This is a genomic window from Pseudomonas sp. GW821-FHT09C10 (genome assembly GCF_059418085.1).
The window spans coordinates 1-57,671 of the sequence record NZ_JBWKPE010000013.1; the positions used below are offsets into that span (position 1 = coordinate 1).

General features: G+C 62.6%; 43 protein-coding genes (1 of these 43 running past the window's edge). 34 read left to right on the forward strand and 9 right to left on the reverse strand.

Going from position 1 to position 57,671, the window contains the following annotated elements:
* The first annotated feature begins 445 nt into the window (after positions 1-445).
* A complete protein-coding gene (locus tag AC07OT_RS22615; protein WP_027608051.1) occupies positions 446-2,326 on the forward strand; it encodes a methyl-accepting chemotaxis protein in 1,881 nt (626 codons plus the stop codon).
* 38 nt (positions 2,327-2,364) lie between these two features.
* Here the strand turns inward: AC07OT_RS22615 and AC07OT_RS22620 are convergent, their stop codons facing one another.
* The 5 genes from AC07OT_RS22620 to AC07OT_RS22640 all read right to left on the reverse strand — a co-directional run bounded on the left by AC07OT_RS22620 (position 2,365) and on the right by AC07OT_RS22640 (position 8,962).
* Complete coding sequence (locus AC07OT_RS22620) at positions 2,365-2,829, reverse strand: SRPBCC family protein (protein WP_115487784.1); 465 nt, start codon at positions 2,827-2,829, stop codon at positions 2,365-2,367.
* A 19-nt stretch (positions 2,830-2,848) separates the two neighbouring features.
* Entirely contained in the window at positions 2,849-6,226 is a 3,378-nt protein-coding gene (locus AC07OT_RS22625; RefSeq protein WP_495109079.1) for an amino acid adenylation domain-containing protein, read from the reverse strand.
* A complete protein-coding gene (locus AC07OT_RS22630; RefSeq protein ID WP_495109080.1) occupies positions 6,223-7,161 on the reverse strand; it encodes a diiron oxygenase in 939 nt (312 codons plus the stop codon). Before AC07OT_RS22630 ends, AC07OT_RS22625 begins: the two co-directional genes overlap by 4 nt.
* A complete protein-coding gene (locus AC07OT_RS22635; RefSeq protein WP_141156410.1) occupies positions 7,158-7,916 on the reverse strand; it encodes a DUF3050 domain-containing protein in 759 nt (252 codons plus the stop codon). Before AC07OT_RS22635 ends, AC07OT_RS22630 begins: the two co-directional genes overlap by 4 nt.
* Positions 7,917-8,254: 338 nt before the next feature.
* Positions 8,255-8,962: a GntR family transcriptional regulator gene (locus tag AC07OT_RS22640; protein ID WP_065940992.1), complete on the reverse strand. Its 708-nt coding sequence runs from the start codon at positions 8,960-8,962 to the stop codon at positions 8,255-8,257.
* Positions 8,963-9,227: 265 nt separating this feature from the next.
* On the opposite strand from AC07OT_RS22640, the gene AC07OT_RS22645 reads away from it, so the two are divergent.
* The 11 genes from AC07OT_RS22645 to AC07OT_RS22695 all read left to right on the forward strand — a co-directional run bounded on the left by AC07OT_RS22645 (position 9,228) and on the right by AC07OT_RS22695 (position 22,154).
* Entirely contained in the window at positions 9,228-10,121 is an 894-nt protein-coding gene (locus AC07OT_RS22645; RefSeq protein WP_065940993.1) for a TauD/TfdA dioxygenase family protein, read from the forward strand.
* A gap of 14 nt (positions 10,122-10,135) precedes the next feature.
* Positions 10,136-11,161, forward strand: a complete 1,026-nt coding sequence (locus tag AC07OT_RS22650; RefSeq protein WP_495109081.1) for an ABC transporter substrate-binding protein — start codon at positions 10,136-10,138, stop codon at positions 11,159-11,161.
* Between the two features lies 1 nt (position 11,162).
* Positions 11,163-12,014: an ABC transporter ATP-binding protein gene (locus AC07OT_RS22655; RefSeq protein ID WP_092490008.1), complete on the forward strand. Its 852-nt coding sequence runs from the start codon at positions 11,163-11,165 to the stop codon at positions 12,012-12,014.
* Between the two features lie 12 nt (positions 12,015-12,026).
* A complete protein-coding gene (locus AC07OT_RS22660) occupies positions 12,027-12,875 on the forward strand; it encodes an ABC transporter permease (RefSeq protein WP_065940996.1) in 849 nt (282 codons plus the stop codon).
* A 59-nt stretch (positions 12,876-12,934) separates the two neighbouring features.
* Positions 12,935-13,855, forward strand: coding sequence for a LysR family transcriptional regulator (locus tag AC07OT_RS22665; protein ID WP_115487789.1), 921 nt, complete (start codon positions 12,935-12,937; stop codon positions 13,853-13,855).
* Between the two features lie 174 nt (positions 13,856-14,029).
* Positions 14,030-15,565, forward strand: coding sequence for an MFS transporter (locus AC07OT_RS22670; RefSeq protein ID WP_495109082.1), 1,536 nt, complete (start codon positions 14,030-14,032; stop codon positions 15,563-15,565).
* Between the two features lie 15 nt (positions 15,566-15,580).
* Positions 15,581-16,639, forward strand: a complete 1,059-nt coding sequence (locus AC07OT_RS22675; protein WP_495109083.1) for an HlyD family secretion protein — start codon at positions 15,581-15,583, stop codon at positions 16,637-16,639.
* Entirely contained in the window at positions 16,636-18,081 is a 1,446-nt protein-coding gene (locus tag AC07OT_RS22680; protein ID WP_495109084.1) for an efflux transporter outer membrane subunit, read from the forward strand. The genes AC07OT_RS22675 and AC07OT_RS22680 overlap by 4 nt, the downstream gene beginning before the upstream one ends.
* Before the next feature lie 73 nt (positions 18,082-18,154).
* The gene (locus AC07OT_RS22685) at positions 18,155-18,664 is read left to right on the forward strand and encodes a sigma-70 family RNA polymerase sigma factor (protein WP_027608065.1); all 510 of its coding nucleotides are present in this window, start codon (positions 18,155-18,157) and stop codon (positions 18,662-18,664) included.
* The gene (locus AC07OT_RS22690; protein ID WP_495109085.1) at positions 18,661-19,611 is read left to right on the forward strand and encodes a FecR domain-containing protein; all 951 of its coding nucleotides are present in this window, start codon (positions 18,661-18,663) and stop codon (positions 19,609-19,611) included. Before AC07OT_RS22685 ends, AC07OT_RS22690 begins: the two co-directional genes overlap by 4 nt.
* Positions 19,612-19,703: 92 nt before the next feature.
* Positions 19,704-22,154 carry a TonB-dependent siderophore receptor gene (locus tag AC07OT_RS22695; RefSeq protein WP_495109086.1) on the forward strand — a complete coding sequence of 817 codons (2,451 nt, stop codon included), beginning with the start codon at positions 19,704-19,706 and terminating at the stop codon, positions 22,152-22,154.
* A gap of 105 nt (positions 22,155-22,259) precedes the next feature.
* Here AC07OT_RS22695 and AC07OT_RS22700 read toward each other — a convergent pair whose 3' ends face one another.
* Together AC07OT_RS22700 and AC07OT_RS22705 are read right to left on the reverse strand one after the other, a co-directional pair.
* Positions 22,260-22,964: a DUF3142 domain-containing protein gene (locus tag AC07OT_RS22700; protein ID WP_141605219.1), complete on the reverse strand. Its 705-nt coding sequence runs from the start codon at positions 22,962-22,964 to the stop codon at positions 22,260-22,262.
* Positions 22,961-25,123: a PA5441 family protein gene (locus AC07OT_RS22705; protein WP_495109087.1), complete on the reverse strand. Its 2,163-nt coding sequence runs from the start codon at positions 25,121-25,123 to the stop codon at positions 22,961-22,963. Before AC07OT_RS22705 ends, AC07OT_RS22700 begins: the two co-directional genes overlap by 4 nt.
* Before the next feature lie 205 nt (positions 25,124-25,328).
* Between AC07OT_RS22705 and AC07OT_RS22710 the strand changes: the two genes are divergently transcribed.
* Genes AC07OT_RS22710 through AC07OT_RS22725 form a run of 4 tightly spaced genes read left to right on the forward strand, consistent with a single transcriptional unit; the run spans position 25,329 to position 29,986 of the window.
* Positions 25,329-26,060 (forward strand): efflux RND transporter periplasmic adaptor subunit, encoded by a 732-nt coding sequence (locus AC07OT_RS22710; RefSeq protein ID WP_371914634.1) that lies wholly within the window; start codon positions 25,329-25,331, stop codon positions 26,058-26,060.
* On the forward strand, positions 26,057-27,379 hold the full coding sequence (locus tag AC07OT_RS22715) for an efflux RND transporter periplasmic adaptor subunit (protein WP_495109088.1): 1,323 nt from the start codon (positions 26,057-26,059) through the stop codon (positions 27,377-27,379). Before AC07OT_RS22710 ends, AC07OT_RS22715 begins: the two co-directional genes overlap by 4 nt.
* On the forward strand, positions 27,379-29,475 hold the full coding sequence (locus AC07OT_RS22720; RefSeq protein WP_495109089.1) for an efflux RND transporter periplasmic adaptor subunit: 2,097 nt from the start codon (positions 27,379-27,381) through the stop codon (positions 29,473-29,475). The genes AC07OT_RS22715 and AC07OT_RS22720 overlap by 1 nt, the downstream gene beginning before the upstream one ends.
* Positions 29,476-29,491: 16 nt before the next feature.
* The gene (locus AC07OT_RS22725; RefSeq protein WP_495109090.1) at positions 29,492-29,986 is read left to right on the forward strand and encodes a GNAT family N-acetyltransferase; all 495 of its coding nucleotides are present in this window, start codon (positions 29,492-29,494) and stop codon (positions 29,984-29,986) included.
* Here AC07OT_RS22725 and AC07OT_RS22730 read toward each other — a convergent pair.
* Together AC07OT_RS22730 and AC07OT_RS22735 are read right to left on the reverse strand one after the other, a co-directional pair.
* Positions 29,979-30,290, reverse strand: a complete 312-nt coding sequence (locus AC07OT_RS22730) for a DUF6916 family protein (RefSeq protein ID WP_495102985.1) — start codon at positions 30,288-30,290, stop codon at positions 29,979-29,981. The two genes, AC07OT_RS22725 and AC07OT_RS22730, sit on opposite strands and share 8 nt — an antisense overlap.
* A gap of 58 nt (positions 30,291-30,348) precedes the next feature.
* Positions 30,349-30,939: a phage tail protein gene (locus AC07OT_RS22735; protein ID WP_495109091.1), complete on the reverse strand. Its 591-nt coding sequence runs from the start codon at positions 30,937-30,939 to the stop codon at positions 30,349-30,351.
* A gap of 243 nt (positions 30,940-31,182) precedes the next feature.
* On the opposite strand from AC07OT_RS22735, the gene AC07OT_RS22740 reads away from it, so the two are divergent.
* The 18 genes from AC07OT_RS22740 to AC07OT_RS22825 form a co-directional block, all read left to right on the forward strand.
* The gene (locus AC07OT_RS22740; protein ID WP_495109092.1) at positions 31,183-32,736 is read left to right on the forward strand and encodes a glycosyltransferase family 39 protein; all 1,554 of its coding nucleotides are present in this window, start codon (positions 31,183-31,185) and stop codon (positions 32,734-32,736) included.
* Between the two features lie 149 nt (positions 32,737-32,885).
* Entirely contained in the window at positions 32,886-33,731 is an 846-nt protein-coding gene (locus tag AC07OT_RS22745) for a sulfotransferase family protein (RefSeq protein WP_083236473.1), read from the forward strand.
* A 47-nt stretch (positions 33,732-33,778) separates the two neighbouring features.
* Entirely contained in the window at positions 33,779-40,735 is a 6,957-nt protein-coding gene (locus tag AC07OT_RS22750) for an Ig-like domain-containing protein (protein ID WP_495109093.1), read from the forward strand.
* 40 nt (positions 40,736-40,775) lie between these two features.
* Complete coding sequence (locus tag AC07OT_RS22755; RefSeq protein WP_495102989.1) at positions 40,776-42,290, forward strand: TolC family protein; 1,515 nt, start codon at positions 40,776-40,778, stop codon at positions 42,288-42,290.
* Positions 42,291-42,340: 50 nt separating this feature from the next.
* Positions 42,341-42,499 carry a hypothetical protein gene (locus tag AC07OT_RS22760; RefSeq protein WP_495103002.1) on the forward strand — a complete coding sequence of 53 codons (159 nt, stop codon included), beginning with the start codon at positions 42,341-42,343 and terminating at the stop codon, positions 42,497-42,499.
* Between the two features lie 32 nt (positions 42,500-42,531).
* Entirely contained in the window at positions 42,532-42,777 is a 246-nt protein-coding gene (locus AC07OT_RS22765; protein WP_495109094.1) for a DUF2789 domain-containing protein, read from the forward strand.
* Between the two features lie 380 nt (positions 42,778-43,157).
* Positions 43,158-43,568, forward strand: coding sequence for a MarR family winged helix-turn-helix transcriptional regulator (locus AC07OT_RS22770; RefSeq protein ID WP_027608073.1), 411 nt, complete (start codon positions 43,158-43,160; stop codon positions 43,566-43,568).
* A complete protein-coding gene (locus tag AC07OT_RS22775) occupies positions 43,565-45,643 on the forward strand; it encodes an FUSC family protein (protein ID WP_115487804.1) in 2,079 nt (692 codons plus the stop codon). Before AC07OT_RS22770 ends, AC07OT_RS22775 begins: the two co-directional genes overlap by 4 nt.
* Positions 45,640-45,849 carry a DUF1656 domain-containing protein gene (locus AC07OT_RS22780; RefSeq protein ID WP_012721577.1) on the forward strand — a complete coding sequence of 70 codons (210 nt, stop codon included), beginning with the start codon at positions 45,640-45,642 and terminating at the stop codon, positions 45,847-45,849. Before AC07OT_RS22775 ends, AC07OT_RS22780 begins: the two co-directional genes overlap by 4 nt.
* Positions 45,846-46,736, forward strand: coding sequence for an efflux RND transporter periplasmic adaptor subunit (locus AC07OT_RS22785; RefSeq protein WP_065941017.1), 891 nt, complete (start codon positions 45,846-45,848; stop codon positions 46,734-46,736). Before AC07OT_RS22780 ends, AC07OT_RS22785 begins: the two co-directional genes overlap by 4 nt.
* The gene (locus tag AC07OT_RS22790; protein ID WP_495109095.1) at positions 46,733-48,175 is read left to right on the forward strand and encodes an efflux transporter outer membrane subunit; all 1,443 of its coding nucleotides are present in this window, start codon (positions 46,733-46,735) and stop codon (positions 48,173-48,175) included. Before AC07OT_RS22785 ends, AC07OT_RS22790 begins: the two co-directional genes overlap by 4 nt.
* A gap of 81 nt (positions 48,176-48,256) precedes the next feature.
* On the forward strand, positions 48,257-48,889 hold the full coding sequence (locus tag AC07OT_RS22795) for a hypothetical protein (protein WP_027608077.1): 633 nt from the start codon (positions 48,257-48,259) through the stop codon (positions 48,887-48,889).
* A 148-nt stretch (positions 48,890-49,037) separates the two neighbouring features.
* Positions 49,038-50,534: a YdgA family protein gene (locus AC07OT_RS22800; RefSeq protein WP_495102991.1), complete on the forward strand. Its 1,497-nt coding sequence runs from the start codon at positions 49,038-49,040 to the stop codon at positions 50,532-50,534.
* Positions 50,535-50,834: 300 nt separating this feature from the next.
* Complete coding sequence (gene pgaA / locus AC07OT_RS22805; RefSeq protein ID WP_495109096.1) at positions 50,835-53,315, forward strand: poly-beta-1,6 N-acetyl-D-glucosamine export porin PgaA; 2,481 nt, start codon at positions 50,835-50,837, stop codon at positions 53,313-53,315.
* Between the two features lie 12 nt (positions 53,316-53,327).
* A complete protein-coding gene (gene pgaB / locus AC07OT_RS22810) occupies positions 53,328-55,325 on the forward strand; it encodes a poly-beta-1,6-N-acetyl-D-glucosamine N-deacetylase PgaB (protein ID WP_495109097.1) in 1,998 nt (665 codons plus the stop codon).
* A gap of 2 nt (positions 55,326-55,327) precedes the next feature.
* Positions 55,328-56,668, forward strand: coding sequence for a poly-beta-1,6-N-acetyl-D-glucosamine synthase (gene pgaC, locus AC07OT_RS22815; RefSeq protein ID WP_146478339.1), 1,341 nt, complete (start codon positions 55,328-55,330; stop codon positions 56,666-56,668).
* Positions 56,669-56,670: 2 nt separating this feature from the next.
* Positions 56,671-57,153, forward strand: coding sequence for a poly-beta-1,6-N-acetyl-D-glucosamine biosynthesis protein PgaD (pgaD, locus tag AC07OT_RS22820; RefSeq protein WP_495102994.1), 483 nt, complete (start codon positions 56,671-56,673; stop codon positions 57,151-57,153).
* 422 nt (positions 57,154-57,575) lie between these two features.
* Positions 57,576-57,671, forward strand: the 5' end (the start) of a protein-coding gene (locus AC07OT_RS22825; protein ID WP_495109098.1) for a ShlB/FhaC/HecB family hemolysin secretion/activation protein. The gene runs 1,626 nt beyond the window's last position; only the first 96 of its 1,722 coding nucleotides appear in the window; the start codon lies at positions 57,576-57,578; its stop codon lies beyond the right edge, outside the window.

Below are 57,671 nucleotides of genomic sequence, written 5' to 3' on the forward strand. Positions count from 1 at the left end.
GCAGTGAAACGATGCATCGCCGATGGTAGTGTGGGGTTTCCCCATGTGAGAGTAGGTCATCGTCAAGATTAAATTCCAGAACCCCTGTCTGCTCATACAGACAGGGGTTTTGTCGTTTAGAGGGTTTATGAACTCTGTAAGCGAGCAGCAACTGCGCCTACCCAACTCCCAAATCATGTTCATGGCACTGACCTGCTTTAAGAGCACGACACAGGTAGTAGGAAAGAATTTTTTACTTTTAAATCTTGTACGACAACCTTTGGTCGGTTTCCTACGTAAAAGGGCGATTCATCCCACAATTTTCTAAGCTTTCCTCCAGCTTGGCCGAAAGCCTGATGAGCCATGCGTGCACCGAAATAGAGCGGCTCGAGACGCCGCCTATACCGTTACATGGAATGTTCCTCTCGGCACGCTCACCCCCATTTGGCAAAAAGAAGTCGATGAAATGAATCTCAAATTCAGTCATAAAATTCTGTTGGCCGCGTCAGGCGTTGTGGTTCTGGCCTTCGCGTTATTCACGCTTTACAACGATTACCTGCAGCGCAGCACCATCAAACAGAATCTGGAGTCGTCTATCCAGCAGTCCGGTGAGCTCACCGCGAGTAGTGTGCAGAACTGGCTTAGCGGTCGAATACTGGTGCTCGAAAGTCTGACGCAAAACGTTGCCCATCAGGGTAGTGCTGCTGATCTTCCAGGGTTGGTCGATCAACCGGCGTTCACCTCGAACTTCCAGTTCACCTACGTTGGCCAAACCAACGGTGTGTTCACCCAGCGCCCGGACGCAAAAATGCCTGACGGCTACGACCCTCGTCAGCGTCCCTGGTACAAGCAAGCCGTGGCTGCCGATAAACCCATGCTCACGCCGCCCTATATGGCCGCCGTAGGTGGGCAGATCGTAACTATCGCAATGCCGGTGAAAAAGAACGGCGAGTTGCTCGGCGTGGTCGGCGGAGACCTGAGCCTGCAAACCCTGGTGAAAATCATCAATTCGGTGGACTTCGGCGGCATCGGCCATGCGTTCCTGGTCAGCGGCGACGGCCAAGTCATCGTAAGTCCTGACGAAGACCAGGTGATGAAAAACCTCAAGGACATCTACCCAGGCACTAACGTCCGTATTGAAAAGGTTAATCAGGACGTAGTTCTCAAGGGCCAGGATCGCATCCTGTCGTTCACACCTATCAGTGGCTTGCCCGGTGCAGATTGGTATATCGGCCTGTCGATTGATAAAGACAAAGCTTACGCACCGCTGGGCAAATTCCGTACGTCTGCATTGATCGCCATGCTGATCGCCGTAGTCGCGATTGCCGTGCTCTTGAGCCTGCTGATTCAAGTGTTACTGCGGCCCCTGACCACCATGGGTATTGCCATGCAGGACATTGCCCAAGGTGAGGGCGACCTGACCCGCCGCTTGACGGTCACCAGTAAAGACGAGTTCGGTGAAGTGGGCAGCGCGTTCAACCGGTTCGTAGAGCGTATCCACGCCTCGATTTCCGAAGTGTCTTCTGCAACACGTCAGGTGCATGACCTGTCTCAGCGTGTGATGGCGTCATCCAACGCCTCGATCATCGGCTCTGATGAGCAAAGCGCACGCACCAACAGCGTGGCCGCCGCAATCAACGAACTGGGGGCTGCCACCCAGGAAATCGCGCGTAACGCCGCCGATGCCTCACAGCACGCAAGCGGTGCCAGCGAGCAGGCCGATGATGGGCGCAAAGTGGTCGAGCAAACCATCCTGGCAATGTCGGAGCTGTCGCAGAAAATCAGCCTGTCCTGCACTCAGATCGAAACCCTGAACGCCAGCACCGACAATATCGGCCACATCCTTGATGTGATCAAAGGCATCTCCCAGCAAACCAACTTGCTGGCACTGAACGCTGCGATTGAAGCAGCACGTGCCGGGGAAGCCGGACGTGGGTTTGCCGTGGTCGCCGACGAGGTGCGTAACCTGGCTCACCGTACCCAGGAGTCGGCTGAGGAGATTCATAAAATGATCACTTCGCTGCAAGTGGGGTCGCGTGAAGCAGTGACCACCATGAATGCCAGCCAGACCTCCAGCGAGGAAAGTGTCCAGGTGGCCAACCAGGCCGGTGAGCGCCTGGTCAGCGTAACGCAGCGAATTGTCGAGATCGACGGCATGAACCAGTCCGTCGCTGCGGCCACCGAGGAACAAACTGCTGTGGTGGAAACCCTCAACGTCGATATCAACCAGATCAACCTGCTGAACCAGCAGGGTGTGACCAACCTCAACGAAACCCTGAAAGACTGCGATGCGTTGTCGCAACAGGCCAATCGGTTGAAGCAACTGGTCGATAGCTTCAAGATCTGAGCCGCTGAGTGTACGAGTAGGAGCGAGCCGTTTCGCTCCTACTGCTTACCCAGCAAACGGCGAACATTGTCCAGCGCGCTGTCTGCGAAGCCTTGTACAAACTGTTCAAATCCTTCCTGTGCCGTCTCCAGGGGGTCGGCAATGATGGTCCAGGTTACCTTGGAGCAGTGTGCTCCAAGCGCTTCCACTTTGATTGCGGCCCACAACCTGGCCACGCCCAGGGTGTTGTAGATCGTGGTCCAGGTCATGTGCATCGCTTGCTCATCCCGGCTATTGAGTTGTTCTACGACGCGGTTGCCATCGCGGAAAAATTTCGTGCGTAAAGCGCCCACTCCGGTGCCGATCATTTCGATATGCGTCAAGGAAGGGATGAACGCATCGAAGCCTGCAAACTGCCCCACCATGTTCCATAGACGATTGGCATGGCAGTCGATCACCACAGAGGACACTATCGGCTGGCCGCTCGGGTTATGAATTAACGTATCGGGTTGCAGCGGTTTCATGAAGTTGTCCTGAAGCGATTCAAAGAAAGCCGATGGCCTTGAGGTAGTTGCAGCCTTTACTCAGCAACGCCGGGTCTTTTTCGGGGTATTGCTCACCCATCTGCTGAACGCCGCGTTGCGCGTTGTCATGGAGGATCATCGAGGTGTCACCGATGTCTTCATCCAGTCGATCAAGGTAAAACCCGAGGACACCAAACATCGCATTGTCCAGGCTTACCGTTCGCAACGCCTGCTGCCAATGCGCAGTACTGACCCGCTCGAACCGGTGGCCCGCCCGGTTGAATGCATCCAGGTAGTGCTCCCAGCTCAGTGGTTGTGGGTTATGCAGGTTGAATACGCTTCTATCGGCTTGAAAGCGATTGCAGTGGAACGCAATGAAGCGAGCCAGAAAGTCCACGGGCATCAGGTCGAAATTCAGGTCCAACCTCGGCAGCAAGCCCAACTGCAGCGACCCCTTGAGCATCAACATCAGGCGATTCTTTTGTGGCTGGCAGATACCGTTATGGCTGTTGAAGCTGATATTTCCAGGGCGATGGATGTTCACCCAGGCTCCTTGTTCCACTGCACGTCCCAGGACCCGCTCGGCGACCCACTTGGACAGGTTGTAGCCATTTCGGATGTACAGCGGCAGGGTGGCTGCCGCCGGAGCTTCGAGCACATGCCCCGTCGTGCCGATGCTGCTGGCGGCCGACAACGTCGAGACAAAGTTGAAGACTTTCTTGCAGCGGGTTTCGCACAGGCGCAGGCATTCGAATATGGGGTCGACGTTGTCCCTGGCCAGTGAGGCGTAGTCCAGCACGTGGTTGACCCGTGCTGCGTTGTGCACCAGCGCGCCAAAGTCTGTGGCGAGTGCGTCATACGCGTCACCGGCCAAACCCAATCGTGGCAGGCTGACATCGGCGGCGAATACTCGTACCCGGCTCAAGTCCAGATGTTCCAGTTGGTAGTCACGCAACGCCTGGGTAAAACGAGCCATCGCAGGACTCCCCGGCAAGTCACGCACCAGGCACGCCACCTCGGTGGCACCGGCGTTCAACAGCGCCTCGACAATATGGACGCCGACGAAGCTGTTGGCCCCCGTCACGATCACCTTGTGCGGATTGCCTGCGCGGTCCCCTTGCAACGGATTGATTTCCCACTCCCGTTGAGCGTCCATGGCCGCTTGGGCAGAGGATGCGTCTGGCCGTTCACCCTCCTCCATCAGCGTTGCGAGCGTACGAATAGTCGGTACTTCAATGAAATGGCTCAACGCGAAACTACGGCCAAATTGCTCGCGAACGCGCAACAACAGCGTCGACAGCAAAATCGAATGGCCGCCCAGTGCAAAGAAGCTTTCATCGATGGGCAACTGGCTGGTGGGCAAGCCCAGCAGCTCACCCCAAAGGTCGCTCAATCGCGCTTGAAGCGGCGTATGCGCGGCGCGGGGAGTGGCCTGCAAAATGGGAAGGAAGGGTCGCAACAGCAGCCCCTTGCGGTCAACTTTGCCGTTGTCGCTGTGCGGAATGGCTGGCAGTTCCACCCAGAAACCAGGTTGCATGTAGTCCGGTAGCCACTGGCGCGCATGCTGCTGCAAGGCCACCAGCGAAGCGTTGGGTTCGGGCTGGGCGACAAAGGCGCAGATCCTGCTTCCATGGTCGATCACCACGGCCAGCTCGCGATACAACCTGCTGCTGCGCAGGCATTGTTCAATCTCCCGAGGGTCGACCCGAAAGCCGCGGATCTTTACCTGATCGTCGCGACGCCCACCCAGCACAATTCCTGCGGCGGTCCACTGCGCGAAGTCGCCGCTGCGGTAGGCCCGCAGCCTTTGGCCGCCCGGCACCAGCAGTTCGACGAACGGGCTGTCAGCCTGCCGCGGCGCATTCACATACCCCAGGCTCACTCCGGGCCCGACGATGTACAACTCGCCCATCACCTGTTCATCCACCGGTTGCAGATCGTCATCGAGGATCAGCACCTGGCTATTGGCGATGGGGTAGCCGACATTACGATTATTGTCATCGGGGGCGAACGTCCGGTGCGTAATCAGTACCGTGGTTTCGGTGGGACCATAGAGGTTGTGCAACTGACACCGGCCTGCCAGCCGCTCGATTACATGGGGTTCGCAGGCATCGCCACCGGTGAGCAGGTGCGTCAGGCCGAGGGGGGGATCCGGCGGCAGGATGTTGAGCAGCGCAGGCGGCAGGAAGGCATGAGTGACGCGTTGTCGGCGGAGCAATTCCACCAGTTGCCCAGGGTCGCGTCGCTGCTCCTCACTGGGTACGATCAACTCGGCGCCGGCAATCAGAGCGGGGAAGATTTCGATCAATGACGAGTCGAAACCCAAGGGCGAAAACTGCAGGACGCGGCTCCGTTCATCCAGAGTCATGCAGGACCCGAACCAAGCGGTGAAATGCGCCAGGTTACCTTGGCTGAGCAGCACACCCTTGGGCTGGCCCGTACTGCCCGATGTATAGAGCACCATGCACGGCATATCCGAGCAGGGGCGATCGAGCATCAGCGAGGATGGGGAGCTGGCGTTGTGCGGCTCGACTGTGCTGACATCCAGTGAAATGAAACGCTCCCGTAATGGATGTTGGCCGGCATCCAGCAATACGCGGGCCCCGGCGTTTTCGAGCATGACCCGATGGCGTTGTGTGGGTTGATCAGGTCCCAGTGGCAGGTACACCGCGCCACTGCCCAGTACGGCAAGAATGCTGGCATACAATTCCACGGATTTTTCCAGGCATACAGCGATCACCGATGGCGCCTCAAGCGCCTCCAGCAGCGGGCGCAATCGCTGCTGAATCGCCATGGCCTGCAGGTGCAACTGGCGGTAGGTCACGGTGTGCCCCGCAATATTAAACGCCGGCCGGTCGGCGAACAGGTCAAGGCTGGCCTGCACCCGTTCGATCACCGGTACCTGGGCTTCCTGGATCAGGGCAGGGTTTGCCGTACGATTGAATCGATGCATAAATGCCAACGGCTCAAGCTCGTGCAGGCCGTGGTCGGGCCAGTCAGTGGCAATCGCGCGTGTAGAGAGAGACTCGGGGTCACGTGAGAAGCCACTGACCAGCAGTGCGACCCAATCCACCAGCGCGGTTGTTGCCTGCCGACGCAATCGCTGGCCGTTGCCACTGGGCTCCTCGGCGATGTCCAGCACGGCGAACAAGCGTCGGCCATGGCCATAGGCGCGCACTTGCAGCGCAGGCAACCCACCGTCGCTCAACGGGCCTATCCCCAGGCGCAGACTTATACAGGTGGTTTCGCCCACGTCATTCGGCAACGGCAGGCTGCCGTCTTCAATCCACAGGTCGGCGGCCTCATCCCCTGAAACATGGCCGTACTGTTCCAGCATTGGCCTGATTTCCCCCAGTGCCTTGCTTGTGCCGCACCAGCCGATGGTCAGGCACCTCATGGCGACACCGACAGGTAGTCGTTCAGCACTTGTCCCACGCTCGGCGTTTGCAGCACGCCGCTGTGTTGCAGGAAGCCCATGATATTGGCCATCAACGGGTGCTGGCGGGTGATGGGGAACGCCAGCGCTGATATTTCATCGCGCAGCACACCGCGCAGGCGCTCGCTGATGTCCAGATGTTCGATCAGGCGCAGGTCGAAGTTTTTCTGCAGGTCGTTGGTCAGGTAATGTGCCAGGAATGTCGGCAGTACGTGAGCGATGCTGTCACGGTCCTCCGGGCTCGCGGCTTGCCAGTAGATGCGCACCAGCCGTGTCCAGAACTGCGCGTGGCGACCTTCGTCAAACAGGTGGTCGTCCATCAAGCCTCGTATGGAGGCCTTGACACTGCGGTCCTTGGAAAACGCTGCGACATCGTGGGTCACGGTGTTTTCGGCGATGGCTACGCCAATCAGTTCCACAGCATCGCTCAGGTGTTCCGGAGCCTGCGCCTGCGCCGCCGGCAGCGCGCGACTCAGTTCGATATGCCCGGGTAGGTCAAGCGGTTGTATACCCGTCATTGCGACAGTCTGTTGCATGAAATCCAGGGCCACCAAGGCGTGGTAGTCCTCGTCCACCACAACCGTCATCGCATCAACGCGACAGGCAAGCGGGAAGGGCACCGAGAAGCGATTCTTGGCAATGCTGCGCGCGGTCTTGTCGACGATTTCGGTTTCGAAAATCACCACATCGTGGATGAACTTATAGAAGCTTTGCACCAGCACGAAGTCGCGCCATTGCGAGCAATGTTCCATGAAGGTCGCGTTGAGTACCAAGGGCTGACGGCACAGTGGGTAGATCAGCTTGTCGTCGTTTTCCAACAGGCGACGAGGACGGGTTCGGATGGTGGCGCGGCGTTCCCAGTCGTCGGCGATGGTGGTGTAGCCGGCGGTATTCATGGGTACACCTCGTGCAGCGCGGCGCGCACCTCGTCCCAGAACGTGATACGGCTTTCGACGGCGGCAAGGGCTGCGTTGTGGGCCTGTTGCGGATAAGCCGGGTCTGCACCCACCAGGCGTTCGAGCAGTTCTTCAGCTGCTGGCCCGTGATGTTCAGTGTCCAACTCGATGTGGCGCCTGAAGTAGCCACACAAGGCCGGTGCCTGGCGATGGATGAGCGTATCGGGCTGCAGGAGGTGTTCGAACATACTTGGGATGACACGCTCACGCCCATGAAGGAATGCGGCTGCTACGCAATGGGTAGGGGCTTGCAGCGCAATGTGCAGCGTGTCGCTGACGAAGCGCGCGGCCCCAGCAGGAACATCGGCCATGCGCAGGGCTGTGCTTGCTTCCACCTCCTGGTGCAGCAGTGCAATGAAACGGTGTATCGCCGAGGTGCTGGCGCCGACTTCGACCATGGCTTCCAGGTACCACTCGAAGTGGCTGCAATGGCCTTGCCTGGGGTGTGAGTCTGATTCTTCGCCCAGCACAATCTCATTGATCAGGCGTGCAGCTTGCGGGTCGGCCGGTGGCAGCCAGGGTAGCCGAGTGCAGGTCAGGTCCTGCTGCAGGCGTTTGGTGAGCGTCATGAAGTCCCAGACAGCGAATACATGGTTTTCCATGAACAGTCGTAACTTTTCCAGCGAAGTTATTTCCAGAAATAACGGATGGCTGCACAACAGCCGTTTTCTTTGTTCCAGTAAAGGTGGGTACATAGTTGATGCCTATAAATTATTGCGTCGCCGCTAAAACAACGTTGGGCTTTTGTGTGCCGCAAGAAGATAAAAAAGATGTAAACCAGGCTTTGCGCGCACGAGCGCTCACGCAAGTGGGACTGCACGGTCGAATTAAGTGGCTGGTTTAGTGATGAAAGATAATAAGCGGGTTAAACAAGTTGGCCAGTATATGAATGCATTAGATGTTTTTCTAAATAATATAAGCTGTCGGCAACTTACTTTATAAGAGTGGGAAGTTTCTTCTGCGCGGGGCGCTACTTGGCCAGGTAGGGCACCCCGCAGTGCTCGACGGGCAAGCCGAGCGACCTGACGCCTTGTTAAAGCGTCTTCTTTGCGGCGGCGTCGAGATTATCGAGATAGGTTGTGATCACGTCCATCCCGCGCATCAAGTGATTACGCAGCGTCAGGATGCTTTCCTCGACCTTCTTTTGTGTCACCAGGTTCAGCAGTTCACGGTGGTCTTCCTGGGAGGTCTCGCCGAGTCCCATCGCCTCGAGGTTGAAACGCAGGAAGCGCTCCTCCTCATTCAGCCCGTGCTCCACCAGCTTGAGCAGCCGCTGGTTGGGGGCCTTGCCATACAGGGTCATGTGGAACAGGCGATTGAGACGACCAATCTCGGTGTAGTCTTTTTCCTGTTCCAGGGCACAGATGAGCGTGTCTGCCTCGGTGATATCGGCTTCGGTCAGCAAGGGAATCGACAAACGCAGGGCTTCAGACTCCAGCAACATTCGCAGCTCATAGGTCTCAGCCGAATTGTCTTCGATCAACGGTGCAACCACGGCGCCCTTGTGGGTGACCACATGCAGCAGTGACTGCGCCTCCAACTGGCGCAAGGCTTCACGCACCGGCATGCGGCTGACCCCGAACAGGCTGGCCAGCTCCTGCTGACGCATGGCGGTACCGCAGGGCAAGCGGCCATCAAGGATGGCATTGCGCAAGGTTTCTTCAATCACGGAGCGAGCAAGATGGGCAGGAATAGGGCCGGTGATCTTGATGCTGTTCAACGGGTTCGGCTTCTGCGTCACGGTTACGCTATCCTCCTTATTAAAATAGGGTGGCTAATTGGATCCAATGCACACTAGAGGCTGCCCATAGGCTTGTCAAACGGGCACGGTTTCGGCTTGTAAGCGTTTCAACGTGCGACTCCGGCGGCCCACGCGCGGGTTTTGCCAGGTCTGACACGCCGCTGACGTATTGCGACATTACCGCATATATATATTCCCTAACGGTATTTAAATTACCGTTCTTATGCCTATAAAGTCACTCTCCTGTCTGACCGGGAGTGAACTCATGTCCGCCACCTCTACTGTTCCAACAGCGACCCTTGCCACTCAAACGTTCGAGATTCGACCACTGCCCGGCAGCGTCGGTGCCGAGATTGTCGGCCTGGATTTGTCCCGGCCAGTCAACGACCAGGATTTCGCCCGCATTCATCGCGCGCACCTGGATCACCACGTCGTGGTGTTCCGCGACCAACGCATCACCCCCGAACAACAGATCGCTTTCAGCCGCCGCTTTGGCGTCCTGCAGATCCACGTGCTCAAGCAGTTCCTGCTGGCCAACCACCCGGAAATCCTGATCGTCTCCAACATCATCGAAAACGGCCAATCCATCGGCCTGGGTGACGCAGGCAAATTCTGGCACTCGGACCTGTCCTATAAAGAGCTGCCGAGCCTGGGCTCGATGCTTCACGCCCAGGAGCTGCCGTCCGAAGGCGGCGATACCCTGTTTGCCGACATGCACAAAGCCTGGGACCAACTGCCCGAGCACCTGCGCAAAGCTGTTGAAGGCCGCAGTGCTGCGCACTCTTATACCGCGCGCTACAGCGAAACCAAATTCGAAGGCAACTGGCGCCCGACGTTGACGCCCGAGCAGCTTGCCCAAGTCGCGGAAGTGGTTCACCCCATCGTGCGCACCCACCCGGAAAACGGCCGCAAGGCGCTGTTCGTCAGCGAAGGGTTCACCACCCGCATCGTCGGCCTGCCGGAAGACGAAAGTCGCGACCTGCTGGCCCAGCTCTACGCCCACAGCGTGCTGCCGCACAATATCTACCGCCACCAATGGCAGCCCCACGACCTGGTGTTCTGGGACAACCGCTCGCTGATCCACCTGGCCGCCGGTTGCCCGAGCCATCTGCGCCGCAAGCTGTTTCGCACCACCATCCAGGGCGACGCGCCTTTCTGATTCGGAGCATGACCATGTCCAGGAAAACCCCATTTGCGCGGCTGGCCTCGACCGTCGGCCTCGGTATCAGCCTGTTGGCCGGCAGCCTGGTGGCGCCTAAGGCTGCGCAGGCCGAAGGCGAGATCCGCATCGCCGAACAGTTCGGTATCGTCTACCTGCTGCTTAACGTGGTGCGCGACCAGAACCTGATCGAAAAATACGGCAAGCAGGAAGGCCTCGACATCAAGGTCGATTGGACCCAACTGTCCGGCGGCGCGGCGGTCAACGACGCACTGCTCTCCGGCTCGATCGATATCGCCGGTGCCGGCGTCGGCCCGCTGCTGACCATCTGGGACCGCACCCACGGCAAGCAGAACGTCAAGGCCGTGGCCTCCCTGGGCAACTTCCCCTACTACCTGGTCAGTAACAATCCCAAGGTCAAGACCATTGCCGACTTCACCGACAAGGACCGTATCGCCGTGCCGGCGGTGGGCGTGTCGGTACAGTCGCGCTTCCTGCAATACGCCGCCGCCAAGCAATGGGGCGACAAGGAATTCAATCGCCTCGACAAGTACACCGTCGCCGTCCCGCACCCGGATGCCACCGCTGCCCTGATCGCCGGCGGCACCGAACTGACCGGGCACTTTTCCAACCCGCCGTTCCAGGACCAGGCCCTGGCCAACCCGAACGTGCATGTGGTGCTGAACACCTACGACCTGCTGGGGCCGAACTCGCCAACGGTGCTGTTCGCCACCGAAAAATTCCGCAACGACAACCCGAAAACCTACAAGGCATTTGTCGACGCGTTGACCGAAGCCGCGCAATTCGCCCAGAACGATAAAGGCGCGGCGGCCGACACTTACATTCGCGTCACCAAAGCCAAGATCGACCGCGCCGAATTGCTGAAAATCATCGACAACCCGCAATTCGAATTCAGCGTCACGCCAAAAAATACCTACCCGCTGGCGGAATTCCTCTACCGCGTCGGCGCCATCAAAAACAAGCCTGAATCGTGGAAGGACTACTTCTTCCAGGATGCCAAGCCCCTGCAAGGAAGTTGAGATGAACGCGCCCTTGCAAGGCCACACGGCCAGCAACCTGCACACCGCCGCACCATTGCTGGCGGTGGATAACGTCAGCCTGGAATACCGCACCCCCGAGCGCGTGGTGCGCGCCACTCACCAAGTCAGCTTCGAGATCGACCCGGCGGATCGCTACGTGTTGCTCGGCCCATCGGGTTGCGGCAAATCCACGCTGCTCAAGTCCATTGCCGGGTTTATCAAGCCCTGCGAAGGCGAGATCCGCCTGCTGGGGCAAAAGGTCGAACAGCCGGGCCCGGACCGCATCGTGGTGTTCCAGGAGTTCGACCAGCTGCCGCCGTGGAAAACCGTCAAGCAGAACGTGATGTTTCCGCTGCTGGCGTCGAAGACCTTACCGCGTCGCGAAGCCGAAGAACGGGCGCTGCACTACCTCGACAAAGTCGGTCTCAGCGCCTTTGCCGACGCTTACCCGCACACCCTTTCCGGCGGCATGAAAGCCCGCGTCGCCATCGCTCGCGCCCTGGCCATGCAGCCGAAAATCCTGCTGATGGACGAACCCTTCGCCGCCCTCGACGCCCTGACCCGGCGCAAGATGCAGGAAGAATTGCTGCTGCTCTGGGAAGAAGTGCGCTTCACCCTGCTGTTCGTCACCCACTCCATCGAAGAAGCGCTGGTGGTGGGCAATCGCATCCTATTGCTGTCACCGCATCCGGGGCGCGTGCGCGCGGAAATCCACAGCCATCAATACGACCTGCACAGCCTCGGTGGCGTGGAGTTCCAGGCGTCGGCGCGGCGGATTCATCGGCTGTTGTTCGATGAAGCGCCCGAGGCCGAACGTGAGTTGGGTTTCGCCGACATCCGCATCGCTTACTAAGGGGACAACCCAATGCGCCAGGAATACGAAATCAACCTTGAGCCGCTGCTCAGCGTCCCCGTGGAACGCGAACTGCCCCTGCGCCAACGCCTGTGGCAGCAAGGCTGGCTACGCAAGGGCCTGATCCTGATCGTGCTCGCGATCCTTTGGGAAGCCGTCGCGCGTTACCAGAACAACGACCTGCTGCTGCCCAGCTTCCTGCAGACCTTTCACGCGCTCTATGACGGCCTGCTCAGTGGCGAACTGCTGGGCAAGGTGAGCATCTCGCTGGTGGTGCTGATCAAGGGCTACCTGATCGGCATCGTGCTGGCGTTTGCCCTGACCACCCTCGCGGTGTCGACGCAACTGGGTCGTGACCTGCTGAGCACCCTGACCTCGATGTTCAACCCACTGCCGGCCATTGCGTTATTGCCGCTGGCGCTGCTGTGGTTCGGCCTGGGCCAGAACAGCCTGATTTTCGTGCTGGTGCATTCGGTGTTGTGGGCGCTGGCGCTCAACACCTATTCCGGGTTTCTCGGCGTGTCCGAAACCCTGCGCATGGCCGGTCGTAACTATGGCCTCAAGGGCATGCGTTTCGTGCTGTTCATCCTGATCCCGGCGGCACTGCCGTCGATCCTCGCCGGGCTGAAAATCGGCTGGGCCTTCGCCTGGCGCACCCTGATCGCCGCCGAGCTGGTATTCGGTGCGACCAGCGGCAAGGGCGGCCTGGGCTGGTACATCTTCCAGAACCGCAACGAGCTGTACACCGACAAGGTATTCGCCGGGTTGGCGGTGGTGATCCTGATCGGCCTGCTGGTGGAAAACCTGGTGTTCGACACTTTCGAGCGGCTCACCGTGAAACGGTGGGGCATGCAGCGCTGATGCACCCAGCCTGCTACGATTGCGGCCAGCTCACTCCTGACTGACCACGAGTGCTTGGCATGCAACTACCCGACATGAACCTGTTGGTCGCCCTCGACGCCCTGCTCGACGAGGGCAGCGTAGTGGGCGCCGCGCGGCGGATGAACCTCAGCCCGGCGGCCATGAGCCGTACCCTCACACGTATTCGCGAAGCGGTAGGCGACCCGATCCTGGTGCGCGCCGGTCGCGGCCTGGTGCCGACGCCCAAGGCCTTGCAGTTGCAAGGCCAGGTGCGCAACGTGGTGGAGCAGGCGGCGTTGCTGTTTCGCTCGGCGGATCAGGTTGATTTAAGCACCTTGCGCCGTCGCTTCAGCGTGCGCGCCAATGACTTTTTCATCGGCGTGTATGGCGGTCGGCTGTTCGACACAATGGAGCGCATGGCGCCACTGTGCGAGCTGTGTTTCGTGCCTGAAGGCGACACCGATGATGAAGCCCTGCGCGAAGGGCGGCTGGACCTGCGCGTGAGCAACACCATGCCGGTCACCCCGGAAGTGAAGGTGCAGAACCTGTTTTCCACCACCTTCGTGGGCCTCGCGCGGGAGGACCATCCGTTGTTTGACGAAGAGATCACCGCCGCGCGCTTCGCCAGCTATTCCCATATCAGTATCTCGCGGCGTGGCATCGCCCGTGGGCCGATCGACACCGCGTTGAATGCCCAGGGCCTGGAGCGGCGGGTGGCGATGATCGCCCCGGGTTTTCACGGTGCGATGTTCATGCTGCCCGATTCCGACCTGATTCTGCCGGTGCCCAAGGAAGCCCTGTTGAGCGCCAACCGCTTGAAGCTGCCACTGCGCGCGTTTGCGTTGCCGATCTCGCTGCCGACGTTGGTATTGGCCCAATCCTGGCACCCGCGCTTCGACAAAGACCCGGCTCATAAGTGGCTGCGCGAAACCATGCGCGAAAGTTGCCACGCCACCTGGCTGGAAGCCCAACCCACCTGATCCACAAGCCAGGTACGGTCAAAGTGTGGGAGGGAGCAAGCCCCCTTCCACATGGGATTTTTAACGGATTCAGGATTGTGTTTCGTGCAGTTATAAGCTTCCAATAAGTAACTTTTTGTCATGCATGTGCCTGATTAAACTGCTCGGGTATTTCTAATTCCGAGCTGCCTGTTCATGACTTCCCTCGCTGCCCCCACCCTTGCGGCCGCAGCCAGACCCACCGCCATCACCCCGCCTGTATTTGGCCCGCGCATTATCATCGGCCTGGTCGGCGTGTTGCTCGCGGTGCTGGTGTCCGGCCTCAACGAGATGGTCACCAAGGTGGCCCTCGCGGATATTCGCGGTGCGCTGTACATCGGTTTTGACGAAGGCACCTGGCTGGTGGCCGCGTACACGGCCACTTCCGTGTCGGCCATGGCCTTTGCGCCCTGGTGTTCGGTGACGTTTTCCCTGCGGCGCTTCACCCTGTGCGCCATTGGCCTGTTCACCGTGCTCGGGATCCTGTGCCCGTTTGCGCCGAACTACGAAAGCCTGCTGCTGCTGCGTACCGTCCAAGGCCTGGCGGGCGGTGCCTTGCCGCCGATGCTGATGACCGTGGCGCTGCGCTTTCTGCCGGCCAACGTCAAGCTGTATGGTCTGGCTGGCTACGCACTTACCGCCACGTTCGGGCCGAGCCTCGGCACGCCGTTGGCGGCGCTGTGGACCGAGTATGTCGGCTGGCAGTGGGCGTTCTGGCAGATCGTCGGGCCGTGCCTGTTGGCCATGGCCGCCGTGGCCTACGGTTTGCCGCAAGACCCGCTGCGCCTGGAGCGCTTCAAGCAATTCAATGGGCGCGGCCTGCTGCTCGGGTTTCCGGCGATCTGCATGCTGGTGATCGGCATCCTGCAGGGCAATCGCCTGGACTGGTTCGAGTCGGGCCTGATCACCTTTCTGTTGAGTGGCGGCGCGGTGCTGTTGGTGCTGTTCATGTTCAATGAATGGTCGCACCCGATGCCGTTCTTCAAGTTGCAGATGCTCGGCCTGCGCAACCTGGCGTTTGCCCTGATCGTGCTGGCAGGCGTGCTGATGGTGCTGACCTCGGTGATCATCATCCCCTCGAGTTTCCTCGCCCAGGTCCAGGGTTATCGCCCATTGCAAACCGCGCCGGTGATGCTGCTGATGGCGCTGCCGCAATTGATCGCGCTGCCGCTGGTGGCGGCGTTGTGCAACCTGCGCTGGGTCGATTGCCGCTGGGTTTTGGGGGTCGGGCTGGGGATGTTGGTGCTGTGCTGCGTGGGCAGTGCGCACCTGACCTCGGCGTGGATTCGCGACGATTTCTACGGCCTGTACCTGCTGCAAATCTTCGGGCAGCCCATGGCGGTGTTGCCGCTGCTGATGCTCTCCACCGGCAGCATTCAACCGGCGGATGGGCCGTTCGCTTCGGCCTGGTTCAACACCGTCAAAGGCCTGGCTGCCGTGATTGCCACCGGCGTGCTGGATGCGCTGACCACCCAGCGCCTGCACTTTCACTCGACCATGCTGGTGGACCGCCTGGGTAACTCGCCCCTGGCCGACGGCGATGCGCCGGGCCTGGCCCACCGCCTGCACGAGCAGGCCGTGGTGCTGACTTCTTCGGACCTCTATTACGTCATGGCCGCTGTCGCGGTGGCGTTGATCCTGCTGATTTTCTGGATGCCCACGCGGATTTTTCCGCCTCGCGCACCGACCTAGCCACAAGGACTTCCCATGAAACGCAAAGACAAAATCACCGTCTCCGTTATCGCCGTGTTTGCCGTCGGCGTGCTGGTCTACCTGGTCGCGCCCGGCCTGTTGGGCAACAAGCGCCAGGCCACCAACGACGCCTTCGTCGCCGCCGATTTCACCCTGGTGGCGCCACGTGTGGCGGGCTTTATCAAGGAAGTGCTGGTGGAAGACAACCAGCGCGTCAAGGCCGGCCAACTGTTGGCGCTGATCGACGACCGCGATTTTCGCGCCGCCGCCCAGGCCGCCGACGCCGACACCCTGGTCGCCCAGGCCCAGCTGAAAAACGCCACCGCGACCCTGGAGCGCCAAACCTCGGTGATCGCCCAGGCCCAGGCCACCGTGGCGGCAGACCGCGCCGAAGTGGCCTTCGCCGAACACGAGCTGAACCGCTACAACCACCTTGCCGGCGTGGGCGCGGGCACCGTGCAGAACGCCCAGCAAGCCAAGACCCGCATCGACCAGGCCACCGCGCGCCTGGCTAACGCCACGGCGGTGTTGGCGGCCGAGCGCAAGCAGGTGGAAATCCTCACGGCCCAGCGCGATGCCGCCGAAGGTGGACTCAAGCGTGCCCAGGCCGCGTTGGAAATGGCCAGCTATCAGCTGTCCTACACGCGCATCGTCGCGCCGGTGGATGGCATGGTTGGTGAGCGCGCGGTGCGGGTCGGTGCCTATGTGACCCCGGGCAGCAAGATCCTCGCGGTGGTGCCGTTGGCCGAGGCCTACGTGGTCGCCAACTTCCAGGAAACCCAGCTGTCCCATATGCACGCCGGCCAGGCCGTGCAGGTGCGGGTCGACAGCCTCGACGGGGAGTTGCTCAACGGCCACCTGGAGAGCCTCGCACCCGCCACGGGTGTGACCTTCGCATCGGTCAAGCCGGACAACGCGACCGGCAACTTCACCAAGGTGGTGCAGCGTATCCCGGTGAAAATCGTCCTCGAACCCAACCAACCGCTGACCGAGCGCCTGCGGGTCGGCATGTCGGTCGAGGCCAGCGTCGACACCCAGCCGGTCGCGCCGCAGCGTGAGGTGGCCCAGCAATGAGACACCTTGCCTGGCTCACCCTGAGTGTTATCAGCCTGAGTGCCTGCACTGTCGGTCCGGACTTTCAGCGCCCGCACACGCCGCAAGCTACGCGGTGGAGCGAACCTCAAGGGCGACAAGCCGCCAGCCGAGCAGTGAGTGATCCGCTGCAAGAGCGCTGGTGGGACGTGTTCCACGACGAGCAACTGTCGGCCCTCACGCGCCGCGCACTGACCGATAACCTCGACCTGAAACTGGCCAGCAGCCGCCTGCAACAAAGCCGTGCGGTGCGCCAGGTGACCACCGCCGAGCGTTATCCCGCTGTCGACGCCACGGGCGCCTACCAGCGCAAACGCAACAGCGGCAAAGGCTTGAACGACCCCTCCGGTGAAAACGGCCGTTCCGCGTTCAACCAGTGGGACGCGGGCTTCTCGGCGTCGTGGGAGTTGGACTTCTGGGGACGGGTCAAACGCGAAACCGAAGCCGCCGACGCCACCCTGCAAGTGGCGGAAAACGACCGCCGCGCCGTGTTGTTATCCGTGCTGGCCGAGACCGCCCAGGACTACATCCAGCTGCGTGGCGTACAGAACACCCGCGCGGTGACCGAGCAAAACCTCGACGTCGCCCGCCACAGCCTCAAGCTCTCGCAGTTGCGCCTGGCTGACGGCGTGGCCACCGACCTGGACGTCGCCGAAGCCGCCGCCCAGGTCGCCGCCATCGAAGCGCGTCTGCCGGATCTGCAGCAACGCCAGGACCAGTTGATCAACGCCCTCAGCCTGTTGATGGGCGAGCCACCGCAAGCCCTGCACGCGCAATTGTCCCAGGACGCCGCCGTACCGCAGACCCAACGCCAGGTCGCCATCGGCCTGCCGTCGGAACTCGCCGAGCGCCGTCCGGATATCCGCCAGGCCGAGGCGCGCCTGCACGCCGCCACCGCCAGCATCGGCGTGGCCAAAGGCGATTTTTACCCGCGCATCACCTTGTCCGGCAGCCTCGGTTCCCAGGCCATGCAACTGTCGGATTTCGGCTCCTGGGGCTCCCGCGCGTTTGCCTTCGGCCCGCAAGTGAGCCTGCCACTGTTCAACGGCGGCCGCCTGCAAGGCATGCTGGACCTGCGCGAAGCCCAGCAACAGGAAGCGGCCCTGGCCTACCAGCACACCGTGCTGCGCGCCTGGCATGAAATCGACGACCAACTGACCCGCTACAACGCCAGCCAACTGCGTCGCGACAGCCTCACCGAAGCCGTGCGCCAGAACCAGATCGCCCTGACCACCGCACAGCACCAATACGTTGAAGGCGTGGTGGATTTCGTCAACGTGCTCACCGTGCAAAGCGCGCTGCTGGCCACGCAGGAACAGTGGGTAGAGAGTTCTACCGGCGTGTCGTTGGCCATGGTCGGCCTGTACAAGGCGTTGGGCGGGGGGTGGGAATCGGTGTATCCGCTGCAAACCGCCGAGCGCTGAACCACAAAGAGTTTTGCCAGCCGCGAAACAAGGTGTAATGATAATTGCTCTCAATAATGTATCTGAGCTTTTCATGGACACCGCGACTGACGGCCAGCAACAGCTTCACCTCCTGTACCGCGACCATCACGGCTGGCTGCAAGGCTGGCTGCGCAAGCGCCTGGGCGACCGCGAACACGCCGCCGATGTAGCGCAGGACACCTTCCTGCGCCTGCTGGTCTCCGGTCGCTACCCCGGTGACAAGGAAAGCCGCAGCTACCTGGTGCAGATCGCGCGCAACCTGGTGATCGACCAATGGCGCCGCCTGCGTATCGAGCGCGCCTACCTGGAAAGCATCGCGCACCTGCCCGAGCCCGAGTCGCCGAGCCTGGAAACCCGTGCGCTGATCCTTGAAACCCTGATGCAGATCGACGCCATGCTCGACCGCATGCCCGACAACGTACGCCGCGCGTTCCTGCTCTCGCAGTTCGAAGGCCTGAGCTACGCGCAGATCGCCGAGCGCCTGGGCGTCACGGTCAGTTCGGTGCAGAAGTACATGACCCGCGCGATCGTCGCCTGCTACCAGGTGGCGTACGCAGAATGAGGCCCGACGCCCCCATCGCCCCGGCCATTGTCGAGCAAGCCAGCGAATGGCTGATGCTGCACTGGAGCGGCGAACTGCAAGGCGAGCAACGCCAGGCGTTTGCGCAATGGCAGGCGGCGGATCCGGAACACCGTCGCGCCTGGCAACGTCTGCAGCACCTGCAACAAACCCTTGGCAGCGTGCCCGTGGACAGCGCCCGTGCGGTGTTGCGCGACACCCCGGACACCCAGCGCCGCGCCGCGTTGAAACTCCTCGGCCTGCTGCTGGTGGCGGGTGGCAGCGGCTACCTGGTGCAGCGCAGCGAACCCTGGCAGGCAGCCTTTGCCGACTACCGCACCACCACCGGCGAGATTCGCCACATGACCCTCAGCGACGGCACGCGCCTGGACCTCAACAGCGACAGTGCAGTGGACCTGCGTTTCAGCGCCAGCGAGCGGCGCATTCGCCTGATCCGTGGCGAGATCCTGTTGACCAGCGGTCACGACCCGGTGCGCCCTTTGATCGTCGAAACCCCGGCCGGTGACGTGCAGGCGCTGGGCACCCGTTTTGCCGTGTGCGAACTGCCCGACGGCAGCCGCGTCGACCTGTATGAAGGCCGCGTGCGGGTCACCCCGTTGCAGGGCCCGGCGGTGCAGATGAATGCCGGCGACAGCCTGTGGTTCAACTCGCGCCAAAGCTCGGCGTTGCCTGCGGTAAGTGCCAATGCCAGCAGTTGGACCGAGCATCGGCTGATCGCCGAGCGCCAGCCATTGGGCGAGTTTGTCGCGCAACTGAGCCGCTATCGTCCAGGCCTGTTGCGTTGTGATCAGGCGGTGTCAGGCCTGCTGCTGACGGGGGTGTTCCCGTTGAACGATACCGACGCGATCCTCGCGGCCCTGGAGCGTTCGCTGCCGGTGCAGGTGCAGTCGGTGACGCGCTACTGGGTGACCATCAAGGCACGGGCCTGAAAATTTTTTTATCGATGCTTGTCGGTTTGCGCGCCCCGTTCGGGATACCTCTTGAAAGCCAATCAAGAAGCGTTCTCACGGGGAGTCCTGCAATGCCGCACCACCCAATCCAACCCTTGGCCCGCGCCTTGCGCCGTGGCCTGTTTGTCAGCCTGCTGGCGACGGTGCCGCTGCTGCCGACCCAGGTGCATGCCGAAGACAGCACCGAAGCGCTGCGTGCCTACAACATTCCGGCGGGCAGTCTCGATCAGGCCTTGAACCAGTTCGCCAGTGCGTCGGGTATCTTATTGTCGGTCGATGCCTCTCTTACCCAAGGCAAGCGCACCACAGGCCTGCAGGGAAGTTATGGCGTCGGGTCCGGCCTGGAGCGGCTGCTGGCGGGCAGCGGCCTGGTGGCGGTGCAGGCCCAGGGCGGTTGGTCGTTGCAGGCGATGTCATCCGCCGGGCCGTTGCAGCTCGGCGCGACTCAGATCAGCGCCCAGCAGGCCGAGGAAAGCGCCTGGGGCCCGGTGGACGGCCTTGTCGCCACGCGCAGTGCGTCCGGCAGCAAGACCGATTCGGCATTGGTGGAAATCCCCCAGACCATCAACGTGATCACCGCCGCCGAAATCAAGGCACGCGGCGCCCAGAGCGTCACCCAGGCGTTGCTCTACACCCCAGGCATGACCGCCGGTGGCTTTGCCGACCGGGTCAAGTTATTCGACGAACCCACCTCGCGCGGCTTCACCCCCACGCCCTTGTACCTTGACGGTTTGCACCTGCCCTACGGCGGCGGCAGCACGGGTGGAGCGCTGCAGATCGAGCCCTACTCCCTGGAGCGCATCGAAGTGCTCAAGGGCCCGGCCTCGGTGCTGTACGGGCAGAACCAGCCGGGCGGTATCGTCAATATGGTCAGCAAGCGCCCCAGCGAAACCCCGGTGCACCAGGTGGTGCTGGAAGCCGGAACCTACGAGCACAAGAGCGCGGCCATCGACCTCAGCGGCCCGCTGGATGAGCAGGGGCAATTCCTCTACCGCCTTACCGGCCTGGCCAACGACGGACAGGACGAGATCAACTACGTCGAGAACAAACGCCAGTTCATCGCCCCCAGCCTCACCTGGCGCCCCAACGACGACACCCGTGTGACGCTGTTCGCCCAATACCAGAAGGACAAGGGCGTGCCCGAGGCCCAAGGGTTGCCGGCGTCCGGCACCTTGTGGGCCAACCCCAACGGCAAGATCAAGCGCGATGTGTTTATCGGCGAGCCCGGCGTCAACCAGTACAACCGCGAGCAGTACGTGCTGGGCTACGAGATTTCCCATCGCCTCAACGACACCTGGACCCTCAAGCAGAACGCGCGCTACGCCGAAGTGGACGACCGCTACACCGCACCGCTGCACGGCTACCGCTTCGTCGCCAACCCGGCCACCGGTGTGCAGGACCAACGCTACCTGCAACGCTTCGGCGTGGACTGGGCGCAGAACAACAAAGTGTTTGGCGTGGACAGCATCGCCCAGGCCGAATTCGACACCGGTGCGTTGTCCCATACGGTGATCGTCGGCCTGGATTACTACCACTCCGGCTCGCTGTTCCATGGCCTGTATGACCGCAACCCGCCAGTGATCGACCTGTTCAAGCCGGTCTACGGCCAGCGCCTGAATTTCGGCCAACCGTACCGCTGGGACCGCACCCTGAGCCAGACCGGCCTGTATGTGCAGGACCAGATCAAACTGGATAAGTGGGCCCTGGTGCTCGGTGGGCGTTATGACTGGGCCAGCGTGGTGAACAAGGAGCCGCTGCAAGGCACCCGCTTCGCCAGCAAGGACGAAGCCTTCACCGGCCGTGCGGGCCTGGTGTACCTGTTCGATAACGGCCTGGCGCCTTTTGTCAGCTATTCCGAATCGTTCCTGCCGCTGACCGGTACCGACGCCCAGCGCAAACCGTTCGACCCCTCCACCGGCAAGCAATACGAAGTGGGCATGAAGTACCAGCCGCCGGGCCAGAAGAGTTTCGTGCAGGTCGCGGTCTACCAGCTCGACCAGGAAAACGTGCTCACCACCAACCCCAACGACACCTTCAGTACCCAGAGCGGCGCCATGCGTTCCCGCGGCGTAGAGCTGGAAGCCAAGGCCGCCCTCAGCGACGCCTGGGAGATCATCGCCTCGGCCGCGCGCAACGACATCAAGTACACCAAGGACGAAGAAGGCCGCCAAGGCCGCCACCCCGCTGGCATCTCGCCGCTCACGGCGTCGATGTGGGTCAACTACACCGTACTGGGCGACACCCCGCTCGCCGGCCTCGGTGCCGGCCTGGGCGTGCGCTACGCGCGTCAAAGCCTGGGCGATTACTACGAAGGCGCGTTCAGCGTGCCGTCGTACAGCGTCTACGACGCCAGCCTGAGCTACGACCTGGGCGCTTCGCCGCTCAAGCTCAAGGGCGTGAAACTGGCGATGAACGTGCAGAACCTCACCAACAAGACCTATGTCTCGCAGTGCACCAGCAACCTGGATTGTTACTACGGGGAAGGGCGTACGGTGGTGTCCAGCCTGACCTATGACTGGTAACCACCTTCCAATGTAGGAGCGAGCTGGCTCGCGAAAAACGTTAACGATGACGCGGGTCTTTCTGAATGCTCGCGGCAATCTCAGGTTTTCGCGAGCAAGCATCCATCAAGGATTGCGTAAAAACACCACATACCCCCGAAACCACTCACTCCCCTGCAAATACCCCGGCTCCTCCCACTCTCCACCCTGAATCAAACCGATCTTGAACGGCAGCCCCATCCGGTTCATCCGTGGCAAATACGCCGCGTAATCCGGGATGCTCTGGCGGCCCTGATAGGTCTGCACCACCACCTCATCCACCACGCCTTTGAGCTGGCTGATGGCGGTGGGGTCGGCGTTGCTGCTCCAGTCCATCAGGCCGGTGATGCTCAGTTTCAGATCGGCCGGCAGGCGCTGGCGCAGGTCGCGCAGGAAGTCGGCGTATTCGTGCAGGTATTGGGTGCGGGCGTCGAAGTCGATCTGGATGCCGACCACCGGGTTGCCTGCGTCGCGCCAGCGTTGTACCTGGCCGAGCAGTTGGGTGTAGACCTGTTCGGGCCAGCGCAGGGTGTGGGCGCGGTAGACCACCCAGACGTCGCCTCGGGTGAGGCGCGGCACGCTGATGCCTTGGGCGATCAGTTGCACACCGCGCTGGGGCGCGCGGCGGGTGGCGTTGATCTGGCCCTGGAGGATGTACAGGGTCTTGGCCTGCTTGAGTACCGGCTGAGGCGTGACGCCGCTCCACAGCCAGAAGGCGTCGTAGTCGCGGGCATCGACGGCGCCGAAGGCCGGGCTTGCCAGCAACAGCACGCCCAGCCACAGGTGCTTCACCAGTAGTACTGCAGCGATTTGCCCCACTGGGTGTCGGCGAAACCACTTTTCAGTTGGCGGAACCAGGCTTTGCGCACGCCAGGTTCGACGTCCTTGCCGCCGCAGCTGTTGTAGCCGGCCGGCGCGTAGCAGTTGATGGCGCGGAACAGGGCGTAGGCCTTGTCGTTTTTCGGCGCCTTGGCGTTGCCGATGACCTGCTGGTAACCGTCGAGCCGCGAGAAGGTTTCACCCTTGAAGTCCGAGGCGGTGCTGCCCAGGCTGCCGGCGGCGCGGGCCTGCTCCAGAGGCATGCCGTCCAGGTTGTTGCGCAGGATGAATTCGCCGAAGCAGTTCAAGGCCTGGGGGTTCTTCGCGTCGGTCTGCAAGGTCGCTGCGGTTTGCGCGATGCTCGGGCAGGCGTAGCCGGATTCGGCCTTGTCGCCGTTCCACTGGAAAAGCTTAAGCGTCTGGCTGGCGCTGTAGACATAACCCAGGCTGGTGCCCAGTTTGTCCTCGGGGGCCTGGGCCGGCAGCTGCTTGAGGTCTTCGGCGAAGGTGGCGAACTGGCCGTGCAGCAGGTCTTTGTAGAGCAGCACGAATTGCGCGGTCTGGCGTTCCAGCGGATCGCTCGCCTGGGCGATCTGCTGGCGCAGCAGTTCAGGCCCGGCGATGTTGCGCAGCAGGATGTAGCGCACCTGTTTGGCGCTGATCGGCGAATCGCTGGCGAACACCTTGGCCAACTGGCCGCTGCGCTCGTAGTTCATGGCCAGGGCCAACTCCAGCTGGTCGCGTTGCAGCGGCAGTTTTGCCAGCGGCAACAGTTGCAGCCACAGCGCTTCGGCGCCTTTCCAGTCCTGCTTGGCTTCCAGGGCCAGTGCGCGCAGGGTCTGTTGGCTGAAGGCGAAGTAGTTGAGGCTTGCCGGCACGCTCTGCGGCAACTGCTTCAAGGCGGCGTCCGGTTGATGCTCGATGTACAGCGCACACACGGCCAGCAAGTACTCATAGAGCTCCGGCTCGCTGGCGAACGCGGCTTTTTGCTTCTCGAGGTCGGCGCGGCTGAGGGCCGGCTGGTTGCCGCCGCGCATCACCATCAGGTCGCTGACGAGTTGGATCATCGGGGTCTTGACGGTATCGCTGTTGACCATCAACAGCTTGAGGTCAGCTTCTTCTACCAGCTCATCCTCAGACACATTGCGCTGCTCGTCGGTGGCCGTCAGTGCCCAGGCGAACGCGTCGGCGAGCTGGGTGTTGTCGTCGGCCAGCCAGTACACCCGGCGCAGCAGGCCGTGGGCCGAGGCCGCGTATTCGCCCTGTGGATAAGTCTTCAGGTAGGCCTTGAAGCCCTGCTCGGCCGTGGCCAATGCGGGTTTATCCACACGGTCCAGGTGCGGCACGCCGTCTTCGTCATAGGTGTCGGCCTGGGCCTGGTTGAGCGCTGTGCGGGCGGTCATGTACAGCGCAGTTTCCTTCAGCCACGGCGACTGTGTACTGCCGACGCCAGCAAAGCCTTGCGCGGCCTCGGCGAAGCGGCCGCTGTAGAAATCGGCGGCGGCTTGCAGGTAGGTGCGAAACAGTTGGCCGTCGGCTGACTGGATCTGCTGCGCCTCGGCGATCACCGGGCCATCCCAGGTGCAGGTGGTGAGCAGTTGCAGCCGCGCCTTCGCCAGCAGCGCGCGCTCGGCCGCCGGCATGTCGGCCTTGACCACTTGGCGGATAAACGCCGTGGCGCTGTCATCGTCGTTGCTGCGGCAGCGGCTGCCTTCGCCATTGAGGAAGGCTTCGCCGGCGGTTTTGTACGCCTCGCGCTTGATGCCCAGGGGCGTCAGCAGGGTGTCCAGCTCAGCGGTAGGCGAATCGTCCGAGTCGGGCTCGGTCTCTGCACTGGAGGCAGCGGCCAGGCGATACACCGGGAACGGCACCGGGCCGAAACCCTGGGCCAGGTCATCTTCGCTCAACGCCTTGGGCGCCAACGGCGCGGCCTTTTTGTCCGCCAGCAACAGGCGCAGGTTGGCCCGGCTGTCATTGCCCGGGCTCAGGAACGGCACGTTGTTGCAAGGGTCGAGGCTGTCACGCGAGACACGCCAATCGGGGTAGCACGAATCGTCGGAACTGGCCTGGGCCTGCTGGGAAATACCGGCCAGCAGGGCCAGTGCCAGGGGGGAGAGAAAACCGATGCGCATGACGTGTCCTTGATCCTGGGTCCTTGGAGGGCGGCAATCATAGCTTGATCTGACAATCGCGTCGGTGAAGCCCTACACAAATCGTAGATTTGTCCGATTGAGGGTAGTGGCAATTTAATCTTGCTGCCCTAGACTGCGCTCATCGTTAGGGAGAACTTTGTGTATGAAGCAGTGGCATGGATGGATATTGAGTTTTTCCTGCCTGATGGCTGCGGCGCCGATGGTAATGGCTGACGACCCATTACTGGATCATCCGCCTGCGGCGAACGTCAGCAACGACAGTGAGGCGCGCGGCGTATTGCGTGCCCGCGACCAGGCGATGCTGGCCAGCGAATTATCCGGGCGCATCGTCGACCTGCCGTTCAGCGAAGGCGAATCCTTCAAGAAGGGTGACACCCTGGCGCGTTTTGATTGTTCGGCCTACCAGGCCCAACTCAATGCTGCCTCGGCGGCCAGCCGCGGTGCTGGTGAAGAACTGGCCCATAACAAGCAATTGGCTGCGCTGAACTCCGTCGGGCGCTTCGAAGTGGCCCGCGCCGAAGCCAAACTCACCGAAACCCAGGCCCAGTCCCAGGTCTACCAGGTGCAGGTCAAGCGCTGCAGCGTGCTGGCGCCGTATGACGGCCAGGTGGTACAGCGCAAGGTCCAGCGCTATGAAAGCGTGTCGGCCGGTGCGCCGCTGCTGGAAATCGTCGATAACCGCAGTCTGGAAATCCACCTGCTGGTGCCGTCGCGCTGGATGGGCAAGCTCAAGCCCGGGCAGACCTTCAGTTTCACCCCCGACGAAACCGGCCAAGCGTTCAGCGCCACGGTCAAACGCCTCGGTGCGCGCATTGATGAAGGCAGCCAGACGCTGCTGCTGGTAGCGAGCATGCCCAAGGCCGAGGGTTTGCTGGCCGGCATGAGTGGCACCGCGCATTTCGAGGCACTTAAGTGAATGCGCCCATGACGGGTAGCGCCGAGCGTTTCTTTGCCCGGTTCCTTGACCTTGAACGCCTTACCCGCGCCGCTCGCACCCTTGATCAACTGGCCTACAGCCTGGTGAACGATGGGCAGGCGCTGTTCGGCTTTCGCCATGCTGCGCTGTTGATCGCCGGCAAAGTGCGTGCGGTGACCGGGGTGAGCATGGTCGAGCCGAATGCGCCGTTTGTGGCGTTTGTCGAGCATGCCGTAGCCGAAGCGTTCAAGCAGGGGCGGTCTGCACCTGCGGCCGTGCTTCCGATAGAGGCTTTCAGTACGGCAGTGCGTGAGGACTGGCAAAGCCTGTCGGCGCCCCACGTGTTCTGGCTGCCATTGCTCGATCGTCACGGCGAGGTGTTCGGCGGCGTCTGGCTGGCTCGCGATACGCCCTGGAGCCCACCGGAGCAGGTGTTGCTTGCGCAATTGGGCGATACCTATAGCCACGCCTGGCTGGCCTTGCAGCCCCGACGCCCGTGGCGCCTGCGGTTTACCCGCAAGCGCCAGTTACTGCTGGCGGCGGCGGTCGTGCTGGGGCTGTTGATTCCGGTGCGTCAGTCAGTGCTGGCACCGGCGCAAGTGGTGCCGCTGGGGGGGCGGGTCGTCGCTGCACCGCTGGATGGGGTGATTGCCGAGTTTCTGGTCAAGCCCAACCAGGCGGTGAAAAGTGGCGATCTGTTGGTGCGCTTTGAAAGCACCACCCTCAAGGCCCAGGCCGATGTGGCCCAGCGTGCGCTGGGGGTGGCGGAAGCCGAATTGAAGGCCAGCGCGCAACGGGCGTTCGCCGATGCCGAGTCCAATTCGAAAATCGATTTGCTCGCCGCCCGCGTCGAGCAAAAGCGCGCCGAACGCAACTATGCCGAACAGTTGCTCAAGCGCAGCGAAGTGCGCGCCGAGCGCGATGGCATCGCAGTGTTCGCCGATGCCGAGCGCTGGACCGGCAAGCCGATCCAGACCGGCGAGCGGCTGATGGATATTGCCGACCCTGCTCAGGCCGAACTGCGCATCGAGTTGGCTGTGGGTGACGCCATCGCCCTGGCGACGGACGCCGAGGTGGCGCTATTTCTCGACAGTGACCCGCTGCAACGCTATGCCGCTCGGGTCGAGCGCGTCGCCTATGAAGCGCAGCCGACGCCGTCCGGGCAGTTGGCCTATCGGGTCGACGCAGCCTTCAACGAATCGCCCCCACCGCGCATCGGCTTGCGCGGTACCGCCAAGCTGTTTGGCCAGCGCGCGCCGTTGGCCCTGTACCTGCTGCGTCGCCCCTTGGCCGGGCTGCGCCAAAGCGTGGGCCTTTAATGGGGTTGCCCGGCCTGCGCGAAGACCTGCAGCTGACCGTTGCTGCCCCGGCCCTGGACGGCTCGCCACGCTGGACCCTGGCCGACCCGCTGCGCGGCCGCTACTTCAAGTTGGGCGCCCAGGCCATGCGCCTGCTGCGTCATTGGGCGCTGGGGGATGCGGCCCAAGTGCTGCACGCGGCTAACCGCGAGCCGGGCTTGAAGTTGGGTGAGACAGAGCTCGAAGAGTTGCTGGCGTTTCTGCGCGCCCATGACCTGATCGCCGCGCTGGACCCGCAACAGCGCGCCAGCTACGTCTTGAAGTCCGCCGCATCACGCCAGAGTCTGTGGCAAAAAGCGTTGCACCAATACCTGTTTTTCCGCATTCCCCTGTGGCGCCCCGACGCCTTCCTCAATCGTGCCTGGCCGTGGCTGCGGCGATTTGGCCCGCGCCTGTTGCGCTACGGGTTGCCGGCGACGCTCGGGCTCGGTGTGTTTCTGGTGTCCCGTGACTGGGAGCGGTTCCTGGCGACCTTTCCCCATCTGTTCAGCCTCGGCGGTGCCCTCGCGTTTGGTGTGGCGTTGTTCTTCGCCAAGCTGTGCCATGAATTCGGCCATGCGTTCATGGCCAAGCGCGCGGGGTGTCGGGTGCAGAGCATGGGCGTGGCGTTCATGGTGCTGTTGCCGTTGTTCTACACCGATGTGAGTGATGCCTGGCGGGTCAACGATCGCAAGGCGAGGCTGCTGATCGGTGCCGGTGGGGTCATGGCCGAATTGCTGCTGGCCTGCATCGCCTTGCTGGCCTGGTCGTTGCTGCCGGACGGGCCGGCGCGCACCGCCGCATTCATGCTCGCCAGCGCGACGTGGATCACCACGCTGGTGGTCAACCTCAACCCCTTCATGCGTTTTGATGGTTATTTTCTGATCAGCGATCTATGGGAGGTCGACAACCTGCAAGGACGCGCCTTCGGCCTGTGTCGCTGGCGTCTGCGCGAGGCCTTGTTCGGCTACGGCGAACCCGCGCCGGAGGCGTGGTCGCCCGCCATGCGCCGGCGCCTGTTGTGGTGGGGCTATTTGTCGTGGCTGTGGCGCGCCGCATTGTTTTTCGGGATCGCGCTGGCGGTCTACCACTTGTTCTTCAAGCTGCTGGGGATCTTTCTGATGGTGGTGGAGTTGGGTTGGTTTATTGTCCTGCCGATTCTCAAGGAAGGTCGTGAATGGTGGAGCCGGCGCGAGCAGGCGCATACCCCGCGTGTGCTGGTGACGGGCCTGGGGCTGCTGGCGCTGTTGTTGCTGGTGGCGGTGCCGTGGCGCAGCAGCGTGGAGGTGCCGGCGATGCTTGAGGCGGCGCGGGTCACGGCGTTGCATGCACCGGTGGCGGCGCGGGTCAAGCAGGTGAATGTGGTCGATGGCCAAACCGTGGAGCGGGGCGCGGTGCTGGTGGAACTGGAGTCGCCGGACATTGATTCGCGGTCGGTGATCGTGCGCCGCGAAATCGACATCCTGCAATTGCAGATGCGCCGTCAGGCCGGGCGCAGTGAAACGGCGGCGGATGTCGGCATTCTTGAGCAGCGCCTGGCCGAAGCCGTGGCCGAATACCGTGGCTTGCAGGCCCGGCGTGAGCGCCTGCTGCTGCGCGCGCCCGAGGCTGGGCAGGTGCGTGACCTGATGCCGCAGTTGGTGGCGGGCCGCTGGGTGTCGACCCGCGACCCGCTGGCGCGCATTGTCGAAGGCGGCACACGCCTGCGCGGTTACCTGGCTGAGGCGGACCTGTGGCGCGTGGCGCCGGGTGCCGGCGGGCGGTTTATCGCCGACGACCCGATGCGCCCGGCGTGGCCGGTGGAACTGTTGGACGTGGATGCCAACGGCGTTGCCGTCCTCGACCAGGAAGCCTTGGCGTCGGACCAGCACGGGCCGATTGCCGTACGCCGTGACGAGAGCCGTCGACCGGAGCCGGTGCAGGCGCAGTATGGCGCGCGCCTGAAACTGCTCGACGACGCGCCGGCGCCCCCCCATCCACTGCGCGGTGTGGTGGTTTTGCAGGGGCGCAGTGAATCATTGCTGGGGGCGGCCTGGCGGCGCATGGCGGCGTTGGGTGTACGCGAAAGTGGTTTTTGATCCAAGGAGATGATCAATGCTGGACAGTTCGTCGTGCGCAGGTTTATCCATGCGCCCTTCACGGCCCACCGATGCGCCGTTTTTGCACAACCTGTACCGCAGCGCACGGCCGGAGTTGCAGTGGGTCGATGCCGATCCCGAAGTGATCGAGCAGATTGTCGCCCAGCAGTATCAGGTTCAGGAACAGGGGATCGCCGAGCATTTTCCGGGAGCGATGCACTACGTGGTGGAGAAACTCGACACCCCGATCGGCGTGTTGACGGCGGACTTCGGTGCGAATGAAGTGCGCGTGCTCTACCTGGCATTTGTCCCCGCTGCGCGCGGCCAGGGTTTTGGCCGCGCAGTGCTGCAAGGCGTGCAAAAAGCCGCCGCCCAAGTGCGCTGTCCGGTGGCGACGGTGGTGTGGGCCAGCAACCCCGGTGCGCGCCAGCATTACTTGGCGCTGGGGTTTCGCGTCGAGGAATCCGTGCCGGGGGCCGAGCGGCTGGTGTGGTACCCGGGGCTCAGTTGAACACAATGTTGAAATAGCCAAGGTTCGGGTCACGGCCCAGGGCCGGCTCCCGTGAGACAAAAATGGCTTCAACGGTGCCCAGTTGCGGTAACGCAAGGGCGCACAGCCCATCGACGAAATCCGTGGGTGCAAGGCTGCGCAGCGTAACGTTGAAGGGCGTGCGGGAGTTGTCCGGCAGGCGCGATTGCGGGCGCAGGTCGACGGCCTCGATGTGCACGTGCAGCACTCGGCCATCGGGCAGTTGCAGCGGGCAGGACTGGTTGATCAGGGGCTGGAAGTGTTCGTTGCAGACCTGTTGCAGCATGGCGCGTCTCCGGTCGTTGCGGCAGGCACCGGGGCGATTGCCCCGGTGTTGGAGCGGTTTACGGGCGGGGCGGGAAAATCCCTGTCAGGGCGATGCTGAAATTCAGCGCGAGGTAGGGTGCCATTGTTGGCAACGGCTGGTTGCCGCCTGGAACCGTCAGGTTGCCGCCCAAGGTGCTGCTGGCGCCTTTGAGGGCGACGGGTGCGCTGCCGGGTTTGTCGGAGTAGATCGCCGCCGAGCCTGGGCCCCCCGTGCTGGAGGCGCCGATGTAGGCATTGGTGCTGGTTGGTGTGGTGGCGGCGGCACTGGGTTCGTTGGCCAGGTTGATGGTGGTGGTGACCGTCAGGCCGGTGGTGGGGATCAGTTGGGTCGGAAGGTTGCCGCTCAGGATGCTCGACTTTTCGTTGCCGCCGACTTCACCGATGACCCGTGGCGTCAGGCCGCCGCCATTGCCCATGTGGATCGGTGCACGGCCTTGCAGGTTGGGTAGGGCAAAAGTGTTCTGGCCGTCACCGCCATAGACCGTGCCCAACAAGGCAAACAGTGCGCTGTTTTGCGCGATCGATACCAACTGGCCGTTGCAATAGGCCCATCCCTGGGGGGCGTAGTTGAAAGCGAACATCTGAACCGTACCGAGAAAAACTTCCATGAAAACCTCTCCTGCTAAGTGTCGGATGAGATACGCCGCGCGATGCAAACCTGGCGCACCGCCCCACAGCCTAGACGCGGGTTCGCACTTCGTCCGCTTTTTGGCCTCGCTGTGGTGTAGGGGTGGGATTACACCGGCCGCTGGGCCTGCTTTCGGCCTACAATCAGCGCGTTCGAGCACCCAGCCGGGTGCTGCTGTCGATTCCAGAGGGTGGTAATGGGCGTTCCGAGTCGTGATGAAACAATGAGCACTTGTCAGCCTGTTCCACCTGCACGCTCTCTTTTCCAATTGCTTCGCGAACCCTGGTTACTGCCGCTCCTGGCGCTGGCCCTGGGGGTGCGCTGCTATGAGTTGACGGCGGCGGCGATCTGGGGCGATGAAGGCTCCAGCCTTTTGCTGGCCCATTACGCGTTGCCCGGCATCTGGTTCCATGCGGCCCACGATGTGCACCCGCCGCTGTATTTCATGCTGCTGCACGGCTGGATCGCGGTGTTTGGCGATTCCATCCTGTCGATCCGCCTGCTCAGCGCATTGCCGGGGGTGGTCGCGGTGTTTCTCGGCACCTGGCTGGTGCACCTGATCGCCACGCGCCGGGCCACGTTGCTGGCCTGCCTGCTGCTGGCCCTGCTGCCCACGGCGGTGCGCTACAGCCAGGAAATCCGCATGTACTCGTTGCTGGGTGTCTGGCTGTTGGGGGCGACCCTCGCGCTGGTGTATTGGGTGAAGGCGCCGCAGCGTTCGCGTTACCTGGTGCTCTACGCGTTGCTGATGACGGCGGCGTTCTACACCCATTATTTCGCCGCCTTGTGTGTGCTTGCCCACTGGCTGTATGTGGCGCTGCTCGGGCCCGTGCCTGGTGCACGCCAGCGTTTTATCGGCCGTCACGACTGGTGGCTGGCCAACGTCGCGATTGTGCTGCTGTTTGCGCCCTGGCTGCCCGGGCTGATCGACCTGGTACTGCACATGGACGAGCTGAAGGCCGGCAACGATGTGGGGTGGGAGTTGCCGGTCACCTGGCGTTCACTGCCGTCGATGGTCTGGCAGCTGTTGGCGCTGGATGATGGAGAAACCATGCCGGCGTGGCTGTTACTCACGTTGCCGACTGTGGTTACGGCGGTACTCGGTTATGTGCTGTGGAACGACCGCAGCCGCTACCGCTTCGCCACGCTGGTAGTGATCTATTGCACCTTGCCGGTGCTGCTGGTGTTTGCGATATCGTTTATTTCGCCGGTGTTTATCGACCGCTATTTGACGGCGCCGGCCCTGGGCTTGCCGATTGTCCTGGCGTTGGCCATCGACCGCCTGGCCCTGCGCCACAGAACCTTGGCGGCGGTGCTGCTGGCCGTGGTACTGGGCGCTTCGGTCGTGGGGCTGAAGAACAACTACACGGTCGACCCCGATGATCAATTCAGCAACATGGTCGACTATATGAACCAGCACACCGTGGCCGGTGACCAGGTAGTCCTGGGGGATATGTTCTGGTACCTCACCTGGGGTTATTACGATAAAAGCGCAACCGCACCCCGTCTCTACACCCCGCCGACGGCCAATGGTGCGTCAACCCGGCCCAATGCCTACGGCTTCGGTACCTTGATCGAGCCCGACGCCGGGGTTTATCTGGACGACTTGAACGATCTTCCCATCGGCAACAGCCGGGTATGGCTAGTGATGAGCCGGGTAGCCCCTGACGAGTTCCCCTTGATTCCGAAGAACTGGCGAGCCATTGACCAGCATGCAGGGGGTGATACACAGGCAGTTTTATATGAGGTTTGTCATCTGACCTGTGTGGGGCCCTGAGGCGCAATAGGTGTCATTCGTCGGATATATCGCATAGCCCCGAAAACAAAGGGCATTCATGCCGAATTAAACCAGTTGATGGCAAAGTAATATTGGTCTGAAATGATTTCTTACGCTACGCTTTGTCCTACAAAGGACTGCCAGTAAGGGTGAAAGGATTGAGCCGTTTTCACTTCATTTCCGGGTTGCCGCGTTCCGGTTCGACCCTGTTGTCCGCCATTCTTTTACAGAATCCGCGTTTTCATGCGGGCATGACCAGCCCTGTCGGTGCGCTGTTTGCCGGTGTACTTGGCCAGTGCAGCGCCGGCAGTGAGTTTGGCGCGGTCATCAACACGGATGTACGTCGCCGCCTGCTGGGCGGTTTGTTCGACGCCTATTACGCCGACCAGGTCGACAAGTCCGTGGTGTTCGACACCAATCGGCAGTGGTCCGCTCGTCTCCCGGCTATTCGCGACTTGTTTCCCCAGGCCAAGGTCATCGCTTGTGTGCGCAATGTCGCCTGGGTCATGGACAGCATCGAGCGTCTGTACCGCGCCAATCCCTTCGAGAACACCAAGCTGTTCAATGATGACGGTGAGCGCAACACCGTCTACAGCCGGGTCGAAACCCTGGCCCAGCGTAATCGCCTGGTGGGGTTTGCCTGGGCGGCGCTCAAGGAAGCCTATTACGGCGAACAGGCCGACTCTTTGCTGATTATCGACTACGACCTGCTGAGCCAGGCGCCTGAGCGTGTGCTGCGCCTGGTCTACGAGTTCATCGGCGAGCCCTGGTTCGAGCACGACTTCGACAACCTCGCCTATGACGCCCCGGCCTTCGATGAGGCCCTGGGCGTGGCCGGGCTGCATAAGGTCAAGCGCAAGGTGGCCTTCGAGACACGCACCACGATTTTGCCGCCGGACTTGTTCGAACAGTATTCCAAGCTGTCGTTCTGGCTGGATGGCGCCTCCAGCGCCGCCAATGTGATTCGTATCAAAAACAACCCTGCGAGTCATTGACCGCGGTTTTTTCCTGAGTTTCAGACGTTCGATCCCGGGTGAGTCTCATGTGGTGGAATAAACAGAAGTCGCGTGGAGTAGCGCGGGCAACAGCCGTAGCCCGGTCCCTGGGTTCGCCCATGATCATGTCCCTGGAACCGCGCATGTTGTTCGACGGCGCCGTGGCGGCGACTGTGGCGACGGCGGCCGATAACCACTCGACCGTGGACGCGGCCAAGCCACCCACCGCAGACCAGCCCACTGCTGCCAAGGACACCCATGGCCAGGCGGATGCCGCCCCGGCGACCGCACCTGTTGCCGTGCCCGGCCAGGCCGTGGTGTTTGTCGACTCGCGGGTCAAGGACTTCGACAGCCTGCTCAAGGGCGTCGCTCCCGGCACTCAGGTTGTGGTGCTGGACGGCAGCAAGGACGGCCTGCAACAGATCGCCGATTACCTGGGCAGCCACCAGGGCGTGAGCACCGTGGAGATCATTGCCCACGGCAATACCGGTGATTTGTGGCTGGGCAGCACCTACCTGTCGGCGGACAACGTCGCGGCGCGCGCCGATGTGCTGGGTCAGATCGGCAAAGACATGAACGTGGGCGGCGATATCCTGATCTACGCCTGCAACACTGCCGAAGGCGAGCGCGGCGTGAGCTTCGTCGATTCCCTGGCGCAGTACACCGGGCGTGACATTGCTGCCTCCACCAACCGCACCGGCCTGGGCGGCGACTGGACGTTGGAAATCGCAACGGGCGCCATCGAAAGCACGCCCCTGCTGTCGCAACAGGTGATGAACGATTACCAGTGGGGCCTGGCGACCTGGACCGCGACCAACGGCAATGATTCGGGGGTCGGCTCCCTGCGCGCGGCGCTGGCGTCCTCGCAGAACGGCGACATCGTGACCTTCAACACCGGCATGACCGTACTGTTGAACAGCCAGTTGGTGGTCACCAAGAACATCACCCTCGACGGCGACCTGAACAATGACGGCGTTGCCGAGGTAACCCTGGACGGGCAGTACAAGACCAGCGTGATCCAGGTCAACAGCGGTACCACCGTGACCTTCGACGGCCTGGTGATTACCCGTGGCCTGATTGCCGGTAACGGTGGCAATGGCGGCAGCGGTACCAGCGCGGGCAACTCGCTGGGCGCGGGGCTCAGCAACTTCGGCGACCTGACGCTGAGAAACGTCAGCGTCACGGCAAACGCGGCTTCCGGTGGCGGTGGCGGTGGCGGTGTCACCGGTGGCGCGGTCGGCGGCGCCGGGGGTGGTGGCGGGGCATTGGGCAACGGCATCGGCGGGCATGGCGGCAGCACCGGCAGTGGTACTGGCAACTACGCTGGCGCCGCTGGCTCGGCCAACCAGGGCGGTACGGGAGGCGGGTATAACCTGGCGGTGATGGGCGGCAAGGGCGGCTCGGGCAGCGCCGGGGCCGGCTCGACCAACCCCTATGGCTACTCCAACGGCAGCGCCGGCGGCGCTGCGTCCGTCGGCGGAATATCGATCGGCGGCGGTGGCGGCGGTGCCGGCTGGAACGCCCTCGGCGGCAAGGGGGGTGGTGCTGCGGGCGGTATCTACAACGCCGCTGGCGCCAAATTGACCATCATCGGCACCTCGGCGATTACCGGTAACATCGGTGCCGGCGGCGGTGGCGGCGGTGGTGGCTCCCTGAACAGCGGCAGCACCACCAATGGCGGAGACGGTGGCCTGGGCGTCGGCGCAATCTGGAACAAGGGTTCGGTGCTGATCACGGCGGCCAACTTCGCCAGCCTTGGCGGTAGCGCCAACTCCGGCGCCAGCGGCAATGGCGGCCTGGCCAGTGCCGGCACGGCCGGCAACAAACCGACGGCGGTCAATGGCCTGTTCAACGATATCGGCGGTACGTCGAACAATGCCTATGTGCCGAACCCGACCGCAACCATCGTGGTTGCAACCCCAGCCCAGCATATCGGCAGCACGTCGCAGGTGACCATTACCTTCAGCGAAGCCGTCAACGGTTTCACCCTGGCTGACCTGACAGCTGCCAACGGGGTTCTCACTAACCTGACCACCAGCGATAACAAGACCTGGACCGCGACCTTCACCCCGAACGCGAACGTCGCCAGCAGTGCCGGCCAGATCACCTTGGACAACACCGGTGTCACCAGCCAGTCGCTGGGTTTGGCAGGCATCGGCACCACCACGTCCAACAGCTACACCGTCGACACCGAGCGCCCGAGCGCGACCATCGTGGTCGACAGTCCCACGTTGAAAGTCGGTGGCTCGTCCCAAGTGCACATCACGTTCAACGAGGCAGTGAGTGGTTTCAGTCTGTCGGACATGACGGCAACCAACGGCACCCTGAGCAACCTGGCCACCAGCGACAACATCCACTGGACCGCCACCCTGACCCCGGCGGCCGGCAACAACAGCAGCGGCAACAGCATCTCCCTGGACAACACGCTGTATACCGATACCGCAAGCAACGCGGGCACCGGCACCAGCACGTCCAACGCCTACGTGATCGATACCGTGCGGCCGACCGCGGGCATTGTGGTGTCCAACACCGCGCTCAACATTGGCGGTTCGTCCCAGGTGACCATCACCTTCAGCGAAACGGTCAACGATCTGGACCTGAGCGACCTGAGCGCATCCAATGGCGTACTGAGCAACCTGGTCCAGGTCGATGGCACCCACTGGACGGCCGTCCTCACCCCCAACAGTGGGGTTACTCACAGTGGTGATCTGGTCACCCTGAACAACACGTTGATTACCGACGGTGCGGGCAACGCCGGCAGCGGCAGCACCAACTCCAACACCTATGCCGTCGATACCGAGCGCCCGACCGCGACCATCGTGTTCGGCAACACCAACCTGGGGATCGGCCAGACCTCCCCGGTGACCATCACCTTCAGCGAAGCCGTGAGCGGTTTCACCCTGGCCGACCTGACGGTGAGCAACGGCGTCCTGAGCAACCTGAGTACCAGCGACAACATTACCTGGACCGCGACCTTCACCCCGACCGCGGCTGTCGTCAGCGCGAGCAACCACATCACCCTGGACAATACCGGTGTCCAGGATGGGGCGGGCAACGCCGGCAGCGGCAGCAGCACCTCCAACAACATCGCCATCGATGGCGTGCGCCCGACCGCCAGCGTGGTGGTCGCCAACGACTCGCTGAAAATCGGCGACACCTCGCTGGTCACTATTACCTTCTCCGAAGCCGTGGTCGGATTCAGCAACGCCGACCTGACCGTTGCCAACGGCACGCTGACGGCGGTGAGTACCAGCGACGGCGGCATCACCTGGACCGCCACCTTCACCCCGAGCGCGAGCGTCTCCGACACCGCCAACCTGATCACCCTGGATAACACTGCCTACAGTGACACGGCTGGCAATGCCGGCACCGGCACCACAAGCTCGAATAACTACAGCATCGACACCCAGCGGCCGACGGCGACCATCGTCGTCGCCGATCCGACACTGACGGCCGGGGAAACCTCGCTGGTGACCATCACGTTCAGCGAAGCGGTAAGCGGTTTCAGCCTGACCGACCTGAGCACCAGCCACGGTAGCCTGAGCGGCTTGAGCAGCGCTGACGGCATCACCTGGACCGCGACCTTCACGCCAGGCACGAACACCAGCAGCGCAACCAATGCCATTACCCTGGCCAATGCCGGTATCGCTGACCTTGCCGGCAACGCGGGTGCCGGCAGTACCACCTCGGCCAACTTCACCATCGACACCGTGTTACCCACCGCCAGCATCGTGGTAGCCAGCCCCGCGTTGAATATCGGTGGCACGTCGCTGGTGACCATCACGTTCAGCGAGGCGGTCACCGGTTTCAGCAATGCCGACCTGACCATTGCCAACGGCACCCTGAGCGCGGTGCACACGGGCGACGGTGGCATCACCTGGACCGCCACCTTCACCCCGAGCAACAATCTCACCGACGCCACCAACCTGATCACCCTGGACAACAGCGGCGTACAGGCGATGGTGTCGGGCAATGTGGGTAGCGGCACCACTGACTCCAACAACTTCGCTATCGACACCCAACGCCCGACCGCCACCGTGGTGGTGGCCAACGAGCACCTGGGCGTCGGTGGCACGTCAACGGTGACCATTACCTTCAACGAAGCGGTGACCGGCTTTAACCTGTCCGACCTGACCGTCAGCAACGGTACCCTCAGCAACCTGAGCACCAGCGACAACATCACCTATACCGCAACCCTGACGGCGGTGGCGGGCATCAACCAGGCCAGCAACCTGATCACCCTGGACAACACCGGCGTGGTCGACATTGCTGGCAACAGCGGCTCCGGCACCACTGACTCCAACAACTATGCCATCGACAGCCAACGGCCGACCGCGACCATTGTGATAGCCGATCCGGTGCTCGCGGCGGGTGAAACCTCGCTGGTGACCATCACCTTCAGCGAGGCGGTGAACGGTTTCGACAACAGCGACCTGACCGTGCCCAATGGCACGTTGAGCGCGGTGAGCAGCAGCGATGGCGGCATCACCTGGACCGCAACGTTCACGCCGACCAGTGGCATCAAGGACACCACCAATATCATCAGCCTGAACAACGCAGGCTATACGGACCTGGCGGGCAACGCCGGCACCGGCTCCACCACCTCGGGTAATTTCACTATCGATACGGTACGGCCGACCGCGACGATCGTGGTGGCGGACAGCGCCCTGGCGCTTGGTGAAACCTCGACGGTGACCATCACCTTCAGCGAGGCGGTGAGCGGCTTCAGCAGCGCCGACCTGACGATCAGCAACGGCACGTTGACGAACCTTGCCAGCGGCGACGGCGGCATCACCTGGACGGCGACCTTAACGCCGACCAGCAACATCACCGACATCAGCAACCTGATCGTGTTGGACAATACCGGCGTGGCGAATGCCTCGGGCAACACCGGCATCGGCAGTACCGATTCCAACAACTTCAGCATCGACACCCAGCGGCCGACGGCGACCATCGTGGTCAGCAACGACGCCCTGAATGCAGCGGGTTCATCGGTGGTGACCATCACCTTCAGTGAAGCCGTGACCGGCCTCACCCTGGGTGACCTGACCGCGCCCAACGGCACCCTGGGCAACCTGAGCACCCTGGACAACATCACCTGGACCGCAACCCTGACGCCGAACGCCGCGACCACCCATGCCGGCGACGTCATCAGCCTGGACAACAGCCTGGTAAGCGACAGTGCCGGTAATGCCGGTGCGGGGAATAGCGTCTCCAATGCGTACAGCGTCGATACCGTGGCGCCGACGGCCAGCATTGTGCTCGGCAGCGCGAGCCTGCTCGTCGGGCAAACCACGACGGTGACCATCACCTTCAGCGAAGCGGTGGCCGGCCTCGACAGCAGCGACTTGAGCGTGCCCAACGGCACCTTGGGCACCCTGGTCAGCAGCGACGGCGGTATCACCTGGACCGGGACCTTTACCCCGGACAGCAATGTTCACGACACCACCAACCTGATCACCCTGAACAACACCGGCTACGCCGACCTGGCAGGCAATACCGGCACCGGTGTGACCCACTCGGCCAACTTCACCATAGACACGGTGCGGCCAACCGCAACTATCGTAGTAGCGGACACGGCTCTCAAGGCTGGCGAAACCTCGACGGTGACCATCACCTTCAGCGAAGCCGTGAGCGGTTTCAGTAATGCCGACCTGACCCTCAGCAACGGCACACTGACGAACGTCACCTCCAGCGACGGCGGCATCACCTGGACCGCGACACTTACGCCGACCAGCAATATCACCGACACCACTAACGTCATCACCCTGGACAACAGCGGTGTCGTCAACGCCTCCGGCAACGCTGGCAGCGGCACCACAACCTCCAGTAACTACAGCATCGACACCCAGCGTCCAGGCGCGACTATTACAGTGGCCAACGGCCTGTTGGGGATCGGCCAGACCACCACCGTGAGCATCACCTTCACCGAGGCGGTCAGCGGCTTTGACCTGTCGGACCTGAGCGTGGCCAACGGTGTGTTGTCCAACCTGACCACCAGCGACAATATCCACTGGACCGCGACCCTCACCCCCACCGCCGGCATCACCGACGCCACCAACCTGGTGGTACTCGACGGCAGCCTGGTCAGCGATGGCGCAGGCAATGCCGGCTCGGGCATTGCCATCTCCAATAACTACGCAATCGACGGCGACCTGCCGACGGCGACTATTTCGGTCGCCAACCCGAACCTGGTCGTCGGTCAGACCACGACCGTAACCTTCACCTTCAGCGAGAAAGTCACCGGCTTCGACCTGGATGACCTCAGCGTCGCCAACGGCACCTTGTCCAACCTGGCCACCAGCGATGGCGGCAAGACCTGGACCGCGACCCTGACGCCGACGGCGAATATCAACGACCCGAGTAATTTCATCACCCTTGACACCAGCCTGGTGGCAGACCTGGCTGGCAACGCCGGTAGCGGTTTTGCCAACTCCAATAACTTTGGGGTCAACACCCTTGCACTGACCGGGGACCCGCTGTTTCGCGTCACCGACCCGGTTGCGCCTCAGGGCGCGCCGAACGCGCCGTTGCAGCCCATTATCTTCGGCCGCCCGACTGGCGACCTGGGTTCATCCATCGGCTTCCCGCCGCTGTTTGAGCAACGCGAAATGGGCGCAGGCCTGCCGCCGATCGGCCGCATTTTCATCAGCAACGGTGCCTCGTCTCCCAGCTTTATCGCCCAGGTGTTCAGCACCGATGGCAGTGGCGACGGAAGTGGCAGTGGTTTCCTCGGCTTCGGTGGTGGAGACGGCGGGGTGTTTGGCTCAAGCACGTTGTCGGGCCTGTTCAATCGCGACACCGGTGGCAACGATAGTGGCTTCAAGGCGTTCGACAGCAAGTCCATCAAGGGCGGCGGCGATGCGGCCCAGGGCCTGCGTGGCGTCTTTGGCGCACCGACCCTTGGGCAACAATTACAACAGATCAACGAGAGGGAGCATCGCCAGGTGATCGACCTGGCACAGGCACTGCAACAAGTCGGCATCAGCGAAATGCAGGCTTGAATATACTTAATTTCGGCGCAGGAACAGGGGCAGTACAAGGATGAATACACGTCACAAGTTGTTCGGCGCCAGCCTGCTGGTGCTGGCGATCAGCGGTTGTGCGGTCACCAGCAAGCCGATTGAGCGCAGCGTCAGCGAGCAGCGCGCTCGTAGTGACCTGCAGGGTATGTACAAGGATCAGGAACCGCTGAGCGGCCCGCTGACCCTGCACGAGGCCATGGCCCGTGCGGTGAAGTACAACCTCGAAGGTCGTTTGAAGGTGATGGAAGAGGCGCTGGCCAAGCGTCAGTCCGACCTCTCCAGCTTTGACATGCTGCCGCGCATGGCGCTGTCGGCCGGTTACGCCGGTCGCAACAACACCAACGCCTCCAGCAGCCAGAGCGTGCGCACCGGCACCCAGTCCCTGGAACCGTCCACCTCCCAGGATCGCGACCGCCGCGTGGCGGACCTGACCATGGTGTGGAACGTGCTCGACTTTGGCGTCAGCTACATCAGCGCCAAGCAGCAAGGCGATCAGCGCCTGATCATCCAGGAACGCCGCCGTAAGGTGATCAACACCATCGTTCAGGACGTGCGCTCGGCCTACTGGCGCGCCGTGGCGGCCGAACGCTTGCTCGGCCAGATCGACAGCCTGATGGCGCGGGTCGACCAGGCCCAGACCGACAGCCAGAGCATGAGCGAACAACGCATCGGCGACCCGGTCCAGGCCCTTGGCTACCAGCGCTCGCTGATCGAAGCCACGCGCCAGCTGCAGGAGCAGCGCCGTGCCTTGTCCCTGGCCAAGACCGAACTGGCGACCCTGATCAACCTGCCGATGGGCACCGACCTCAAGCTGGCCACGCCGGACGACTACAGCGTGCCGCAATTGAAGGTCAACCTCGCCAGCCTGGAACAGGAAGCCCTGGCCAACCGGCCTGAACTGCGCGAGCAGGACTATCAGACCCGCATCAGCGCCGCCGAAACCCGTAAAGCCATGCTGCGCCTGCTTCCGGGCCTGGAATTCAGCGCCGGCGGGCACTACGACAGCAACTCGTTCCTGGTGGACAACCGCTGGGCCGACTACGGCGCCAAGGTCACCTGGAACCTGTTCAACGTGATCTCGGCCCCGGCCGCCATCGACGTCGCCAAGGCCGGGGAAGAGGTCGCCACCGCCCGCCGCCAGGCGATGTCCATCGCGGTGCTGGCGCAGATCTACGTGGCCAACGCCAACTTCCAGGATGCCGTGCGTCAGTTCAAGACCAACGAACAACTGGCCAATATCGACGGGCAGATCCTCACCCAGCTGCGCAATCGCCATCAGGCGGCGGGCCTGGGCGAACTCGACCTGATCCAGGGCGAGCTCAACACCCTGCAAGCCGACCTGCGCCGCGACCTGGCCTATGCGGACCTGCGCAACGCCTACGGCCAGATCTTCGCCAGCGCCGGGCTCGACCCGCTGCCGGAACAACTGGACTCCGACCGCGTGCAAAGCATCGCCACCGCCCTGGCCAGCCGTGAATCGGCCTGGGCCGCCGGCAACATCACCGCACCGGTGCCGCGTGCCGTCGCCCAATAACCTGGTGGCGCCGACGGCGAGCATCACTCGCCGTCAACGCGAGGCGCGCAATGGCCATCGAGCAGATCGTGATCCTGGCGCTGATTGAGCCCCTGGTGCGATTGCGCGAGGTCTTCGCCGAGCGCCTGGGTGCCGATTATCGGGAAGTGTGGTGCTGTCGGCACAGCAGGGCGTCGAGCGGTTGTTGGCCTGGTTGGCGCCTGAACTAGACTCTGGGCATTCATCTTCTTAGGAGCCCGCCATGGAATCGCCTGTGCATAGCTTGCCGTCACTGTTCAAACAGCTTGGGCTGCCGGATGACCCGGTCGGTATTGATCAGTTTGTGACCGCCCACTCGCCACTCAAGCCGGAGCTGAAATTGGCAGATGCGTTTTTCTGGACCGACAGCCAGAAAGCGTTTTTGCGCGAGGAAATTTTGGACGATGCGGATTGGGCGGAAGTGGTGGATGAGTTGAATCTGATGTTGCGGGGTGGGCGAGGGGTGTAAAAAATCTTTTGAAAATTGTGTTTTTGTAAAAAAAAAAGGTGAGCAGTAAAAAAATCTGGGTTTTGATCGCCTGAGTGATTTTTTCTGAGGTCGCGCGATGGTCAGGCCGCACAGCAACCCTGAAGCCGACACCGATCCAAATGTGGGAGGGGGCTTGCCCCCGATGGCGATGGATCATCTAACGAATCTGTTCACTGACACTCTGCTATCGGGGGCAAGCCCCCTCCCACATTCGTCCTGCCGTGTGGCCGCTGAATCGCTCCACCCATCCGCTAAATTGTTTCAAAACTTGACGCAATTGGATCCCTCGGCCATATTGATAGTTAGCAAACTAACTGTATGCGAACTATCCAGTGCCTCAATCCCTCGAACAACTCCAGATGAACCTCAGCAGCAGCATGGTGGTGGGCGCCCGTAACTGGCGCAAAATCTGCCAGAGCACGCTGGTCAGCTATGGCATCTCCGAAGCCTGCGCCGTGCCGCTGTTGATGATCGGCCGCCTGGGCGACGGGGTGCACCAGGTCAAAGTGGCCCAAGCGTCGGGGATGGAAAGCCCGTCCCTGGTGCGTCTGCTCGACCGGCTGTGCCATGACGGCTATGTGTGCCGTACCGAAGACGTCCACGACCGCCGCGCCAAGGCCCTGAGCCTCACCGAGCGTGGTCGTGAGTTGGTGCAGGCGGTGGAGGTGCAATTGGTGCGCCTGCGCCGCGAAGTGCTGGCGGACCTTCCGACCGCCGACATGGAAGCCGCGCTGCGCGTACTGCGGGCCTTTGAGGCGGCGACGCTTTGAACGGATTTTTTACCGGCTTTCCGCCCGCCCGTGACTGGTTCTATGGGGTTCGTACCTTCGCCGCGTCGATGATCGCGTTGTATATCGCCATGCTGATGCAAATGCCGCGTCCGTACTGGGCGATGGCCACGGTGTATATCGTCTCCAGCCCGTTTGTCGGGCCTACCAGTTCCAAGGCGTTGTACCGCGCCATCGGCACCTTGATGGGGGCGGCGGCGGCGGTGTTTTTTGTGCCGATGTTCGTGCAGTCGCCGTACATCCTGGTGGTGGTGATCGCATTGTGGACGGGCACCTTGCTGTTCCTTTCCATGCACCTGCGCACCGCCAACAACTATGCCTTGATGCTGGCTGGCTACACCTTGCCGCTGATCGCCCTGCCAGTGGTGGATAACCCGCTGGCGGTGTGGGATGTGGCCGAGGCGCGGACCGAGGAAATCTTCCTCGGCATTGCGGTCGCGGCGGTGGTGGGCGCGATGTTCTGGCCGCGGCGGCTGATGCCGGTGTTCGATGGCGCGGTGGCCAAGTGGTTTGGCGACGCCCAGGTCTACAGCCAGCGTTTTCTTTCTCGCAATGTGCAGCCGGAAGAAGTCAGCGCCCTGCGCGGCGGCATGGTCGCCACCTTCAATACCCTTGAATTGATGATCGGCCAGTTGCCCCACGAAGGCGCGCGGCCGCAGACGGTGCGCAATACCAAGGAATTGCGCGGGCGCATGATCCACCTGCTGCCGTTGGTGGAGGAACTCGACGATGCGCTGTATGCCGTCGAACAGCGTGCGCCGCAGTTTCTCGAGCAACTGACGCCGCTGCTGGAAGCTACCCGGCAGTGGCTGGAAAACACCACCGAAAGCGCACCGCTGGAACGCTGGCGCGCCCTGCGTGACCAGGTCGACGCCCTGCAACCCCAAGGCGAAGCCCTGGACGAGCGCCACACGCTGTTGTTCTCCAACGCCCTCTACCGCCTGGGCGAGTGGATCGACCTGTGGCAGGACTGCCGCAGCCTGCAAGCCGCCATCCAGTGCGAAAGCCAGGACACCTGGCGTGCCGTGTACCGTCACTGGCGCCTGGGCCGGCTCACGCCGTTCCTCGACCATGGCCTGATGCTTTATTCGGCGTTTTCCACCGTCACCGCGATCATCGTCGCGTCGGTGCTGTGGATCCTGTTGGGCTGGACCGACGGCGGCAGCGCGGTGATCCTGGCAGCCGTGGCCTGCAGCTTTTTCGCTTCTATGGACGACCCGGCGCCGCAGATCTATCGGTTCTTTTTCTGGACCGCCATGTCGGTGCTGTTCGCCAGCCTCTACCTGTTCCTGGTACTGCCCAACCTGCACGATTTCCCGATGCTGGTACTGGCGTTCGCGGTGCCGTTCATCTGCATCGGCACGCTGACCGTGCAGCCGCGTTTTTACCTGGGCATGCTGCTGACGCTGGTGAACACCTCGTCGTTCATCAGCATCCAGGGTGCCTACGACGCGGACTTTCTCAACTTCGCCAACGTCAACCTGGCCGGGCCGGTGGGCCTGCTGTTCGCCTTTGTGTGGACGTTGATCGCCCGGCCCTTCGGCGCCGAACTGGCGGCCAAGCGCCTGACCCGCTTCAGCTGGCGTGACATCGTCGGCCTGACCGAGCCCGCCACGTTGAACGAACACCGGCACCTCGCCGCACAGATGCTCGACCGCCTGATGCAACACCTGCCACGCCTGGCGATGATCGGCCAGGACACCGGCATCGCCCTGCGCGATTTGCGCGTGGCGCTCAACCTGCTCGACCTGCTGGCCTATTCGCCGCGCATCCTCGGCGTGCCGCGGGTGCTGCTCAACCAGGTGGTGGAAGGTGTGGGCGGTTACTTCAAGGCCTGCCTCAAGGCGGGTGAACGCTTGCCCGCGCCCAGCGGTCTGCTGATGACCCTCGACCGCACACGCCGCGCCCTCAACGGCCAGGGCCTGCAAGACGAAGACGATACCCGCCTGCACCTGCTGCACGCGCTGGCCGGCCTGCGCCTGGCACTGCTGCCGGGTGTGGAATTCATTGGCGGCACGGAGATGGAAGCGCCGCTACCCGATGGAGCGCCTTTATGATCGGTGATCTGGATATCAGCGGGGTGTTCCTGCCCACGCTGCTGGTGCTGATGGGCATTACGTACGTGTTATTCCTGGTGGTGCACGGGCTGTTGACCCGCGTCCACTTCTATCGCCTGGTCTGGCACCGGGCATTGTTCAATGTGGGGCTCTACGCGTTGTTGCTGGGCGCGGTGGACTCACTCAGTCGATACCTGATGACATGAAAAAACCTTTTTTGACCATCGGCCGTGTAGTCCTGACGTTGTTGATCGTGAGCTTCGCGGTCGTTGTTGTGTGGCGCATGGTCATGTACTACATGTTTGCGCCCTGGACCCGTGACGGTCACATCCGTGCCGACATCGTGCAGATCGCGCCGGACGTGTCCGGGCTGATCCAGCGCGTCGATGTGCACGACAACCAGCTGGTGACCAAGGGCCAGGTACTGTTTGCCGTCGACCAGGACCGCTTCAAGCTGGCCCTGCGCCAAGCCCAGGCCGCCGTGGCCGACCGCCAGGAAACCCTGGCCCAGGCAAGCCGCGAGTACAAGCGTAACCGTGGCCTCGGCAACCTGGTGCCCAGCGAGCAACTGGAAGAAAGCCAGTCCCGCGTTGCCCGCGCCCAATCGGCCCTGGCCGAAGCGCAAGTGACGGTGGATTCGGCCCAACTCAACCTCGACCGCTCGGTAATCCGCAGCCCGGTGGACGGCTACGTCAACGACCGCGCACCGCGTACCCAGGAGTTCGTCACCGCCGGGCGGCCGGTGCTGTCGGTGGTGGACAGCAATTCCTTCCATATCGACGGCTACTTCGAAGAGACCAAGCTCGACGGCATCCACGTCGGCATGGGCGTGGACATCCGTGTGATCGGCGACAACGCTCGCCTGCACGGCCATGTGCAGAGCATCGTCGCCGGTATCGAAGACCGCGACCGCAGCAGCGGCTCGAACCTGCTGCCCAACGTCAACCCGGCGTTCAGCTGGGTGCGCCTGGCCCAGCGGATTCCGGTGCGTATTGCCTTTGACGATGTCCCGGCGGACTTCCGCATGATCGCCGGGCGTACGGCCACGGTGTCGATCATTGGCGACAAACCCAATGAGGGAGCCAAGCCATGAAGCAGTTGTGGGCAACCGCTGCGCTGGGGTTGTTGCTGTCGGCCTGCCAAGTGGTGGGGCCGGATTACCAGCTGCCGCAAACGTCTGCCGTCAACCGCGCTGACCTGCAAGGGCAACTGGCGGGCAAGGGCAACGACGTGGTGTCGGCGCCGGTGCCGGCCGACTGGTGGAAGCTGTACAAAGACCCGCGCCTGGACGAGCTGGTACGCCAGGCCATGGCCTCCAACACCGACCTGCGGGTGGCCGCAGCCAACCTGCAGCGCGCCCGTTATCAGACCCAACAGGCTGAATCCGCCGGCGGCTGGAGTGCCGGCGCCAAGGCCGAGGTTCAGCGCCTGCAGGAATCCGGCGAAGCGTTTTTGCAGGCGGACAAAGTGCCGGTGGATAACATCGGCAGCATCGGCATTACCACCTCGTACCAATTCGACCTGTTCGGCACCTTGCAGCGCGGCATCGAAAGCGCCCAGGCCAGCGCCGATGCGGCCCAGGCCGCCGCCGATATCGCGCGCATCACCCTGGTGGCCGATGTGGTGCGCTCCTACACCCAGGTCTGCGCGGCCAACGAAGAACTGACGATTGCCAACGAATCCCTCGACCTGCAAGCCCAGAGCACCAAACTGACCCAACGCCTGCGTGACGCGGGCCGTGGCGATGAAACCCAGGTCACCCGCTCGCAAACCCAATACAAATCCTTGCGCGCCGACATGCCGCGCTACGAAGCGGCGCGCCAGGCCGGGCTGTTCCGCCTGTCGATGCTGCTGGCCAAGCCCGTGGACCAACTGCCGGCGGGCACCGGCACCTGCGCCGAGCTGCCGCACATCGCCCAGCTGTTGCCGGTGGGCGATGGTGCGGCGCTGCTGAAACGTCGCCCCGACGTGCGCCAGGCCGAGCGCCAACTGGCCGCCGCCACCGCGCGTATCGGCGTGGCCACCGGCGCCTTGTACCCGGACATCGCCATCGGCGCCACGGTGGGCACCGTGGGCCTGCTCGACAACCTCGGCCAGCCCGCGACCAACCGCTGGGGCTTCGGCCCGATGATCAGTTGGACGGTGCCGACCAACGGCGCCCGTGCACGCATCCACGAGGCCGAAGCCGCGACCCAGGGCGCCCTGGCGCATTTCGACGGGGTGGTCCTCAACGCCATCCGCGAAACCCAGACCGGCCTGGCGCAATACACCGCCGTGCTGCAACGGCGCGCAGCGCTGGCGGACGCCGAGCAATCGGCCCAGGAGGCGGCAGACCAGACCCACCGCTTCTTCCAGGCCGGCCGCGAATCGTTCCTCGCCGACCTGCAAGCCACCCGCACCTACACCGCGATGCGCGCGCAACTGGCGGCGGCCAATACCCAGGTTGCCATGAGCCAGATCGATCTGTTCCTGGCCCTGGGCGGCGGCTGGGAAAGCGGACGAACGCAAGCGTCACAGCCCGGCAAACCCTGAGCGAATAGCTATGCTTGGACAGGCGGGTCGCCGTGACGACTCGCCTGACACTGCTCGCGTTTGCTCATGGGGATTCCAATAATGAAAAACCCTTATGCTCCCGCTTTCTGGTGCGTGCTCTTCGCACTGGTGTTGTTATCGGCCGCGTATTTCTACGGCGTCATGCTCGCCCATCAACTCGACAAGGCCATGGTGTTCCTCGACAGCGCCTGCCTGGTGATCGGCTCCCTGTCCATCGGCGTGGTGGCCTGGGCGTCCTACCAGAACCAGCGCGTGAAGAAAAAACTCCTCGAACAAGGCAAGACCCGCGTCGCGATCTGGGACACCAAGGTCGCCCTGCGTCGGGTCGAAACCGTGTTCGACCGCTATTTCTGGGGCAGCTATTGGCAGCCGGGGCGCACCTTCCAGGAAGTCATGGGCGACCTTACCGGCACGCCCCTGGAAAAAAGCCTCGAAGTCCTGAAAAAACAGTGTGTGGCCCTCGATCGGCAGGTCGCCGATGGCCGGCATTGGCTGAATAATGCGCGGGAATTGTCCGACGTCGCCACGCAGATGGCCCGGGAGCGCTACCAGCTGGACTTCTGCGACCCCAAGTCCGACACGCCCGGCAATGCGGTGATACACCGCGAGTTTGAGGTGCTGGTGTACACCTGGACGGCGCGCCTGAAGAGTTTTGACCACCAGCTCGACGAGATCGAGTTGGAGTATTCGTGAACCAACTGCACGCCTGACCCCTCTGAGAAAGCTGGGCCGTTTGCGGCCGCCAGTGCTAATCTTCCCCCGTTTTCGGCGGGCTTGAGCCAACCCTTACGGGGTTCAAGGAAGACAGCCCACTTCTCACAGGATTTGATCAGGTCACTTCATGAATAAGCCAGCAGTCGTTCTTTTGGGTTTAGTTGTCGCCGTAGGCGTCGTCAGTGCAGGCGGCGCCTGGTACACCGGTAAACAACTGGAACCGGTGCTGCAAACCGCGATCCAGAACGCCAACAAGGAACTGCAGACCTCCATGGCCGGCGTCGATGGCACCGTGGCCCTGGAGCTGGTGTCCCTGGAGCGTGGCGTGTTCAGCAGCACCGCGCACTACCGCCTGAAGGGCCAAGGCTCGGTGTTCGGCGAAGAAAACCCCAATCCCGAATTGCTCTTCGTCGACCATATCGAGCACGGCCCGCTGCCGTTCTCGCGCCTGGTGACGCTCAAATGGCTGCCGGTCATGGCCACCAGTCACTACGAACTGGAAAAGAACCCCACCACCGAGAAGTGGTTCGCCGCCGCCAAAGACGTGTCGCCGCTCAAGGGCGTGGCCAATATCGGCTACAGCCGCTCGGTCAACGGCAACATCGAATTGCTGCCCCTGACGTTCAAGGACGACACGTCTTCGGTGAACTTCTCCGGCGCCAACCTGAATTTCGACAGCACCGCCGAAGGCCAGAAGGTCAAGGCCGACGGCTTCATGAACAGCCTCAAGATCGCAGCGGTAGATGCCAAGGGCGACGCCTTCGAGGCCGAACTGGCTGGCCTGACCATCGCCAGCAACCTGGAAAAATCCACCTTTGGCTTCTACACCGGGCAAAACACCGTTGAGCTGACCGACAGCACGTTCACCTTCGGCCCGCAGAAAGCCGTGCTGACGGTCAAAGGCTTCGAGCAGAAAGACTCCAGCGAAACCAAGGACAACAACCTGGCCGGCCGTGTCGACTACAAGATCGACGAGATCGGTTACCAGGGCAAACCCGTGGGTTCGGCGGCCATGGCCCTGAGCATGAAGAACGTCGACATCCCGGCCATGCTGGTGTTGACCAAGCTGTACCAGGACAAGATGCAGCCGGTGCAAGCCGCTGCCGCAGCGGGCCAGCCCACGCCTGAGCTGCAACTGACCGAAGCCGAGCAGGCCCTGGCCGAAGCGAACGTCAACCAGGTATTGGCCGCCAAGCCGCAGATCGCCGTGGAAAACCTGTCGCTGAAAACCACCCATGGCGAAAGCAAGTTCAACCTGCTGGTGGACCTGGCCAAGCCGGCCTCCATGGAGTTGCCGCCGGTTGAGCTGGGCAAGCAGATGATTGCATTGCTGGATGCCAACCTGACCCTGTCCAAGCCGATGATCGGTGACGTGGCTGCCCTGCAGGCGCAACTCGGTGGCGTGACCGACCCGAAAGCCATCGAGCAGCAGTCTCAGATGGCCGCCGAGATGGTCAGCGGCATGGCGGTCGGTACTCAGTTGGCGACCCTGGTCGGCAGCGATGTGGTGTCCAAGTTGCACTACGCCAACAATGAAGTGACGTTCAACGGCCAGAAGATGACCGTCGAGCAGTTCATTGGGTTTGTGATGGCCAAGTTCGGCGCGGTCAGCGGCGCCCAGTAAAGCGTTCGCCATCGCCCGGAAATAAATAATGTGGGAGCGGGAGTGCCCGCGATAAGGGTCAAACAGTCGACGCACCTGTCGGCCGGCACCCCGTTATCGCAGGCAAGTCCGCTCCCACATTCACATTTCAGGCGGGCCGCGCAATTCTGAACAATTGTTCCGGATTGGTCTTTTCCCTACTTTCCTGAGAGATAGTTCACACAGGAAAGCTAGGCCGGGTCATTGGACGCCGGCACCCTGCGGCAATTCGCTCAGGACCACCTATCGTTACAGCTTTCCGTGTGTAAGGAAGCTCACGATATGTTGCGAAACCTACCACTCAGTGCATCAGGCCGGTTGCGACTGCTCGTCGGGGCCGCCTTATGCAGCCAATTACTGATCCCCGCCTTCGCCATGGCCGATCCGGCCTATGACGCGCTGATCATTCAGGCGCGCAACGGCAACTTCACCCCGGCCCTGACTCAATTGCGCCAACTGTCCGCCGAGCGCCAGACGCCAGGCCGGGTCAGCGATCATGTGGTGATCGCCGGCTGGGCCGGCCAGGACGCCGAAGTACTGAAGGTGTATGAGGCCCAGGGTAAACATCGCAACCTCAGCACCCAGGCGCTCGCCACTGTCGCGCGGACCTATCGCAACCAGCAGCAATGGGCCCAGGCCGAGGCGGTCTATCGCCAGGCGTTGCTGCGTGAACCGAATAACGTCGACCTGCAACTGGGCCTGGCCCTGACCCAGGCCGATGGCGGCAAGGCGGACGAAGCGGTACAACGTACCCGCGCATTGGTCGCCGCCAAGCCCGATGACCCCAACCGCCGCATGGCCCTGGGCTATGCACTTACCCGCGCCGGCTTGAACTACGACGCGCTGTTCGAGTTCGACCAGGCGTTTATCCGCGCCGGCGACAAGCCCGACGTCGCCCGCGAATACATCGTCGCCCTGCAAAAGGCCCGCCTGCCGGAAGCCGCGTTGCGCCTGTCGGCCCAGCGTCCTGGCCTGCTGGACCCGGTGACCCAGCGCCGCCTGGAAGGCGACCTCGCTGCGGAGCGTGTGCGCATGGCCGAGTTCGCCACACGCAGCGAAAAAGAACGCTACGTGATTGCCGACCGCGCCCTGGCGGATTACGACAAATTGCTCGCCCGTTGGACCCCGGACGCCAGCGCCCATGACGACGTGGTGCGCTGGCGCATCGACCGTCTCGGTGCACTCAAGGCGCGGGCGCGTACCGCCGAGGTGATCCGCGAATACGAGACGCTTAAGGCCGAAGGCGTGCAACTGCCGACCTACGCCGTGCGTTGGGTGGCTGCGGCCTACCTGGACCAGCGCCAGCCGGAAAAAGCCGAGCCGCTGTATCGCCAGGCCCTGAGCGCCCCCGACGCCGAGCCCGATGATCGGGTCGAAGACACCACTGCGCTGTTCTACGCCTTGCAGGAAAGCGATAAAGCCGAGGACGCCAACGAGGTCGCCAAGAGCCTCGCCAACAGCCAGAACCCGCGGGTCGAGCTCAAGGGCTTGCCCATCGGCAACCCCAACGACGCGTGGATGGACGCCCAGCAACTGTCGGCCCAGGCCGGCGTCTACGGCGGCGACCTGCCGGGCAGCGAAGCCGGCCTCGAAGCGCTGGTGGCGAAAGCCCCTGGCAACGTTGGCCTGCGCCTGGCCCAGGCTGACATGTACCGCGCCCGCGAACTGCCACGGCGTGCCGAAGGCATTCTGAAGGAAACCGAAGCCCAGGCCCCACGGGATATCGGCCTGGAAGTGAGCCAGGCCTACACCGCCATGGACCTGCAGGAGTGGCGCCAGCTCGACGTGCTCACCGATGATGTGCTCGCCCGCAACCCGGACAATCGCCAGGTGCAACGCTTGAGCCGCCTGCGCGACGTGCATGACATGGCCGAACTGCGCGTCGAGGCGTATACCGGCAAAAGCTTTGGCGGCGGCAATGACAGTGACGCGGGCGCCGTCGCGGGTAGCCGCGACTGGGGCATTGAGAGTCGGATCTACACGCCGCCCATCGACGAAGACTGGCGTGTATTCGCCGGCGCCGGGTACGCCAAGGCCGACTTCAGCGAAGGCACGGGCCAGCATCGCTGGCAGGTCGTGGGCGTGGAGCGGCGTACCCGCGACATGACCATTGAAGCCGAGGTGTCCAACCACTCCTACGGCGATGGCTCCAAACAAGGCGCCGCGGTGTCGATTGCCCGTGACATCAACGACAACTGGCAATACGGCGGCAGCCTGGGCTACCTCCTGAGCACCACGCCGCTGCGGGCGTTGAATGACGGCGTCACGGCCAACGGTGGCAGCGGCTTTATCCGCTGGCGCGCCAACGAAAGCCGCGAATGGAAACTGACCCTCAGCCCCTCCCATTTCAGCGATGGCAACGACCGCTTCGAAGCCTTGCTCAGCGGCCGCGAAGGCCTCTACAGCTCGCCGAAGGTGCAAGTGGACCTGGGTCTGGAAGTCGGTGCCAGCCGCAACAGCAAGGAAGACACGGTGTACTTCAACCCGAAGTCGGATTTCACCGTGCTGCCCGTCCTCAACATCAACCATGTGCTCTATCACCGCTACGAGACCCAGTGGAGTCAGCAGTTCCAGGTCGGTGCGGGTACCTATAGCCAGCGGGATTATTCCACCGGTGGCATCGGTCTGGTGGGCTACGGCCAACGCTTTCGCTGGAATGACGTGCTGGACGCCGGCGCCAACCTGAGCCTGATCAGCCGACCTTATGACGGGGATCGCGAACGCGATCTGCGTCTGCTCGTCGACCTCACTTACCGTTTCTAAAAGAGCCTGACCATGACCTTCCTCAGCCGTTGCTTGTTGGTTCTGGGCGTATTGCTGGCCAGTGCCTGCGCCCAGCAACCCGCGCCTTTCACTCCACCCGCCGAGCGGCCGACACCGGCCAACGAAACGGCGTGGCCGAAAAACCATTTCCTGGGCATTGCCTACCATGACGTGTCGGACCGTGACCCTGACCAGGCCGTGGTGGCGGTACGCACCGAGCGATTGATCGAACAGTTGGCCTGGCTGCGGGAGAACGGCTACCAGGCGGTCAGCGTTGACCAGATCCTGGCTGCCCGCAGTGGCGGCCCCGCGTTGCCGCCCAAAGCCATCATGCTCAGCTTCGATGACGGCTATTCGAGTTTCTATACCCGCGTGATGCCGATCCTGCGCGCCTATCGCTGGCCGGCCTTGCTGGCGCCGGTGGGCTACTGGATCGACACGCCGATGAACAAACCGGTGGACTTCGCCGGCTCGCCACGGCCGCGCGGCGAGTTCCTCACCTGGCAGCAGATCCGCGAAGTGTCCCAGTCCGGCCTGGTGGAAATCGCCGCACACACCGATGCCAGCCACACCGGGATCCTCGCCAACCCCCAGGGCAATCTCGAGCCGGCGGCGACCTCGCTGCGCTATGACCCGGCCACGGGCCGCTATGAAAGCCAGGCCCAGTTCCAGGCGCGGATGCGGGCGGATGTCTCGGCGATCTCCAACAAGATCCAAACCGTGACCGGCAAGAAACCACGGGTATGGGTGTGGCCGTACGGCGCCGCCAAGGGCACCTCGCTGGCGATCGTCAGCGAGCAGGGCTACCAGATGGCCCTGACCCTGGAAGACGGCCTCGACAGCTCCAGTGACCTGATGAACAGCCCCCGCTTCCTGGTGGCCTCCGACCCGGACGGCGAGCATTTCGCCAACAGCATCGTCGCCGTGCAAACCCCGGCACCGCTGCGGGTGCTGCATGTAGACCTGGACAACGTCTACGACCCGGACCCGGCCCAGCAGGCGCGCAACCTCGACCAACTGGTGCAGCGCGTGGTGGACATGGGCGCCGGTACGGTGTTCCTGCAAGCCTTCGCCGATCCCAAGGGTGATGGCCTGGTGCACGAACTGTACTTCCCCAACCGTCACTTGCCGGTGCGTGCCGACCTGTTCAACCGCGTCTCCTGGCAGTTGCACACACGTGCCCATGCCGCCGTGTATGCGTGGATGCCGGTGTTGAGTTTTGCCCTCGATCCCAAGCTGCCCCGCGTGACGCGCTGGGACCCGCAAACCGGCCAGGTCGCCACCGACCCTGACCAATACAAACGCCTGTCGCCGTTCGACCCGCAGGTGCGCAAGATCATTGGCGAGATCTATGAAGACCTGGCGCGTAACAATGCCATCGACGGCGTGCTGTACCACGACGACGCAGTGCTCTCGGACTTCGAAGACGCCAGCCCCGCCGCGCTCAAGGCCTATGCCGCCAACGGCCTGCCGGGCAGTATCCAGGCCCTGCGCGCCGACCCGGCCGTGATGCAGCGCTGGACGCGCTTCAAGAGCCGCTACCTGATCGACTTCACCAAAGAGCTGACCGCCAAGGTCCGCGCCATCGGCGGGCCGCAGGTGCAGACCGCGCGCAATATCTTCGCCGAGCCGATGCTCAACCCGGCGAGCGAGGCCTGGTTCGCCCAGAACCTCGATGATTTCCTCCAGACCTATGACTGGACCGCGCCGATGGCCATGCCGCTGATGGAAGGCCAGGAGTACAAGACCTCCAATGCCTGGCTGGAGAAGCTGGTGGCGACGGTCAAGGCGCGTCCCGGCGCGATGGAACGCACGGTATTCGAACTGCAGGCCAAAGACTGGCGCACCAAGGCCGCGCCGGATATCGACGCTGTGCAGATGGCTGAATGGATGGGTGTGCTCAAGCGCCAGGGTGTCACGAGTTTTGGCTACTACCCGGACAACTTCCTGGAAAATTCCCCGGACCTGAAGACTGTGCGTCCGGCCCTTTCCAACCAATGGAATCCATGACCATGTTCGACAGAATCCTGGCGTTATTCGTGCTGGCACTGGTATTAGGCGTGCCCCTGGGCCTGATCTTCCTGGTCACCGGGCAGTTCCTGATGGACTTCGTGTTTTTCTACCCGCTGTTCATGTCGGCGCTGTGGATCGCCGGTGGCTTGTACTTCTGGCTGCACTGGGAGCGCCACTGGCCCTGGGAGGAAGACACCCCGGCACCGACCCTGGCCGGCAACCCGCTGATCTCGATCATCATCCCTTGCTACAACGAGGGCGATAACGCCGCCGACACCATCCATGCGGCGCTGGGCCAGCTGTACCCGAACATCGAAGTGATCGCGGTCAACGACGGCTCCAAGGACAACACTGCCGCCGTCCTCGACGCCCTGGCGCTGGAACATCCGCGCCTGCGGGTGCTGCACCTGGCGCAGAACCAGGGCAAGGCCGTGGCCTTGCGCATGGGGGCGGTGGCCTCGCGCAGCGAATACCTGGTGTGCATCGACGGCGATGCGCTGCTGGATAAAAACGCGGCGGCCTACATGGTCGCGCCGATGCTCGACAACCCGCGCCTGGGCGCCGTCACCGGCAACCCACGCATCCGCACACGCTCGACCTTGATCGGCCGCGTGCAGGTGGGCGAGTTCTCCTCGATCATCGGCTTGATCAAGCGCACCCAGCGCGTATTCGGGCGGATCTTCACGGTGTCGGGTGTGGTGGTGGCGTTCCGTAAAAAGGCGCTGGACCGCATCGACTACTGGAGCACCGACATGATCACCGAGGACATCGATGTCAGTTGGAAGCTGCAGCTCGATCACTGGAGCATCTTCTACGAGCCGCGCGCGCTGTGCTGGATCCTGATGCCCGAAACCGTCGGTGGCCTGTGGAAACAGCGCCTGCGCTGGGCCCAGGGCGGTGCCGAAGTGCTGTTCAAGAATATCCGTGGCATCTGGCAATGGCGCCATCGCTACCTGTGGCCGCTGCTGTTCGAATACTGCCTGTCCACCGGTTGGGCCTTTACCTTTCTGCTGTCGGTGATCTTCTGGGGCGTGGGCAAATTCATGGTGCTGCCGCAGGCGATTGCCGTGGACTCCCTGGTCCCGCCGGCCTTTACCGGCCTGGTGCTGGCGATGGTGTGCCTGGTGCAGTTCGCGGTGAGCATCCTGATCGACCGCCGCTACGAGAAAGACCTGTGGAAAACCCTGTTCTGGACCGTGTGGTACCCGATGGTGTTCTGGCTGGTCAGCCTGTTCACCACCCTGGTCAGTTTCCCCAAGGTGTTGTTCAACCAGCACCAGAAGCGTGCGCGCTGGGTCAGCCCGGATCGCGGTATCAAACCTGTTGAAGAGGAGGCGTGAGCATGAAACTGGTCAGAACTCGCCAAAGTACCGTGATGTGGATCATCGACGTGATCCTGACCTTGATGGCCTGGGCCGGACTGGTCTGGCTGCTGGCGCGCGGGATCACTTCGATGCTTGAAACCCACGGCGGCCCGCGTATCGAGGCGCCGATTTTCGCGGCGCTCAATACCTTGCAGATCTACCTGTGGATCGCACTGTTCAACGCGGTGATCCTGGTCACCTGGGCACGCTACCAGCAACGCAAGGGGCGCAAGTTCGCCCAGCGCCGTGCCGAAGCCAAGGCGCTCAGCGATCAGAACCTGAACGAGAGTTTCAGCCTGGCCGAGGGCGACCTGGAGCAACTGCGCCGCCCGGGCGTACTGGTGATCCACAACGACGAAGACGGCGGCGTGGCGGAAGTCAAAGCCCACGTCTCCCGCGATGTGGAAAAACCAGGCTTGACCCTCGTGCCTGGCGCGTCTCAGAACAAAGACGCCAGCTAGTGGTGTAAACCACAATCCAATGTGGGAGGGGGCTTGCCCCCGATTGCGGTCGATCAGCTAATGAATACTTGGCTGACACCCCCCTATCGGGACTCTTACCCTGCCGATCCCGATTATTGGGATCCAATTCACAAAACTCCCGCGAACTTATCTGCTTTTTTCGGTACTAACTTATCTCGGAAAGAACTTGATGGCCAAGTAATGGCAACTTATAAGTTCTCCGACGAATCGCTATCAAAACAGCTGCCGCCTGTCGGAATAATATTTCCAGTTTCAGGCTTTGTATCTTTTTGATGATTTTTTATTGTTATTAATCAGCGTGTTGCGTGAATACCTGGCGCGGACATGCAACTGACTCTGTTTCTTGGGTTACTGCTAGTTCGATGTTAGTTCCGCGGCCCCTGATTTTCGACGGACCGAACATGTCTTTTTTATTGCCACGGACTCGGTATTTGCTATGCACTTTGCTGCTTGCTTATTTGAGCGGCAACAGTGCCTTGGCCGCCCCTACGCCGGGG

Bases quoted from the DNA above. Each gene is read 5' to 3' on its own strand.
- AC07OT_RS22765 (WP_495109094.1), top strand. From the start codon at position 42,532: ATGGAATCGCCTGTGCATAGCTTGCCGTCACTGTTCAAACAGCTTGGG.
- AC07OT_RS22780 (WP_012721577.1), top strand. From the start codon at position 45,640: ATGATCGGTGATCTGGATATCAGCGGGGTGTTCCTGCCCACGCTGCTG.
- AC07OT_RS22740 (WP_495109092.1), top strand. From the start codon at position 31,183: ATGAGCACTTGTCAGCCTGTTCCACCTGCACGCTCTCTTTTCCAATTG.
- AC07OT_RS22800 (WP_495102991.1), top strand. From the start codon at position 49,038: ATGAATAAGCCAGCAGTCGTTCTTTTGGGTTTAGTTGTCGCCGTAGGC.
- AC07OT_RS22665 (WP_115487789.1), top strand. From the start codon at position 12,935: ATGCAACTACCCGACATGAACCTGTTGGTCGCCCTCGACGCCCTGCTC.
- AC07OT_RS22730 (WP_495102985.1), bottom strand. From the start codon at position 30,290: ATGCTGCAACAGGTCTGCAACGAACACTTCCAGCCCCTGATCAACCAG.
- pgaA (WP_495109096.1), top strand. From the start codon at position 50,835: ATGTTGCGAAACCTACCACTCAGTGCATCAGGCCGGTTGCGACTGCTC.
- AC07OT_RS22725 (WP_495109090.1), top strand. From the start codon at position 29,492: ATGCTGGACAGTTCGTCGTGCGCAGGTTTATCCATGCGCCCTTCACGG.
- AC07OT_RS22760 (WP_495103002.1), top strand. From the start codon at position 42,341: ATGGCCATCGAGCAGATCGTGATCCTGGCGCTGATTGAGCCCCTGGTG.
- AC07OT_RS22790 (WP_495109095.1), top strand. From the start codon at position 46,733: ATGAAGCAGTTGTGGGCAACCGCTGCGCTGGGGTTGTTGCTGTCGGCC.
- AC07OT_RS22625 (WP_495109079.1), bottom strand. From the start codon at position 6,226: ATGAGGTGCCTGACCATCGGCTGGTGCGGCACAAGCAAGGCACTGGGG.
- AC07OT_RS22660 (WP_065940996.1), top strand. From the start codon at position 12,027: ATGCGCCAGGAATACGAAATCAACCTTGAGCCGCTGCTCAGCGTCCCC.
- AC07OT_RS22620 (WP_115487784.1), bottom strand. From the start codon at position 2,829: ATGAAACCGCTGCAACCCGATACGTTAATTCATAACCCGAGCGGCCAG.
- pgaD (WP_495102994.1), top strand. From the start codon at position 56,671: ATGAAACTGGTCAGAACTCGCCAAAGTACCGTGATGTGGATCATCGAC.
- pgaC (WP_146478339.1), top strand. From the start codon at position 55,328: ATGTTCGACAGAATCCTGGCGTTATTCGTGCTGGCACTGGTATTAGGC.
- AC07OT_RS22770 (WP_027608073.1), top strand. From the start codon at position 43,158: ATGAACCTCAGCAGCAGCATGGTGGTGGGCGCCCGTAACTGGCGCAAA.
- AC07OT_RS22795 (WP_027608077.1), top strand. From the start codon at position 48,257: ATGAAAAACCCTTATGCTCCCGCTTTCTGGTGCGTGCTCTTCGCACTG.
- AC07OT_RS22680 (WP_495109084.1), top strand. From the start codon at position 16,636: ATGAGACACCTTGCCTGGCTCACCCTGAGTGTTATCAGCCTGAGTGCC.
- AC07OT_RS22650 (WP_495109081.1), top strand. From the start codon at position 10,136: ATGTCCAGGAAAACCCCATTTGCGCGGCTGGCCTCGACCGTCGGCCTC.
- AC07OT_RS22720 (WP_495109089.1), top strand. From the start codon at position 27,379: ATGGGGTTGCCCGGCCTGCGCGAAGACCTGCAGCTGACCGTTGCTGCC.
- AC07OT_RS22630 (WP_495109080.1), bottom strand. From the start codon at position 7,161: ATGAATACCGCCGGCTACACCACCATCGCCGACGACTGGGAACGCCGC.
- AC07OT_RS22615 (WP_027608051.1), top strand. From the start codon at position 446: ATGAATCTCAAATTCAGTCATAAAATTCTGTTGGCCGCGTCAGGCGTT.
- AC07OT_RS22670 (WP_495109082.1), top strand. From the start codon at position 14,030: ATGACTTCCCTCGCTGCCCCCACCCTTGCGGCCGCAGCCAGACCCACC.
- AC07OT_RS22675 (WP_495109083.1), top strand. From the start codon at position 15,581: ATGAAACGCAAAGACAAAATCACCGTCTCCGTTATCGCCGTGTTTGCC.
- AC07OT_RS22710 (WP_371914634.1), top strand. From the start codon at position 25,329: ATGGCTGCGGCGCCGATGGTAATGGCTGACGACCCATTACTGGATCAT.
- AC07OT_RS22685 (WP_027608065.1), top strand. From the start codon at position 18,155: ATGGACACCGCGACTGACGGCCAGCAACAGCTTCACCTCCTGTACCGC.
- AC07OT_RS22755 (WP_495102989.1), top strand. From the start codon at position 40,776: ATGAATACACGTCACAAGTTGTTCGGCGCCAGCCTGCTGGTGCTGGCG.
- AC07OT_RS22785 (WP_065941017.1), top strand. From the start codon at position 45,846: ATGAAAAAACCTTTTTTGACCATCGGCCGTGTAGTCCTGACGTTGTTG.
- AC07OT_RS22635 (WP_141156410.1), bottom strand. From the start codon at position 7,916: ATGTACCCACCTTTACTGGAACAAAGAAAACGGCTGTTGTGCAGCCAT.
- AC07OT_RS22705 (WP_495109087.1), bottom strand. From the start codon at position 25,123: ATGCGCATCGGTTTTCTCTCCCCCCTGGCACTGGCCCTGCTGGCCGGT.
- AC07OT_RS22735 (WP_495109091.1), bottom strand. From the start codon at position 30,939: ATGGAAGTTTTTCTCGGTACGGTTCAGATGTTCGCTTTCAACTACGCC.
- AC07OT_RS22645 (WP_065940993.1), top strand. From the start codon at position 9,228: ATGTCCGCCACCTCTACTGTTCCAACAGCGACCCTTGCCACTCAAACG.
- pgaB (WP_495109097.1), top strand. From the start codon at position 53,328: ATGACCTTCCTCAGCCGTTGCTTGTTGGTTCTGGGCGTATTGCTGGCC.
- AC07OT_RS22655 (WP_092490008.1), top strand. From the start codon at position 11,163: ATGAACGCGCCCTTGCAAGGCCACACGGCCAGCAACCTGCACACCGCC.
- AC07OT_RS22690 (WP_495109085.1), top strand. From the start codon at position 18,661: ATGAGGCCCGACGCCCCCATCGCCCCGGCCATTGTCGAGCAAGCCAGC.
- AC07OT_RS22695 (WP_495109086.1), top strand. From the start codon at position 19,704: ATGCCGCACCACCCAATCCAACCCTTGGCCCGCGCCTTGCGCCGTGGC.
- AC07OT_RS22750 (WP_495109093.1), top strand. From the start codon at position 33,779: ATGTGGTGGAATAAACAGAAGTCGCGTGGAGTAGCGCGGGCAACAGCC.